Consider the following 56703-nt stretch of genomic DNA (forward strand, 5'->3'; position numbering starts at 1 on the left):
GGACCCAATGATTAACAGTCATTTGCTCTACCGACTGAGCTATCGCGGAACTTCGGTCTTCCAACCTCTGACACCGTTTCCCGTATCAGAGGCGCGCCATTTTACGTAGGGAAAGTTTTCTGTCAAGCCCGATAATCACTCTATTGCAGTATGCGAATACCGACGATTAACAGCTAATCTATGTTGAGCAGCTTGAAACAGATCACAGAGCCCGGATGCAGGGCTGCCGCGCAGGATAACGCATGAGTTCGCAGGATCTTCCCCCATCCCATCCCATCCCCGGAGTCGCCAGCCGCGCCATCCAGCCGCGCTTCGGCGAACTGGTGCAAGATTGCCGCAAGCTGGTGATGAACAACCTGGCCGAGCACCTCACCGATCTGTTCGCTCAGGTAGATGACACGCTCTTCGAAGGTGCCGAGAAGGCCGAGAACAACAAGGTACAGACGCTATTCTTCGACGCCATGCGCGATGTGCGGCGCATGCGTCCGCAGATCGAACGCAGCTATCACCAGCGCATCGCACAGAACTTCGCCGACTTCCTCGAAGGCAAGCTCAAGGGCAAGGCCCCGCAGGCTGAGCCCAACAGCGATAGCCTTTCCTTGATCCAGAACGAGGAATACGAGGAAAGCCTGCAGGTCACCAATATGGTCAGCAAGGTCAAGGCCCGCAGCACGCGCACGCTGTTTGCCCTCGAACAGCGCCTGGCCCTGCTCAACAACGGGCAAAAGCTCGGTGAGGACAGCAACCCCTTCGGCCCCCAGGCACTGGCCAACGCCTTTCGTGAGGCACTGGCGCCACATCCTTTGCCGCTGCGGATCAAGGTCATCCTTTATATGCTGTTCGAGCGTAATGTGATGCAGGGCCTCGACACCCTGTACGAGATGCTCAACCAGCGCCTGATCAATGCCGGCATCCTGCCAAACCTGAAGTTCACCGCCCAGCGCGCGCCCTCCTCCGCGCCCAGCCCACAGAGCCCGCCACAGGAGGCTGAAACTGCCCCCCACGCCGCTCAACCACCTGCTGCGCACGCAAATACGCAACAGCGCGCAACCGCAGGCAGTAGCCCGACGGCTAACCGGCCATCGGTCAACCAGGTTGGCGCACCACAGATTCAAGTCCCTGCCGATCTCAGTGCCCCGCCACCGCAGGACCCCGGCCAGCTGTTGGGTGGTCTGGCTGCGCTACTCAGCGAACGCCGCGAACGCGATCTGGACGCCCCGTTGCCTGGCGGTGCCCGCAGCATCGCAAGCTTTGCGCCGCGTACAGCCAGCAGCACCTACAGCGCTGGCGAGTTGCTGGAAGCGCTGACCCGCCTGCAGCAGCAGTCTGCCAGTACCCTGAGCCAGCGCTTGCAGGGCCCGCAGCCGGTCGAAGAGCTCAAGGTCAGCCTGCACCAACAGCTGGAAGCCCACAGCAACCTGCCCGGGCAACAGAAGCTGGCAGACCAAGAAGCTGATGTCATTGACCTGGTCGGCATGCTGTTCGACTTCATCCTTGACGATGACAACCTTCCCGACGCCTGCAAAACCGCCCTCTCCCACCTGCACACGCCCTACCTGAAGGTGGCCCTGCAGGACAAGGCGCTGTTCACCCAGCACCACCATCCGGCCCGCAAACTACTCAATGCCATGGCCCAAGCCGGGGTCCTGTATGGCAGCGAAGGTGATGAGCGCGGCCTGCTGGCGAAGATCCAGTGGGTGGTGGAGCGCGTGATTCACGGCTTCTCGGGCGACCTGCTGCTTTTCAACAGCCTGCTCGAAGAGTTCGACGAATTCGTTGCCACGCTCAAGCACAAGGTCGAGCTGCGCGAGCGCCGCGCGGTGGAGGCCGCCAAGGGCCGTGACAAACTGCTTGGGGCGCGGCAAATGGCCGTCGACGTCATCAACAAGGTGCTCGCCGAACGCCAGCTACCCAGCGTGATTCACAACTTTCTCGAACTGACCTGGGCCGATGTGCTGGTGTTCGTCCTGCTGCGCCACGGTGAACGCAGCAACGAGTGGCAACGGGCCAGCGAAGTGGCCGAGCAGCTGGCCTGGAGCGGTACACCGCTGGATGACGAAGGGCGCGCTCGCCTGCAGGGCTTGCGCGTTGGCCTGCTCGACGAACTGCGCAAAGGGCTGGAGTTGCTCGGCGGCTATCACGAAGACGGCATCCGCCGCCTGCTGCAGGACATCGTGGCCTGCCAGCACGCCGTACAGGCCCAACAGCCGCAAGTTGCCGCGCAGATCAAGAGTCAGCTGCGGGAAAGTCCGCTGGGCGCCATGCTCGGCGAAGATGCCGCACTGGCAGAACCGGTCAAGAAGGACGAACAGCGTCTGTCGCCGCGCGCCCAGGCACTGATCAAGGAGCTGCAGCAACTGGAGTTCGGCACCTGGTTCGAATTCGTTCAGGGCGACAGTATTCAGGTGCTCAAGCTCTCCTGGTTCAGCCCCACGACCCACAACTACATGTTCGTCGACCACAGCGGCCAACGCGTGGCGGTCAAGCCCATACGTCAGCTGGCCTGCGAGATGGAGCAAGGCCTGGTGCGCATCCTCGCACCGGAGCGCAGCGCGCCCCTGGTGGACCGTGCACTCAATGCAATCTACCGCGTCCTGCAACGCTTTACCGGGCGCGCCAACGAAGTCGGACAAGGAGCCTGAATGGACGACCGCCGGCAGCACAGCCGCCATACCACGCAACTGAATATCGAAGTGCTCGATCTGCACAGCGGACGGCGCCTCGGCCGTGTCGTAGACCTGTCCGAAGATGGCTTCATGCTGGTCAGCGATTACCCGCCGGAAGCCGACTCGGTGTGGGAATGTCGCCTGGTGCTGGACCCGCCACTGGACGGCATCCACGAGGTTCGCCTGGGCGCCGACTGCCTGTGGAGCCGCGTCGACCCCGGCCACAGCGGCTGGTGCGGCTTCCATATCATCGACCTGGCCGAAGACCAGATCCCGGCCCTGGCCCTGCTCCTGAGCTACCTGCAGGACTGAATAAAAAAGCCCCGGCATGCCGGGGCTTTCCCATTCGCAGCTTCACTCAGGTGAAGACAATTTCCTCACCTTGCACATCGGCCTTCACCTGGGCGCCAGGAGCGAAGTCGCCGGACAGAATCCGCTGCGCCAGCGGGTTCTCGATCCAGCGTTGGATCGCGCGCTTCAGCGGCCGCGCGCCATACACCGGGTCGTAACCGACTGCCACCAGCTTGTCCATCGCCTCACTGGATAGCTCCAGCGACAGCTCACGCTCAGCCAGGCGACGACGCAGACGCTGCAGCTGGATCTCGGCAATGCCGGCGATCTGCTCGCGGGCCAGCGGCTCGAACACCACCACTTCGTCGATCCGGTTGACGAACTCCGGACGGAAATGGCTGCTCACCGCATCCAGCACCGCCGCACGCTGCGCCTCGCGGTCACCGGCCAACTCCTGAATCTGCGCCGAGCCCAGGTTGGAGGTCATCACGATCACGGTGTTCTTGAAGTCCACGGTGCGCCCATGGCTGTCAGTCAGGCGGCCGTCTTCCAGCACCTGCAGCAGCACATTGAATACATCCGGGTGGGCCTTCTCGACCTCGTCCATCAACACCACCGAGTAGGGCTTACGGCGCACCGCCTCGGTCAGGTAACCGCCCTCCTCATAGCCGACATAGCCCGGCGGCGCGCCGATCAGGCGAGCCACGGAATGTTTCTCCATGAACTCGGACATATCGATGCGCACCAGCGCTTCCTCGGTATCGAAGAGGAACTCGGCCAACGCCTTGCACAGCTCGGTCTTGCCCACCCCGGTCGGGCCGAGGAAGAGGAAGGAGCCGCTGGGACGGTTGGGATCGGCCAGCCCGGCCCGCGAACGACGCACCGCGTTGGCCACCGCCACCACAGCCTCGTCCTGACCGATAACCCGCTGATGCAGCAGGCCCTCCATCTTCAACAGCTTCTCGCGCTCACCTTCGAGCATTTTGCTCACCGGGATGCCAGTCCACTTGGATACGACTTCGGCGATTTCCTCATCGGTGACCTTGTTGCGCAGCAGCTGGTTCTCACTCTTGCCATGCTGGTCGACCATCTGCAGGCTGCGCTCCAGGTCCGGGATGATGCCGTACTGCAGCTCAGCCATGCGCTGCAGGTCGGACTTACGCCGCGCGGCTTCGAGGTCGGCCTTGGCCTGCTCGATCTTCTGCTGGATCTGCGCCGAGCCCTGCACCTCGGCCTTCTCCGACTTCCACACTTCCTCGAGATCGGCGTATTCCAGCTCCAGGCGGGCGATGTCCTCCTTGAGCTTCTCCAGGCGCTTGAGGGCGGCGTCGTCGTCTTCCTTTTTCAGCGCCTCGCGCTCGATCTTCAGCTGGATCAGACGGCGTTCCAGACGATCCAGGGCCTCCGGCTTGGAGTCGATCTCCATGCGGATGCGGCTGGCCGCTTCGTCGATCAGATCGATGGCCTTGTCCGGCAGCTGACGGTCGGTGATGTAGCGGTGGCTGAGCTTGGCTGCGGCGATGATCGCACCATCGGTGATGGTCACACCGTGGTGCACCTCGTAGCGCTCTTTCAGGCCGCGCAGGATGGCAATGGTGTCTTCCTCGCTCGGCTCATCGACCAGCACTTTCTGGAAGCGACGCTCCAGTGCGGCGTCCTTCTCGATGTACTGGCGGTACTCGTCCAGGGTGGTGGCGCCGACGCAGTGCAGCTCGCCACGGGCCAGGGCCGGCTTGAGCATATTGCCGGCGTCCATCGCGCCCTCGGCCTTGCCGGCACCGACCATGGTGTGCAGCTCGTCGATAAACAGGATGATGCGTCCTTCCTGCTTGCCCAGTTCATTGAGCACAGCCTTGAGACGCTCCTCGAACTCGCCACGGAACTTTGCACCAGCGATCAGCGCGCCCATGTCCAGCGCCAGCAGGCGCTTGTCCTTGAGACCGTCGGGCACCTCGCCGTTGATGATGCGCTGGGCCAGGCCCTCGGCGATGGCGGTCTTGCCCACACCGGGCTCACCGATCAGCACCGGGTTGTTCTTGGTGCGCCGCTGCAGCACCTGGATGGTGCGGCGAATCTCGTCGTCACGGCCGATCACCGGGTCGAGCCTGCCATCTTCGGCACGCTTGGTCAGGTCGACGCAGTACTTGTCCAGCGCCTGACGCGATTCTTCGACATTCGGGTCATTCACCGCCTGGCCGCCACGCAGGTTGGCGATGGCATTCTCCAGGGCCTTCTTGCTCACGCCCTGAGCCAACAGGAGCTTGCCCAGGCGGGTGCTGTCATCCATCGCCGCGAGCAACACCAGCTCACTGGAAATGAACTGGTCACCCTTCTGCTGCGACAGTCGGTCAGCCTGGTTGAGCAGGCGCGCCAGGTCCTGCGAGAGGTTCACATCCCCGGTGGGATTCTGCAGCTTGGCCAGGCCGTCGAGTTCCTTGGTCAGCGCCTGGCGCAGCGCATTGACATCGAAGCCGACCTGCATCAGCAGTGGCTTGATCGAGCCGCCCTGCTGCTCCAGCAGCGCCTGCATCAGGTGCAGCGGCTCGATGGCGGAATGGTCGAGGCCCACGGCAATGGACTGGGCATCGGACAGGGCAAGCTGCAGCTTGCTGGTCAAACGGTCGATTCGCATGAATAAGTCCTTCCTCTGAAAGCGGGCCGGAGCGCTGAACTGCTCCCGATAGTGAAGCCCGGTATTGCACTGTAGATAAGGACAGTTTTGCCCGATTCAAGCAGGGCAGAGTTGATGCGGATCAGTCGACCCGCCAGATCAGCGAAGCGAAACGCCCGGTCCGGGCAGCGCGGCGATAGGAGAAGAAACGCGGATCACTGAAAGTATCCAGGCCACCACCATATACGGCGGTAACGCCGACGGCAGCCAGGCGGATGCGCGCCAGGGCGTACAGGTCGGCCATATATTTGCCGGCATTAGCGCTGGGCACGAAGGCCGATTCGGTCTGTGCATGTGCCGCCAGAAAGGTTTCGCGCACCTCCGCGCCCACTTCGAAGGACTGCGGACCGATGGCCGGCCCGAGCCAGACCAGCACCTCGCTTGCCGGCATGTCCAGCGCAGCCAGGGTGTTTTCCAGCACACCGCCAGCCAGGCCACGCCAGCCGGCATGGGCCGCCGCAACACGGGTGCCGGCTCGATCGCAGAACAGCGCTGGCAGGCAGTCGGCGGTCAACACCGCACAGGCACGCCCCGGCACATCCGTCCAGTTGGCGTCCGCGGTCAGCACCCGAGTGCAATCGGCCGGCACCGCATCAGGGCTGTGCACCTGGCGCAGCCAGGCCGGCTCGCAACCCAGCGCTGCACGCAGGCGCTGACGATTCGCCGTCACGGCGTGCGGGTCGTCCTCGACGTGATCACCCAGATTGAAGCTGGCAAAGGGTTCGGCGCTTACACCGCCGGCACGCGTGGTGACACAGGCACGCACATTGGCCGGTGCGGGCCAGTCCGGCAACAGCCAGTCAGACGAAGGATTCATTGTCCTGACGCAGCAGCGACAGCAGCCAGACCAGATCTTCCGGCAGCGGCGACTCCCACTTCATGCGCTTGCCGGTTTCCGGGTGCTCCAGTTCGAGGAAGCGCGCATGCAGCGCCTGGCGCGGGAATTCGCGCAAGGTCTGCACCAGGGTCGGACTGGCCGCTGGCGGAATACGGAAACGCCCCGCGTAGAGGGGATCGCCCACCAGTGGGTAACCGACATGGGTCATGTGCACGCGAATCTGGTGGGTACGCCCGGTCTCCAACTTGACCCGCACATGGGTGTGCGAGCGAAAGCGCTCCAGCACACGGTAGTGGGTGATCGCCGGCTTGCCGCCATCGATCACCGCCATGCGCTGGCGGTTGGCCGAGCTGCGCCCGATCGGCGCGTTGATGGTACTACCGGCGGTAATCACGCCAATGCTGATGCACTCGTAGATACGGCTGACACTGCGTTTCTGCAGCTGATCGACCAGCTTGGTCTGCGCCTGCAGGGTCTTGGCCACCACCATCAGCCCGGTGGTGTCCTTGTCCAGGCGATGAACGATGCCGGCGCGTGGCACATTGATGATGTCCGGGACATGGTGCAGCAGGGCGTTGAGCAGAGTGCCATCGGCATGCCCGGCCGCCGGGTGAACGACCAGGCCCGCAGGCTTGTCGATCACCAGCAGGTGCTCGTCCTCGTAGACGATGTTCAGCGGGATGTCCTGCGCCACCCACTCGCCCTGAGCCTCCTGCTCGGCCTCCAGGGACAACACCGCGCCGCTATGGACGATGTCACGAGGCCGCAGCACGGCGCCGTCGACGGTCAGGCGACCATCCTTGATCCAACCGGACAGACGCGAGCGCGAATACTCGTCGAATAGCTGGGCGGCGACCTGGTCGAGGCGCTGGCCACCGAGCTCGGACGGCACTTCGGCGGAGAGTTGGATGAGCTGATCGGAGTCTTCTGACATGGGCTACTGAGGCGGGCTGTGCGGCTTTTGGTTTCGGCGACACGCTGTGGTTAAATACGGCGTCTTTGTCCCGGCATTTTCCGGGGCGCCCATCATAACAGGACGGTAGAGGCCTAGACAGCCGCCGTCACAGGGACGCAAGCCACCATGCAAGTGAAACACCTGCTGCTGATCGCCACCCTCGCCATCACCGCCGCCTGCTCTTCCAACAAACCGGAAGTGGACGAGAACCTCAGCGAGTCCGAACTCTACCAGCAGGCTCAGGAAGACCTCGATAACAATAGCTACAACAACGCCACTGCCAAGCTGAAAGCCTTGGAGTCGCGTTATCCGTTCGGTCGCTATGCCGAGCAGGCCCAGCTCGAACTGATCTACGCCTATTACAAGAACGTCGAGCCCGAAGCCGCCAAGTCCGCCGCCGAGCGCTTCATCCGCCTGCATCCGCAGCACCCCAACGTCGACTACGCCTACTACCTCAAGGGCCTGGCCTCCTTCGACCAGGATCGCGGCCTGATCGCCCGTTTCGTGCCGCTGGACCTGACCAAGCGTGATCCCGGTGCCGCCCGCGACTCCTACAACGAGTTCGCCCAGCTGACCAGCCGCTTCCCCAACAGCCGTTACGCCCCGGACGCCAAGGCGCGCATGGTTTACCTGCGCAACCTGCTGGCCGCCTATGACATCCATGTGGCCCACTACTACCTGACGCGCCAGGCCTATGTCGCCGCCGCCAACCGTGGTCGCTACGTGGTGGAAAACTTCCAGGAAACCCCAGCCGTGGCCGACGGCCTGGCCGTGATGGTCGAAGCCTATCAGCGCCTGGAGCTCAACGACCTGGCCGCCACCAGCCTGGAAACCCTCAAACTCAACTACCCGGACCACGCCAGCCTGGTCGACGGCCAGTTCGTGCCACGCGAAGAAGAAGCCGACAACCGCTCCTGGCTGGCCAAGGCCACTCTGGGCCTGATCGAAACGGACGCTCCGTTGCCGCCAGGCGAGACCCGCGCCAGCCAGGATGTCATTCGCCAGTACGAAGATGCCCAGGAGGCCATCCCGGATGAACTGCTGCCGGAGAATCAGGACGAGGCCGCTGAAGATCTGCAGTCCGAAGCCGAAGGCAACAGCGCTGACCGTTCCTGGTTCAGCTACATGACGTTCGGCCTGTTCGACTGAGCATACCGAGCACGCACAAAGGGAGGCCAAGCCTCCCTTTTTTATGCCTGCAAGCCGCGTAGCCGCGCACGCCTGCGCGTTTTTCCTGCTGCGCCGCACCAGCCTCCTTGGCTAAACTGGCCACTTACCCACAAGAAGAGCCCGCCATGGTCCGCCTGCTGTTCTGGATCGCCCTGATTGCCGCCGTCGTGTGGCTCTGGCGCCGCATCAACCGCCCCAAACCCGCCTCCACCGAAGCCGAACAGCCGGCACCAATGGTGCGCTGCGCACACTGCGGCGTGCATGTCCCACGTGACAAAGCCCTGCCACAAGGCACTCGCTGGTATTGCAGCCAGGCCCACCTGAACCAGGACAGCAGCCACAGTGAGCGCTGAAGAGCTGACGCTCGGCGGCAACCCAGGCCGCCGCGTGCTGCGCCTGTATAACCTGTACCGGGTCACGGTCGGCCTGGCGTTGGTTCTGCTGATTTCCAGTCAACTGGACAGCGAGCTGCTGCAACTGGCCCATGAGCAGCTGTTTCGCTACGGCAGCTGGGCCTACCTGATCCTCAATGTGCTGGTGGCCGCATTACTGCAGTGTCCGCGCCACCCCGCCCAAGTCTTCACGCTGGCACTGACCGACGTGCTGATGCTGAGCGCCCTGTTCTTTGCCGCTGGCGGCACGCCCAGCGGTATCGGCAACCTGCTGGTGGTCGCCGTGGCCATTGCCAATATCCTGCTGCGCGGGCGCATCGGCCTGTTTATCGCCGCCGTCGCCGCGCTCGGCCTGCTAGCCCTGACCTTCTATCTGAGCCTACTGCGCCCAGCCTCAGCCACCCAGTTCGTCCAGGCCGGCGCTCTCGGCGCCTTGTGCTTCGCCGCCGCCCTCTTCCTTCAAGGCCTGACCAAACGCCTGCAACAAAGCGAAACACTGGCCGAACAGCGCGCCGTTGATGTCGCCAGCCTGGAGGAACTCAACGCGCTGATCCTGCAACGCATGCGCACCGGCATCCTGGTGCTCGATAAGCAGCACCGCGTGCTGCTCGCCAACCAGGGCGCTCTGAGCATGCTCGGCCGCCCTGCTCTGGAAGGCAAAGTGCTGGACCCACACAGCCCGGAGCTGGTCAAGCGCCTGCAGCAATGGCTGCACAACCCGACGCTGCGCCCACAGAGCCTGCACGCCGTGCCGGATGGCCCTGTATTGCAGCCAAGCTTCGTGCCCCTGCAGCGCGGCGAAGAACAGCACACCCTGGTGTTTCTCGACGATATCTCGCAAATAACCCAACAGGCCCAGCAACTCAAACTGGCCTCTCTTGGCCGCCTGACCGCCGGCATCGCCCACGAAATCCGCAACCCGCTGGGCGCCATCAGCCACGCCGCCCAGCTGTTACAGGAATCGGAAGACCTGGAGGAGCCAGACAGGCGCCTGGCTCAGATCATTCAGGATCACTCGCGACGCATGAACATGGTCATCGAGAACGTTCTGCAACTCTCACGGCGGCGCCAGGCCGAACCCCAGCTGCTGGACCTGAAGTACTGGCTGCATCGCTTCGCCAGCGAATTTCGCAACTCGGCACGCCTGGATCAGTCCCTGCATCTGGAGGCCACCGGCGGCGGCCTGCAGACCCGCATGGACCCCCACCAGCTGACTCAGGTGCTGACCAACCTGGTACAGAACGGCCTGCGCTACAGCGCGCAGACTCACCAGCTCGGCCAGGTCTGGCTCAAGCTGTATCGTGATGAGGAAAGCGACCTACCCACGCTGGAAGTGCTGGATGACGGCCCCGGCGTACCGCCGGAGCAGGTGCAGCACATCTTCGAGCCCTTCTACACCACCGACAACAAGGGCACTGGCCTGGGCCTGTACATCTCTCGCGAGCTGTGCGAGAGCAACCAGGCGCGCCTGCACTACCAACCACGCGAAGGTGGCGGCAGCTGCTTCCGCATCACCTTCGCCCACCCACGAAAATTGAGCTGAACATGAGCATCCGGCAGAGAGCCCTGATCGTCGACGACGAACCCGACATCCGCGAACTCCTGGAAATCACCCTGGGGCGCATGAAGCTCGATACGCGCAGCGCGCGCAACGTCAAGGAAGCCCGCGAATGGCTGGCGCGCGAACCCTTCGACCTGTGCCTGACCGACATGCGCCTGCCCGATGGCACTGGCCTGGAACTGGTCCAGCACATCCAACAGCGCCATGCCCAGGTACCAGTGGCGATGATCACCGCATACGGCAGCCTGGACACCGCGATCAACGCGCTCAAGGCCGGCGCCTTCGACTTCCTGACCAAACCGGTCGACCTCGGCCGCCTGCGCGAGCTGGTCGCAACGGCCCTGCGCCTGCGCAGCGGCGAGGCAGCGGAAGGCCCGGTGGATACCCGTCTGCTCGGCGAGTCGCCGCCGATGAAAACCCTGCGTAACCAGATCCAGAAGCTAGCGCGCAGCCAGGCGCCGGTCTACATCAGCGGCGAGTCCGGTAGCGGCAAGGAGCTGGTGGCCCGCTTGATTCACGAACAGGGCCCACGGGCGGAAAAACCCTTTGTGCCGGTCAACTGCGGCGCCATCCCTTCGGAGCTGATGGAGAGCGAGTTCTTCGGCCACAAGAAAGGCAGCTTCACCGGCGCCATCGAAGACAAGCAGGGCCTGTTTCAGGCCGCCAACGGCGGCACCCTGTTCCTCGACGAAGTCGCTGATCTACCCCTGTCGATGCAGGTCAAACTGCTACGCGCCATCCAGGAAAAGGCTGTACGCGCCGTGGGCGGCCAGCAGGAAGTGGTGGTCGACGTGCGCATCCTCTGCGCCACCCACAAGGACCTGGCGGCAGAAGTCGCCGCCGAACGCTTCCGCCAGGACCTGTTCTACCGCCTCAACGTCATCGAACTGCGCGTGCCTGCCCTGCGCGAACGTCGCGAAGATATCCCGCTGCTGGCCGACACCATGCTCAAGCGCCTGAGCGAAGGCAGCGGCCTGGCGGCCGCCAAGCTCACCGAGGAAGCACTGGACAAACTCAAGTGCTATCGCTTTCCCGGCAACGTGCGCGAATTGGAGAACATGCTGGAGCGCGCCTACACCCTGTGCGAAAACGACCAGATCCAGGCGCACGACCTGCGCCTGGCCGACGCCAGCCCTGCCACGGAAGCCGGCGAAGCCTCGCTGGCGCAGATCGACAACCTCGAAGACTACTTGGAAGAGATCGAACGCAAGCTGATCATGCAGGCCCTGGAGGAAACCCGCTGGAACCGCACCGCCGCGGCCCAACGCCTGGGCCTGACATTCCGTTCGATGCGCTATCGGCTGAAGAAGCTGGGCATCGACTAGGTCTAAACGCCTACAGTCACCGCAAGCTGGGCTGAGCCCCGCGAAGCCCGGCAAGCGATCTAGAACACTCTGCTCTAGGCGCTATTAGCAACCCAGCGTCAGCGCAACCACCCCGCTCACAATCGCCCCAAGCGCCCGGCGGGCGCATAGGGCGCAGGATCAATAATCGGCACCTCGTCCAGCATCAGGTTCTTCAGCAACTCGCAAGACGCGGGGGCCAACACCAACCCATTGCGGTAATGGCCACAGTTCAGCCACAGCCCCGGGTATTCCGGCACTTCACCGATAAAAGGAATCCCCTCGGGCGAGCCCGGGCGCAAACCAGCCCAATGCCCAACCACCTCGGCATCCGCCAAGCCCGGCAGCAGCTCTTCGGCAGAAGCCTTCAAACTCGCCAACGCTTCCTCGGTCGGGGTTTTGTCAAAACCGGCATGCTCCAAGGTGCTGCCCACAAGAATATGCCCATCCCTGCGCGGAATCGCATAACGCCCCTTGGCCAGCACTATGGACGGCAGGAAGTCATCGGCGCACTTGTAAAGAATCATCTGGCCTTTGACTGGCTCGACCGGCAAATCATGCCCCAGGTGCGTCAACCAGCGCGCCGACCAGGCCCCCCCGGCCACCACCGTGCGCTGCGCATAGAAGGAGCCCTGCGTGGTACTCAACCCTACGCAGCGACCGGCCTGGATCAGCAAGTGCTGAACCTCGCAATGCTCCTGTAGATCCACACGCGGATGCGCACCCAAAGCATGCCTCAAGGCCTTGAGCAGCCGCGGGTTGCGCACGTTTGCCGCGCCCGGCATCCAAAGTGCTCGCTGAAAGGCACGAGCCAGCGCCGGGACCTCCTGGTAGACCTGCCCAATCGGTGAAACCTGCAAACCCACCCCCAGGCCACTAGCCCAGCTCAGAGCCTGCTCATGGTCATCCAGATCCAACCAATAAAGCCCGGTGGCATACACTTCAGGGTCTATGCCGCTAAGGCTCATCAGACGCAGGCCCAGGACCGGATAGCTAGCCTGTGACCAGTGGGCCAGTACAGAGACCGGGTGGGCATAGCGCCAAGGATACAGTGGAGAAACGATCCCGCCACCAGCCCAGGAAGACTCACGCCCCAGCTCACCGCGCTCGACCACACAGACCTTGCAACCGGCATCTGCCAGTCGCAAGGCACTGAGCATCCCCATGATGCCACCGCCGACAATCAGACAATCGAGCAAGCCACCCCTCCAAATAAAAAGGAGGGCTTTGCCCTCCTCGAAATAATCACTGCCGACTCAGCGTTTCCAACAGCGCTCGTCGGCCGGCAGGCGCTCACCAAGCCCGTTGATCGACATGCTTGCACAAGCATCCCCGGCCATTACACCACCCGCCACCGCGTTCGCGGTGACTGCAAAACCGGCTTTAACCAAGGGGTCGGCAGCGTCTGTCACTAGAGCCACATTGTAAATGGCTGCGCCGTCCTGTGGGCTCTGCGTAGGTACGCTGGCACCTGCATAAACACCATTTTGCGTGAAGTGCCTCTCGGCTACCTGAGCAGCCTCCAGTAATACCGCAGCCGCCTCGGCACGTCGGGTTTTTTTAACGTACTCGGTGTAGCTGGGATAAGCAATTGCGGCAAGGATGCCGATGATGGCCACGGTAACCATCAGTTCAATAAGGGTAAATCCTTTGACTCTCATCATGCCCCCGGTCATTGCAGTTGGCGCCACATAATACGTCGGGATACACCGACGGAATTGGCTTTTTCATCGACAAACTTAGCCTGCCCGGTGGAAAGCAAAATGATCTTGGTCTGGGTCGGCTTGCCGGCACCCTTGTCCACAATTACCGGTAAGCCGGGCAGACCATCGTTGATATTGAGCCCGGAGACACGCACGTCATTGTCATCAACAACGCCATCACCGTTGGTATCGAGCACCGGGTAGGACAGCATGCCACCGGAGAAAAGATCCAACTCGACCAGCCGGCCGCTGCCGGAACTTTCACAGGGGTCATCAGCATCTACCTTGGCCGTCACAAAAATCACCCGCCCTAGGGTAGTCAGCGCTGGGTATATCACCCGTTCGCCTTCAAGCTGCCCCCGATAGACCAGCGGCAGATACCAACCGCTGTGCACCGCCCAGTCCACGGGAAATTCAGAGGTCTGGATATAGTCCTCGCCACGCACCGTGACCTCATCAGTGATTTGCTGAGCCAGCAAATCACCCTTGGCCACCTCACCGGTACTGCCTTCCTTATCCCAGATGGCGTAAAAGACCTGTTCGGATTTATCTAACTTGTCGGCAGACTCGCTCAGCTTACCGGTACCGAAAAGCACGAGGCTGCCACCCTCGGGGTGATCGACCACCAGCGGAGCAACGGTGATCTGCTGTTCTGTGCCTGCAGCAAACACCTTGCGCGAGGAACCAGAGTCAATATCAAGCTTCCACATATTGCCACGCAGATCGCCGGCATACACTGCCTCGATTTGATACTGCGAGTTGAGAACTACCTGCGGCGAGGACAGCCCATTGCCTGCGGCAATCTCTGTCGCCGAGCCAGAAGTGTTCTGATCGACAATAATCTCGCGAATCAGCTCACCATCTTCGATGTCCACCACATACAGAGAAGCCTTACCTTGATGGCTCCCATAGCCATTACCGAACAGGGCCACCCAGCGACCACCACTGGTTCTGGCGATTACGGGTTTGGAATAGGTATAGCCCAGGTTGTTCCACTCATTGCCTGTATCGCTGACCTCGGGCGGTGAAACCTCCCAGAGCGCTTCGATGTTGTTGTCGCCATCGAACAGCTTGACCGCAAACATGCTCTTGCCGCCGGCCCCCATACCCGACACGGCCACAGTGGCCCACTGCGAACCCAGCTGAGTATCCGCGAGGCTGATCAGGCCATCGACCATGAAACGATGGCTTCCACTGCTGGCGTAGTCGGGTGCCGCGACGATGTGCAGCGAGTCGAGTAGTGACGATGGCATGTAACCGTAGCGATGCGAGCCATTGTTGGCATTGATCACATGGAAAAAGCCGGCGTTGGAATTGACCAGCAGACTGCTGGTCATTTGCGCACGTTTGGCCACTAGGAACGCGTCATAAGTCAGATCACCAGTCAGCGCCGAGGCCAGTGCAACTTCGGGGGTCAGGCTCTCCAGCGATGAGTTGATGATATCTCCTAACAGCACGTTGCGTGTGCGTAGGCCAGTTATAGGCTGCCCCTTGCTCCAGTTGATCAGGTCGGCACCGGTCAATGGCGCTGTCACGCTCGCACTCACCTCCGCCTGCTGCTGGGCAGAGAGGTTGGCATAATCCAGGTTGACCATGCCGCTACCGTTGAACGTCTGATAACTGGCACCGTTGGAAGAGGGCGTGATGCGCGTGTCGGTCGACCAATTCGGATCATTGGAGAGCGGACGACCGGTAGTTGGGCTGAGCCGGTAGGCTTCGATGGTCCCACGCCAATCTTCCGGGTTGTACAGGGTTTTGTAGTAATAGGTTTCGGTGGTCAGGGTGGCTGAACTGGAGGCACCTGCACCACCTGAGCCTGCCTTGGCGGAAATCTCATTGAGCGCCCGGGTCAGACTGTCATTGAGTTCGGCGGCGTTGGTGGCAGTGTAATAGCTACCACGACCATACTCTGCGGCATCACTGAGCATCTGATTGGCCACGGTAAAACCAACCGTATAGGTGAACATGTTCTGTTTGCGAAAGCCGGAGTCGTTAAAGCTGACGCCCGCCTGATCGGGAGTGTTGAGGTCTCGCAAGTCGACGTCATAGGCGAATTTGGCGATGTCATCCAGGTACAGGCTATAACGCTCATCGCTCGCCCTGCCGCTGGGCTGGAAACCATCCGAGTACCGCGGCGGAGTCAGATCGTTCTGGCTGGTGAATGGCGCCAGCCCATCCCAGTTGGGAATGTTGATTTCGCCCGCCACATCAGGGTTGTTGCGCAAGGGATCGGAATTCGCATTGAAGAACGAAGTGTCGTTGGTGGGATAACCGTCGGTGACCACAATGCCGAAGTTTTTCTGGCAGCGATACTGGATGGGACTGGTATTGCGCGAGTTGTTGGTACTTGATAGACCGCGAAAGTAGCGCGTCACATCATAATAAGCTTCGGCCAGCGGCGTTGAGGTGGTGCCGTATAGGCCTTCAATGCTGTTGACGACCCGGCTGTAGTCATCACTGACCGACTGACGAATGAAGCCGCCTGCACTGGTGTTGTTGGTGGCGAAAGCTGCCAGGCCGAAACGCACCCCAGTGCCGTTGGTGGTTACCACGCTGGCTGCCACATCACGCGCAACCTTCATCCGGTAGCTTTGGGGAAACTCGCTGTCAGGCAGGGCGGTGAGGTCAATACTCCCCAGCGTACGGTACTTGTTGTAAATGAATGACAAGTATTGTGCTGTGATACGGCTGACGGTGGCGTCATCCGGATCGTCCGCTACCGGGTCGGGCAACTTGATGCAAAGCTTATTGTTTCTGTTCGCATCCCACAGTGCTTTGTAGCCATTTGAACACCTACCACGCTTGAGGGTCGAGGCGTAGGCTAAGAAGTTATCCGTCATATTCAGGGCAATACGGCGATCGGCATTATCACTGGTATCACTATTCGAATAGTGAATCAGCCCATAGTCCCTGCCGGCGTCAAAATCGGGAGCAAAGATCAAGTTATTCATACTGCCCGAGTTATCGATCAGGAACATCACGTTCGGCGCGATGGCAGCACGACTCAGAATGGGTCCCTGGAAAGGAGTAAAGGCATACGCGGGGGCGGCAACGTAGGCAGCCAGGGCAAAGCCCATAATTGAGGTGATCAGGTTTTTCATGATTTCTCCAAAGCGCCAGAGGGTGCTTGCTCGGGCACGCATCAGTTCTTCGCGTATATGCTTTCCAGCGCGGTTGTAACCCCGCCCACCGAAGCCACTGCAGTAACCCTGAACAGAGTCACCACCTCGCCGTTGACCACATTCACCGCATCGGTGGAAGGCCCCAGTTTTTGCAGTTGGTAATAGCTGTTGCCGTCGGAGGCACTTCTCCAAACATCGCAGGTGCCCGAACTGACACTGATGGAACTCCAGTCAGGCGCTCTACAGTTATTACCTACGCATTGTGTGCAGGCCGCGATGTTAACCGCGTTGACGTCGCTAGCAATCAAGCCTTCGCCTTCGCGTAGAGCAGCCTCGGCATACTGGAAGCTCTGGTTCTTGAACTTACTATTGCCGGCCATCTTTTCCTGCATGACCGCGCCCTGCATACCTACAACGCCAATAATGGTCAGTAGCAGTAGAAATATCAGACTGACAAACAGTGCAGCCCCACACTGGGACTTATGAAAGGTTAGACAGACAGCCATCCTGAACATCCTCTTCAAAGCAGGCGATTACGCAGTGCAGCGACGACGGTATAGGTCTGCGGCGCCACCTTGCCGGTACTGTCGACCATTTGCAGCGCAACCCGTACGCTGCGTACACGCGCCATATCGGCAGCAGACGGCTGGATATAGTTACCCGAGACGTAGGTATCACTAGCCGACGCCGCTTGAGCAAACTGAATGTCCAGCGAACCCACACCATCAATAAGGGTCTGGAAATTACCGGCATTCTCCTTCACTTGGAGCTGGCCATTATTCAACCGATAGGTCACCTTGCGAATCGGCAGGGCGATCTGCCCGGCACCTGGGGTCGCATTGCCCTGCTGAACAGAGGCGGTGCTACGACAATCGGTCAGCAACGTCCAGTGAGCGTCAGTGGTAGCTGCAGCGCCGGACGCTGGGCTGGATGTGACAATGGTCAATTCCGAACCGCCGGCATTCCAGTCGATCGGCGTATTGAAATCGGCTTGCCAGTTAGTGATCGAGGTAGCATCCAAGCAGCCGAACATTCCCGCCATACGTAGCTCCTGGGAGATACGGGTAAGCACATAGCGGGCATCCTCCTGCATGGTGGAAGCTGCAGTCTGAGCCTGGTAAGTCTGCTTGCTGCTGACGAATATCTGTGTAATGCCCAGCAGCACGATAAGACCGAGAAGCATGGAGACCATGATCTCGATAAGGCCAAAACCTTTTTGCGTACTAATCATGGGACAGCCACCGAAACGTCTGTTGTTACCGCGAAAGAGCCAATACGCTCGTTGTTATCCTGATCCACCCCGCCTGCGCGTGCTTCGGACCAGCTCACTGATACGGTGACGGTAGTGCCATTGACGTTGATCGAGCCCTCACCATCAGGCAGAGACTGGACGTTGGCAACAAAGTCCTGAATATCCGTAGCGCATATGCCCGAGCAGCCAGCACTGGCAGAGGTATCTGCCAGATCATAACCATCCAGCACAGTGGGCTCTGCATTGGCCCTGATCCGATCGATAATGTCGTAGGCGATAAAACTGGCTTGCGAGGTGATCCGCGAGCTCTCGGTGTATTTGAGGGCATTGAGCTGCATAGCAGCAGCGCCCAACACTCCAATGGCGACAACAAACACAGCGACCATCACTTCGATCAGTGTAACGCCGCGCTGATCGCGCATAGCCTGACTGAACGTGCGCATCAGCACCCCCCCGCGCCGACGACGATGCGCCCGGTCGGGCATACCGTCAGAGTTTTGCTAGTGCTACCACGGGTGTAAGCAAAATCCACCGCACTCGTGGGGCTCTGCAACCCACCCAGGTTGTTGAACTGGATAGTGGTCACATCATTGGTGGCCGCTACAACAGCGCCGCCCGCCATACCTTTGAGCTTGCGCACGGGATTACCTACGGCGTCGCGCACTTCCAGGTTACCACTCCAGCCCCCCGCAGCAACCACAGAGCGATTTTGACTGGTGTTGATGGCCTCGAGGCGAGCGGTACTGAGTGCTCGCTGTAAACCGTTCATGTCGGTGTCAGCCCTTGAGCGCTCGATTAGGCCACTAAATGCCGGCAGGCCCAGGCCAAGCAATACCGCCAGCACTGCCAGCGCAGTCATCAATTCGACCAGCGTGAAGCCCCGACTGTAACGAACCATTACAAATCTCCATTAATTGCTGGAAAACTATATCCGGACACCCTCACTAGTACCTCGACAGTGGGATATACGGTCAAATTACCCCCCTCAGCGTTGCGCTTGCTGGCAAATTCGTCGAGCGCACCTATAGTCGAGAGGTGAATGAGTCCAAGGAAGGATTTCAATTGCGCAATCGCGGCTTCACTCTCTCAGAGCTATTAACAGCGCTTTCCATTGCCTGCCTACTAGCAGCTTCAAGTGGTCCGATCAGCACGCTCATCAGTAAACTTCGCCTGACCCAATGCGCTCAGGACTTTACTGCCGCGCTGCGCTTTGCACGCAGCCGCGCAATTCATGATCAAACGGGTATTACCGTGGCTGCCAGAGATGGCAACTGGGTTAGCGGCTGGATCATTTTCACTGACCCCAATCGCAATGCGCAGCTCGATAGCGGCGAAATACTGCTGATCAGCCAGGCCGGAACCCAGGGTATACGCGTAACAACCAACACCCCTGTCAGAAGCTACATTCACTACTCGGCACAAGGAACATCTCAGCTGAGCAACGGCGGCTTTCAGGCCGGCACGCTAAAGCTATGCTCCTCAGACAGATCACTGCCAGGCATCCAAATAACGCTGAACAGCACCGGAAAAACCCGGAGCAGTGAGGTCGCGTGCCAATGAGCAGCTAGAGGTGCCTAACCCGCAACTCTTTCGGCATCGAAAACGTCACGTTCTCCGGCCGGCCATCCAGCTCTTCTGCGCCAGTCGCCCCCCAGCCGCGCAACTTCTCGACCACCCCCAGCACCAGCACTTCGGGAGCTGAGGCGCCCGCCGTAATACCCACGCGCTGAGCACGGGCAAACCACTCCGGCTGCAGGTCTTCTGCGCCATCGATCAAATAGGCCGGGGTTTCCAGGCGCTCAGCCAGCTCGCGCAGGCGATTGGAGTTGGAGCTGTTGGGGCTACCCACGACAAGCACCACATCGCACTCGGCGGCCAACTGCTTGACCGCATCCTGGCGGTTCTGGGTGGCGTAACAGATGTCATCCTTGCGCGGACCGCCAATGCTGGGAAACTTGGTACGCAGAGCATCGATGACCTTGCTGGTGTCGTCCATCGACAAAGTGGTCTGGGTCACGAAGGCCAGGTTCTCCGGATTACGCACCTGCAGAGCCGCCACATCGGCCTCGTCCTCGACCAGGTAAATCTCGCCTCCATTGCTGCGGTCATACTGCCCCATGGTGCCTTCGACTTCCGGATGCCCCTCGTGGCCGATGAGGATGCACTCACGGCCGTCGCGACTGTAACGGGCTACTTCCATGTGCACCTTGGTCACCAGCGGGCAGGTGGCATCGAACACCTTGAGACCACGACGCTCAGCTTCCTGGCGCACCGCCTGGGAAACGCCATGCGCACTGAAGATAACGATGACATTGTCGGGGACCTGGTCGAGTTCCTCGACAAACACGGCACCACGGGCGCGCAAGTCTTCGACGACAAACTTGTTATGCACCACCTCATGACGCACGTAGATCGGCGCGCCAAATACTTCCAGGGCGCGATTGACGATTTCGATGGCGCGGTCGACGCCTGCGCAAAAGCCACGGGGGTTGGCAAGTTTGATTTGCATGCTGGAAGTCTCGACGGCGCGATGAAGGCAATGGGGAGAGTGTACGCCTCTCCCCGGCGAAGCAGGTCAGACTGGACGAACCTCGATGATTTCCACATCGAAACTCAGGGTCTTGCCGGACAGCGGGTGATTGAAGTCGATGGTCACCTGCTGCTCGTCGAAGGCTTTGACGATGCCTGGCAACTCGGCATTGGCCGCATCGTTGAAGATGATCAGCAGCCCTTCGGACAACTCCATGTCGGCAAACTGGCCACGGGGCATCACCTGCACGTTTTGCGGGTTGGGCTGACCGAAAGCACTTTCTGGCTCGATCTGCAGGCTGCGCTTGTCGCCGGCTTTGAAGCCATAGAGCGCGGCCTCGAAACCCGGCAGCAGGTTGCCATCGCCCACCTTGAAGGTGGCTGGCTGCTTGTCAAAGGTGCTGTCGACTACATCACCGTTTTCCAGTTTGAGGGCGAAATGCAGGGTGACTTCCTTGTCCGGCCCGATACGCAGATCAGTCATGGGCAGGTTCTCCGGACTTTTTGCTCTTGAACATATCCAGCGCCAGCATGATGGCACCGACGGTGATGGCGCTGTCAGCCAGGTTGAAGGCAGGGAAGTAATGCACGTTACGCCAGTGCACCAGGATGAAATCAACCACATGGCCCAGCACCACACGGTCATACAGATTGCCCAGCGCACCACCGAGGACCATAGCCAACGCAACGGCCAGCCAGGTCTCGTCGCGCTTGAGGCGCGTCAGCCACACCACTAGTACGGCACTGACACCAACGGCGATGGCGGCGAACAACCAGCGCTGCCAACCGGACTCACCGGCCAGGAAGCTAAAGGCAGCGCCACGGTTATAGACGTGCACCCAGTCGAAGTAGCCGTCAATAACGGTCACGCGCTGGCCATATTCCAGGACCTGCAACACCAACTGCTTGCTGCCCTGATCAAGAAACAACACCAGCGCGGCCAGCCACAGCCAGGCCAGGCGCCCAAAGCGCGACGTATCAGACATGCTTGCGCACCTCACCGTCACCCTCGATGTTGCTCACGCATCGACCGCACAGCTCCGGGTGATTGGCATGACTGCCGACATCGGCCACGAAGTTCCAGCAACGACCGCACTTGGCGTGTGCAGACTTGACGATCTTCAACTTCAGCCCCGGCACCTCGGTAGCCACCGCATCAGCCGGCGCATCGGCCAGCGGCGCAACGGTCGCAGCGGAGGTAATCAGGGCAAAGCGCAATTCGTCGTCGAGCTTGGCCAGAGCCGGCGCCAGCGCCTCATCGCCGTACAGCGTCACCTCGGCCTGCAGGTTGCCACCGATGGCTTTGCTGTTGCGCAGGTTTTCCAGTTCCTTGTTCACTGCGGCCCGCACCTCGGTGAGTTGCGCCCAATAGGCGACATCCAGCTCGAAGCACTGCGGCAGGCGCTCAAGACCTTCGTACCAGGTGTTGAGCATTACCGACTCGTTACGCTCGCCCGGCAGGAACGACCAGACCTCATCGGCGGTGAAGGCGAGAATCGGCGCAATCCAGCGCACCAGCGCCTCGGCGATGTGGTACTGGGCACTCTGGCAGGAGCGACGCGCCGCGCTATCGGCGGCAGTGGTGTACTGGCGGTCTTTGATCACGTCCAGATAGAAGCCGCCCAGTTCCTGCACACAGAAGTTGTGCACCTTGGAATAGACGTTCCAGAAACGGTATTCGCCGTAGGCTTCGATGATCTCGGCCTGCAGGCGCGCGGCGGCATCCACCGCCCAGCGATCCAGGTCGAGCATCTGCTCGGCCGGCAGCAGGTCCTTGGCCGGGTCAAAGTCGCCGAGGTTGGCGAGCAGGAAGCGCATGGTGTTACGGATACGCCGGTAGGCGTCAGCGCTGCGCTGCAGGATGACCTTGGATACGGCCATCTCGCCCGAATAGTCGGTGGAGGCGACCCACAGACGCATGATGTCGGCGCCCAGGCTGTCGTTGACTTCCTGTGGCGCAACCACGTTGCCGAGCGACTTGGACATCTTGCGGCCGTTCTCGTCGACCACGAAACCGTGGGTCAGCAGCGCCTTGTAGGGCGCGCGGCCGTCGATGGCGCAGCCCGTCAGCAGCGAGGAGTGGAACCAGCCACGGTGCTGGTCGGAGCCTTCCAGATAGAGGTCGGCACGCGGACCAGCCTCATGGCCCAGCGGGTGCGAGCCACGCAGCACATGCCAGTGGGTAGTACCGGAGTCGAACCAGACGTCCAGGGTGTCGCTGATCTTGTCGTAGTCGGCCGCCTCGGCACCCAACAGCTCGGCGGCATCGAGCTTGAACCAAGCCTCGATACCCTGTTCTTCAACGCGTTTGGCCACGTCCTCCATCAGCTCGACGGTACGCGGGTGCAACTCGCCCGTTGCCTTGTGCAGGAAGAATGGGATCGGCACGCCCCAGTTGCGTTGGCGCGAGATGCACCAGTCCGGGCGCCCAGCGATCATGCCGTGCAGACGCGCCTGCCCCCAGGCCGGGACGAACTGGGTCTGTTCGATGGCGGCCAGGGCACGTTCACGCAGGGTGGTGCCGTCGTGAGCCTGCTTGTCCATGCCGACGAACCACTGCGCAGTGGCGCGGTAGATCAGCGGCGTCTTGTGGCGCCAGCAGTGCATGTAGCTGTGCTGGATGCTCTCGTGTTTGAGCAGCGCACCGACTTCGCCGAGTTTTTCAACGATGGCCGGGTTGGCCTTCCAGATGAACTGGCCGCCAAAGAACGGCAGCTCGGTGACATACACACCGTTGCTCTGCACCGGGCTGAGGATGTCATCGTTGCTCATGCCGTACTGCATGCAGGTGCGGAAGTCGTCCTCACCGTAGGCGGGCGCGGAGTGCACCACGCCGGTACCGGCACCCAGCTCGACGTATTCGGCCAGATACACCGGCGAGAAGCGCTCGTACAGTGGATGACGGAAACGAATCAGTTCCAGCGCACGACCTTCGGCGCGACCGATGATCTCGCCAGCCAGGCCATAGCGTTGCAAGCAAGCCTCGACCAGCTCCTCGGCCAGCACCAGCAGGCGCTCACCGGTATCGACCAGCGCGTAGGTGAACTCGGGATGGACGTTCAGCGCCTGGTTGGCCGGGATGGTCCAGGGGGTGGTGGTCCAGATCACGATGGCGGCGGGCTTGTTCAGCGCACTCAGGCCGAAGGCAGCAGCCAGCTTGTCGGCATCCTCGATCGGGAAGGCCACATCGATGGCATCGGACTTCTTGTCCTGATACTCCACCTCGGCCTCGGCCAGTGCCGAGCCGCAGTCGAAACACCAGTTGACCGGCTTCAGGCCCTTGAACACGAAGCCCTGCCTGACCATCTCGGCCAGGGCACGGATTTCGCCGGCCTCGTTGGCGAAGGCCATGGTCTTGTACGGGTTGTCCCACTCGCCCAGCACTCCGAGACGAATGAAGTCGGCCTTCTGCCCCTCGATCTGCTCGCCGGCATAGCTGCGGCAGCGCTCGCGGGTCAGGTCGGACGGCTGATTCTTGCCGAAGGTGGTCTCGACCTTATGCTCGATCGGCAGGCCGTGGCAGTCCCACCCTGGCACGTAGGGGGCGTCGAAGCCAGCCAGGGTCTTGGAACGGACGATCATGTCCTTGAGGATCTTGTTGACCGCGTGACCGATATGGATGTTGCCGTTGGCGTAGGGCGGGCCGTCGTGCAGAACGAACTTCGGCCGGTTGGCGCCGATCTCCCGCAGCTTCTGGTACAGACCAATGCTGTCCCAGCGCGCCAGGGTCTGCGGCTCGCGCTGCGGCAGGCCGGCCTTCATCGGGAAGGCAGTTTCCGGGAGGTTCAGCGTGGCTTTGTAGTCGGTCATCTCAGGCTCTTCGATCAATCAAGCGGTTGGCCAAGCCAGTAGGCCCGGGCGGCGGCGACATCCGCGTCGATCGCCATTTTCAGCGCCTCCAGAGAGGCGAAACGCTGCTCGTCACGCAGCTTGTGGTGGAATTCCACCGTCAGGCGCTGGCCATACAGGTCACCAGCGTATTCCAGCAGATGCACTTCCAGGTGCGGGCTACCGTCTCCCTCTACCGTCGGGCGCTGGCCGATATTGGCCACGCCATGAAGACGCTGCCCCTGGTGCAGCACACTGACCAGGAACACGCCCTGCAGCGGCGGCTTACGCCGCTTGAGCTGCACGTTGGCCGTCGGCGTACCCAGCTGGCGCGCCAGCTTCTGGCCGTGCAACACGCGACCCGCCAGGGCATAGGGTCGCCCCAGCAGGCGCTCGACCAGTTCCAGCTTGCCGGCCTGTAGAGCCTGGCGCACACGGGTACTGCTGATGCGCTCGCCATCCAGCTCGACGGTCAGGGCCGCCTCGACACTGAAGCCCTGTTGGGCACCGGCCTGCACCAGAAAGTCGAAGTCGCCGCCACGCCCTGCACCGAAGCGGAAATCATCACCCACCTCCAAGTGCTGTATACGCAGCCCCTCAACCAGCACCTGACGCACGAACTCGTCGGCCGACAGCTCGCGCAGACGGCGATTGAAGGCCAGACACAGGACGAAATCGACGCCCTCGCCGGCCAGCAGCTCCAGTTTTTCGCGCAAGCGGGTCAGCCGCGCCGGCGCAGTATCCGGGCCGAAAAACTCACGCGGCTGCGGCTCGAAGATCACCACGCAGCTCGGTACACCCAGCTCGATGGCGCGCTCGCGCAGGCGCGCCAGAATGGCCTGATGGCCACGATGCACGCCATCGAAATTACCGATGGTGGCAACGCAGCCTTGGCTGAATGGGCGTAGATTGTGAAGGCCTCGAACCAGCTGCATAGCATGCTACTTGCTTACAACAAAGTCGGCGATTATACGCACAGGCGGCCAACGGGGACAGGCAGCACGTCCGCCATCAACCCACCGCCCGCCGGGCGAAGTCGCGCGGGCGAAAGCCGAGCAGCGCGAGCATGGCGAAATAGCTCAGTAAACCGGCCAACACCACCCCCCCAAGACGTAGCAGACGCCCCAACATATCGCCCTGCCCCCAGGCTGGCATGACATACAGCAGCGCCAGAAGCACGGCGACCATCACCACCACCGCCACGACCACCTTGAGCAGGAACAACAGCCAGCCCGGCTGCGGCTGATACATACGCCGGCTACGCAGCTGCCAGTAGAGCAAGCCCGCATTCAGACAGGCCGCCAGACTGATGGCCAGCGCCAGACCGGCATGCTTCAGATCCAGACCAAACACGAACAGCGCATTCATCGCCTGAGTCGCCAACAGGCTGACGATGGCAATGCGCACGGGGGTCTTGATGTTCTGCTGGGCATAAAAGCCCGGCGCCAGAATCTTCACCAGGATCAGCGCCAGCAGACCAACCGAATAGGCCACCAGCGCCTGCTGGGTCATCGCCGAATCATGTGCAGTGAACTTGCCGTACTGAAACAGCGAAACGATCAGGGGTTCGGCCAGGATTGCCAATGCCAGCGTGCAGGGCAGCACCAGCAGAATGCACAAGCGCAAGCCCCAGTCGAGCAGCCGCGAATACTCCTCGCGGTCGGCGCTGGCATAAGTCTTGGCCAGCACCGGCAGCAGGATGGTGCCCAGTGCCACACCCAGCACGCCAGAGGGCAACTCCATCAGGCGGTCTGCGTAGTACATCCAGGACACAGAGCCAGCCACCAGGAATGAGGCGAAGATGGTGTTGATGATCAACGAGATCTGGCTGACCGACACACCAAAGATCGCCGGCCCCATTTGTTTAAGCACCCGCCACACACCGGTATCGCGCAGACTCAAACGCGGCAGCACCAGCATGCCGATCTGCTTCAGCGCCGGCAGCTGCCAGAGGAACTGCGCCAGGCCACCCACCAGCACCGCCCAGCCCAGCGCCATGATGGGCGGATCGAAGTAAGGCGCGAACCAGACCGAGAACACGATCATGCTGACATTAAGCAGGGTCGGCACGAAGGCCGGCACCGAGAAGCGGTTCCAGGTATTGAGCACCGCCCCGACCAGCGATGACAGCGAGATCAGCAATATATAAGGAAAGGTCACCCGCAGCAGATCGGTAGTCAGCGCAAACCGCTCGGGCTCGTCAGCAAACCCCGGGGCACTGATCCAGACGATCCAGGGTGCCGCGAGAATCCCCAGCAGCGTGATCAGTGCCAGCACCAGCGTCAGCAGGCCAGCCACGTAGGCGAGGAAGGTACGCGCCGCCTCCTCGCCCTGCTGAGCCTTGTATTCGGCCAGAATCGGCACAAAGGCCTGGGAAAATGCACCCTCGGCAAAAATACGGCGCAATAGATTGGGCAATTTGAAAGCAACGACGAAGGCGTCGGAGGCCACGCCAGCACCAAAGGTTCGAGCAATGATGGTGTCGCGAACGAAACCCAGCACGCGCGAAAGCATGGTCAGAGAGCTGACAGCGGCCAGGGATTTGAGCAAATTCATGGAGCCTCGGAGATCGGCAATGCCGGCGCGGGGCCCCGGCGAATTAGAGCCTGGAGTTTAACCAGCCACCGCCGGTCAGGCCAGCTTGGCAAAACGCTTACAGGCTTGACAGATGCTTCAGGCATCGGAATAATTCGCGGCCTTATTTGTTTGCAACCCCCTTCTTTTCAAGGAGCTTGACGGTGGCCAATACACCTTCTGCCAAAAAACGCGCCAAACAGGCTGAGAAGCGTCGTAGCCATAACGCCAGCCTGCGCTCCATGGTCCGTACCTACATCAAAAACGTGGTCAAGGCCATCGACGCCAAGGACCTGGAAAAGGCTCAAACCGCCTACACCCTGGCTGTCCCTGTGATCGACCGCATGGCCGACAAAGGCATCATCCACAAAAACAAGGCCGCTCGTCACAAGAGCCGCCTGAACGGTCACATCAAGGCCATGGCTACCGCCGCCTAAGATGTAGCGCTCACGAAAAACCGGCCTTCTGGCCGGTTTTTTATTGCCCGCGATTTCTGCACCGATAAAAAAGCCGGGAACACCCGGCTTTTTCTTACTGACTCGTCCAGGGACGGATCGGAATCGCCGTCACCGCATTCTGCGGGCTCCCTTCGATCACGCGATCGCTGTACACCAGATAAACCAGGGTATTGCGCTTCTCATCGAAAAAACGCACTACCTGCATGGTCTTGAACACCAGCGACGTGCGCTCCCTGAACACCTCCTCACCATCCTTGAGTCCTCCCGCAAAGCGAATCGGCCCAACCTGACGACAGGCAATCGATGCCTCTGCGCGATCCTCAGCCAGACCAAGGCCGCCCTTGATTCCGCCCGTCTTGGCACGCGAAAGATAACAGGTCACACCTTCGACCTTAGGGTCATCGAATGCCTCAACCACGATCTTGTCGTTCGGCCCCATCCACTTGAACACGGTAGAGACCTCTCCGATTTCCTCTGCCTGCACCAACACCGGCAGCAGAACGCAAAGCCCCAGCAATCCCTTGATGCGCATGGACAAACCCCTCAGACCAGAATCAAGTTGTCGCGATGCACCAACTCCGGCTCATCGACGTAACCCAGCAATTTCTCGATCGACTCGGAAGACCGCCCAGCAATCTTCTGGGCTTCTAGCGCACTGTAATTGACCAAACCACGCGCAATCTCGCGACCGTCCGGCGCCACACAGACCACCATCTCACCACGGCGGAAGCCGCCGCGCACTTCCCTCACCCCAACCGGCAGGAGGCTCTTGCGATCCAACGTCAACGCCTTGACCGCACCAGCATCCAGCACCAGGGTACCGCGCGTTTGCAGGTGACCTGCCAGCCACTGCTTGCGCGCCGCCAGCAGGCCACGCTCGGGCGCCAGCAGGGTACCCAGCCGCTCACCCGCCTTGAGACGATCCAACACCCGCTCAATACGCCCACCAACGATGACCGTATGCGCTCCAGAGCGGGCCGCCAGCCGCGCCGCACGTAGCTTGGTCTGCATACCGCCGCGCCCCAGAGCACCACCCGTGCCACCGGCCACCGCATCCAGAGAGGGATCATCCGCGCGCGCTTCGAAAATCAGCTGGGCATCGGGGTTGTGCCGCGGATCGGCATCGAACATGCCATCACGATCGGTGAGAATCACCAGCAGGTCGGCCTCGACCAGGTTGGCCACCAGCGCCGCCAGGGTATCGTTGTCACCGAAGCGGATCTCGTCGGTGACAACGGTATCGTTTTCGTTGATCACCGGCACCACACCCAGATCGACCAGGGTGCGCAAGGTGCTACGGGCATTGAGGTAACGCTTGCGATCCGACAGATCGTCATGGGTTAGCAGCACCTGCGCCGTATGGCTGCCATGCTCGGCGAAACTGGACTCCCAAGCCTGCACCAGGACCATCTGCCCGATGGCAGCCGCCGCCTGCAACTCATGCATGGCACTGGGCCGGACAGGCCAGCCGAGGCGACTCATGCCTGCAGCTACGGCTCCAGACGACACCAGCACCAGCTCAATACCCGCAGCCCGCAGGGCATTCATCTGCTCAACCCAGACCGCCATGGCAGCACGATCGAGACCGCGCCCGTCGGCCGTCAACAGAGCACTACCAATCTTCACTACCCAACGCTTCGCGCCGGTCACCTTGTCCCGCATGATGCCCTCTACCCCAAGCCAGTCAGCACAACGCCGCTATAAAGCGGCGCTGCACAATACCTACTCTCAGTCTCTGACGTAAATGATCTCAGGACCGTCTTCATCGTCCTCGAAATCATCCCAGTCATCGTCATCGCCAATATCGTCGATGCTCTTCAAGCCAGCACGACGCAGGGCACGCTTATCATCCAGCGCCTGCAGACGGGCGCGTGCCTCATCCTCGATACGCTGATTCAGCCCGATCATAGCCTCGGCAAACGCCGGCTCTTCCGCCATGCGCTCGTCACGCTCATCCATGTAACGCATGATGGCCTGCGCCAGCGCCTCGGTACCCTCGCGCTCCAGCGCCGAAATAACGAAGACCGGCCCCTTCCAGTCGAGACGCTCGACTACCGCACGCATGCGCTCCTCACGCTCATCATCGAGCAACTGGTCCGCCTTGTTCAAAACCAGCCAGCGCTCGCGCTCAGCCAAGGCCGGACTGAACTTCTCCAGCTCAGTGATGATGATCTCAGCAGCATCGGCAGGATCACTCTGATCCAGCGGCGCCATATCGACGAGATGCAGCAACAGGCGGGTACGCGCCAGGTGCTTGAGGAAGCGAATACCCAGACCGGCGCCCTCGGAAGCCCCTTCGATCAAGCCAGGAATATCGGCGATGACGAAGCTCTTGTAGCGCCCGACACTGACCACACCCAAGTTCGGCACCAGGGTAGTGAAGGGATAATCCGCCACCTTAGGCTTGGCCGCCGATACCGAGCGAATGAAGGTGCTCTTACCGGCATTCGGCAATCCCAGCAGACCGACGTCCGCCAACACCTTCAACTCCAGCTTGAGGTCACGCTGCTCACCCGGCTTGCCCGGCGTAGTCTGACGCGGCGCGCGGTTGGTGCTGGACTTGAAGCGAGTATTACCCAAACCGTGCCAACCACCCTGCGCCACCATCAGGCGCTGGCCGGCCTTGGTCAGATCACCGATGACCTCCTGAGTGGTCGCATCGATCACCGTGGTACCCACCGGCACCGGCAGGATCAAATCATCACCCTTGGCACCGGTACACTCAGTACTGCCACCCTTCTCACCATTCTTGGCATGGAAGCGACGGGTGTAGCGATAGTCGATCAGAGTGTTGAGGTTTTCATCGGCCTCCAGAAACACGGAGCCACCATCACCACCGTCGCCGCCGTTGGGGCCACCCTTCTCGATGAATTTCTCCCGGCGGAAACTCATCATGCCGTTACCGCCGTCTCCGGCTTTTACAAATATCGAAACTTCATCGACGAATTTCATTGGCTCGCCTCCCGCCGCGACAGCGGGTTAGTGAACAGAAAACACAGGATACACAGAAACAAAAAAGCCCCGTCGCAAGACAGGGCTTTTTCAGCAAACGCGACCTTAGGCGGTCACGATGCTCACGTAACGGCGGTTGAACTCACCCTTTACGTCGAACTTGATCACACCGTCGACTTTCGCGAAGAGAGTGTGGTCCTTGCCCATGCCAACGCCGTAACCAGCGTGGAACTGGGTGCCGCGCTGACGCACGATGATGTTGCCGGCCTTGATGACCTGACCACCGTACATCTTCACGCCAAGGCGTTTACTTTCGGAATCGCGGCCGTTACGAGTACTACCGCCAGCTTTTTTGTGTGCCATGAGTCAAATCTCCTAAAAAGGGATCAGGCCTGGATGCCAGTGATCTTGATTTCGGTGAACCACTGACGGTGGCCCTGACGCTTCATGTGGTGCTTACGGCGGCGGAACTTGATGATGGTCACTTTGTCGTGACGACCCTGAGCAACCACCTCAGCAACAACCTTGGCACCGTCAACAACCGGAGCACCGATTTTGACGTCGTCGCCGCTGCCAACCAGCAGAACGCGGTCGAAAGTCACGGATTCGCCGGTGGCGACTTCCAGCTTCTCGACCTTGAGGAATTCACCTTCGGCGACTTTGTACTGCTTGCCACCGGTAACAATTACTGCGTACATGGATATATCTCCGTTAAACCTGCTCACCCGACTCTTTATAGGAAGAGTTATTGGCCGGCATGGCTGCATGGGGCCGGAACTGACGCCCGTGCAATTGCGTAAGGCAGGGAGTGCCCATAGAAGTTAGGGGCCGCGATTGTACGGAAAGCCTTAAACAGGCGCAAGCCCCGCCAGCCCTTGCCTTGACAGCCCCCAGCCCGCCACCTAGCATGCCGCGCAGCCCGAATCTTGCGGGCGCGCACCGCAAATCTGCGACCTCATCGACGAGAGCTGCAGATCCCCAGCTTCAGGAGCCCCCCTCACCGATGCAACCCCAGGCCTTCTACAGCGTGGTAGCGGACGATTTCGCCGCCGTCGACGGCATCATCCGCCAGCAGCTGAAATCCCGCGTCCCCCTGGTGGAAAAGATCGGCGACTACATTATCTCGGCTGGCGGCAAACGCCTACGCCCGCTGCTGGTACTGCTCAGCGGCCGTGCCTTGGGCTATCAGGCAGACGACCTGCGCCTGCTGGCCGCCACCATCGAGTTCCTGCACACCGCAACCCTGCTGCATGACGATGTGGTCGACATGTCCGGCATGCGCCGCGGTCGCGCCACCGCCAACGCCCAGTGGGGCAACGCGCCGAGCGTGCTGGTTGGCGACTTCCTCTATTCCCGTTCGTTCGAAATGATGGTCGAGCTCGGCTCCCTGCCGGTGATGCAGATCCTATCCCGCGCCACCCGCGTGATCGCTGAGGGCGAAGTGCTGCAGCTGTCCAAAGTACGAGACGCCAGCACCACGGAAGAGACTTACATGGAGGTCATCCGCGGCAAGACCGCCATGCTGTTCGAAGCCTCGACCCACAGTGCTGCCGCCCTGGCCGGCGCGAAGGATGACGAAACTCAGGCCCTGCAACGCTTCGGCGATCACCTGGGCATTGCTTTCCAGCTGGTCGACGATCTGCTCGACTATCAGGGGGATGCCGCCACCCTGGGCAAGAACGTCGGCGACGACCTGGCCGAAGGCAAGCCGACCCTGCCGCTGATCTACACCATGCGCGAAGGCACTGCCGAGCAAGCCACACTGGTGCGCAGCGCGATCCAGAAAGGCGGCATCGAGGACCTGGAGAGCATCCGTGCCGCCGTACAGGCATCCGGTGCGCTCGACTACACCGCACGCCTGGCCCGCGAGCATGCCGACCAGGCCATCGCCTGCCTTGACGGCCTGGCACCCAATGCGCACCGTGACGCCCTGATCGAGCTGAGCAAGTTCGCCGTCGCCCGCACTCACTGAGCCATGCCGCCACAGAAAGCCCGTCCTTGTGACGGGCTTTTTGCATGTGCCGACAAAAGGCACGATTGAGGCTTGCTATTTAGATAATAGGAATTATTCTCATCTCAACTGAAATTCACAAGGAGATGATCCATGACTTATTTGATCGACGCCTGGCTGGATCGCCCGCAGCCCTACCTGCGCATTCTCAACCGCGAAACGGGTGAGGTTTGTGCTGTGCTGGAGGAAGAGGCCATTGATGAACTGCGCGACCAGGGCGACCTCGACCTGACCAGCCTCAACTCCAACGAGCCGGGCGCACTCAAGGAGCTGGTACGCAGCCTGTTCCTGTTTTGCTATGCGCGAGCGCTGCGCCCGCACGGTGAGACGCACTGAGCCAATTACACAGCCGACACTGCGGGCGAGGCCAACGGCGGCCCACTCGGCAGGATCACACCGATACGGGAAGGAGCGGAGCATGGGCAATGCGCCCCATGCGCGAAGGCGAAGACGCCTTCGCAGGTGCCCGGTGCGCTCAGGACGAGCGCCCGGACATCGCTAATTACAGGATGTCGAGCAGCTCGACGTCGAACACCAGCACGCTGTGCGGCGGGATGCTGCCGGCAGCCTGGCCACCATAGGCCAGCTCGCTTGGCACGTGCAGACGCCACTTACTGCCGGTATTCATCAGCTGCAGGGCCTCGACCCAGCCAGCGATCACACCGCCGACCGGGAATTCCGCCGGCTGGCCGCGCTCGTAGGAGCTGTCGAACACGGTGCCATCGATCAGGGTGCCGTGGTAATGGGTGCGCACGTGATCCTCGCGGGACGGCTTGGCGCCCTCGCCCGCCACCAGCACTTCATACTGCAGGCCCGATTCCAGCACGGTTACACCGTCACGCTTGGCGTTCTCGACCAGGTACTCGCGACCTGCGGCAGCAGCCTTCTCGGCCTTGGCAGCCGCCTCGGCCTGCATCACTTCGCGGATCACGCGGAAGCTGGCATTCAGTGCCTCGGGGGAAACCTGGCTCGGCTGGTTGTTGAAAGCATCACGCAGGCCCGCCACGATGGCTTCCAGGCTGGCGCCCGGCGGCGGGTTGTCGCGCAGCTGGTCACCCAGTTGACGGCCGATACCGTAGCTGACGCGTGCTTCGTCGGTGGAAAGATTCAGTTCGGACATGGCCGGGCTCCGCTAGGGGTCAAAAAAGGCCGGCCAGACTAGCACAGACACCCAGAAACGAAACCGCCCGGTCGCTTGGTAACGACCGGGCGACAGATCAGGCAGGCATGCTTCAGTGATCGTGCTTGGTCAGCTTGTCCAGATAGCCCATGGCAAAGGCCGAGACCACGAAGGTCATATGGATGATCACATACCACTTCAGATGCTCGGGCTCGATGTTTTGCGCATCCATAAAGACCTTCAGCAGGTGGATGGAGGAAATCGCCACGATCGAGGCTGCCACCTTCATCTTCAGCGAACCGGAGTCCATCTTGCCCAACCAGCTGAGCTTCTCCTTGCTGTCGTCGATATCCAGCTGAGACACGAAGTTCTCGTAGCCGGAGATCATCACCATCACCAGCAGACCACCGACCAGCGCCATGTCGATCAGCGACAGCAGCACGAGGATCAGGTCGGCCTCGGCCTTCTCGAAGACATGCGGCAGGATGTGAAAGACTTCCTGGAAGAACTTCAGCGCCAGGGCAAGCAGGGCCAGCGACAGGCCGAAATAGATGGGTGCCAGCAACCAGCGCGCTGCGTACATCGCATTTTCGATAAAGCGTTCCATGAGGCCTCGCCGAGTTGAAAAATCGCCGGCGAGTATACCCAGCCGAACGTGACGGACAAAGACGCAAAGTGTGGCGTATGTTATCCCCGCAATCTGTGGATAAACGTGTGGGCAGCACCTGAGAAAAGTGCGCTGACGCCCGCCAGCACAGGGAGCACAACAGGTTGGGCAAAAAGTGCGCTTAATTCTCCGGACGGAACATCCGGCTATCGATGCCCTGGCTACGCTCACCGTTCTGCCGGCGCAGCTCGGCCTGCAGATGCAGACGCCAGATGAGGGGCTCCGAACAGGGCTCATAACCTTGCACAGCTAAACACCGCGCGATCGAATCGAGCACTTCCTCGGCCACCAAAGGCCCATGGAATGGGCCTTGCGCCTTAATCGCCGAGGGTTGCGCCGCCGTCATGCCGGCGGCGCAGAGCAGCGTCCACAGGCCACGCTCACCGGCCAGCGGGCGCACTTCACACTCGATACGGGTGGTCAGGCCAAGGCACTGACGGGTAAGACAGAGGCTGCGCGGCATGGCGACGATCCTCGCGAGGTCTGGTCTTCAGACTACACCCCGACGCCGCACGAGGAAAAGATCAAAGTTACCCCCACAGACTGTGGATAACTCTGTGGAAGATGGGTGGGAGAAATGCGCGCGGCGACGCCCCATGCAGGCGCCGCCGAGCTGGTCAGCGAGTGATCACTCCTTGACGATCTTCGGCGCTGGCTTTGCCCGTGGCTTGCTCGCCTTGGCCTTGGCCGGCTCCTTGTCCTTCTCTTCCTCCTCCATGCCCTGCTCGGCAATGCTGCGCAGACGCTCCACCACCCGCGCATTGACACTGCCCTTGGCAAACTGGCCCTTGGCATCCTGAGCGCCAGCCGGCTCACCGAGCAACAGGCCGAGCGCGTCATCGACATGGCGCACGGCGTAGACGTGGAACTGCCCGGCACGCACGGCCTGCAGTACTTTCTCGTCAAGCATCAGGTTGCTGACATTGGAGTGCGGAATGATCACGCCCTGCTCACCGGTGAGACCGCGCGCCTCGCACAGACGGAAGAAGCCCTCGATCTTCTCGTTGACCCCACCGATCGCCTGCACCTCACCGAACTGGTTGATCGAACCGGTGATGGCGAAGCACTGCTTGAGCGGCATACGCGCCAGCGCCGAGATCAACGTGCAGACCTCGCCCAGCGAAGCACTGTCGCCATCGACATAGCCGTAGGATTGTTCCAAAGCGATGCTGGCGGAAATTTCCAGAGGGAATTCCTGGGCGTAGCGGCTGCCGAGGAAGCCGGTGAGGATCATCACGCCTTTTGAATGGATCGGCTGACCCAGGCTGACTTCGCCCTCGATATCGACGATACCGCTGCCACCGGGGTAGACAGTGGCGGAAATCCGCGCCGGCACACCAAAGGCCGAGTCGCCGACTTCCAGCACGGTCAGGCCATTGCACTTGCCGATGGCCGAGCCCTGGGTGTCGATCAGAATGATGCCGGCCAGCATGTCGTCGATGATCCGCGCCGACACGCGCCCGGTGCGGTCGGCCTTGGCCTTCAGCGCACGCTCGATATGGCCGACATCGGTCACCTCGTCACTGGCCAGCTGGCGAATGAAGTCTGCCTCGCTGACCAGCTGAAACAGATCACCGATGCGCGCCGACAGGCGCCCCTGGTGCTCGGCCAAACGCGCACTGTAGGTAGCCAAACGCGCTACCGCCGCAGCGGTCAGCGGCGCCATGCCCTCTTCCGAAGTACGGGTTTTGAGCAGCTGGGCGAACTGCTCCAGGCTGTCGTCGCCGACGGCAATCTCCTCGTCGAAGTCGACCAGGACACGGAACATCTCCTGGAAGTCCGAATCCATGTCCTGCAGTGCGTAATACAGCTGGCGCGAGCCGATGATGATGACCTTGAGATGCAGATCGATCATCTGCGGACTGAGCGTCACGGTAGCGACCCGCCCGAAATCCCCCAGCGGCGACTCCATTTTCAGCTGGCGCGAATGCAGCGCACGCTTGAGGGCGTCCCAGACGAAGGGCTCACTCAGCAGCTTCTCCGCCTCGACGATCAGGTAACCGCCGTTGGCCCGGTGCAACGCACCCGGGCGCAGCTGGCGATAACTGGTGTAGAGCGCGCCCTGGTCGGTGCTGTACTCGATGCGGCCGAACAGGTTGTCGTAGGTCGGGTGTGGCTCGAACACCACGGGCACGCCACCGTCGACATGGTGGCCGACGACCAGGCTGGGGCTGTACTGCTCTTCGAGCATCTCGCGGCGCTGGGCGTCCGGCTTGTCGTCCAGCAGCTGGTCGACCACGGTTTTCAGCAGGTTGACCTGCACCGCCTGCAGGTAGGCGCAGACCCCGGCATTTTCCGCGTACTGCTGCGACAGCGGCGCCAGTAACGGCTCCAGGGCCAGGCTGATGGTTTCCTCGTTGAGTTTGCGCAGCTGGTTGCTGCTCTCGCGCTTCCACTGCGGCAGGCTGGCCAGCTCCTCGTTGAGGCGCTCCTCCAGCTCGGAGATGTCGCGATGAAAACGCTCGCGCTCGGCGTCCGGCAACTGGGAAAACTCGGCCTCGTCGAGGGCCTTGCCGTCCTTCATCGGGGTGAAGGCGATGTTGCTGCTGTCGCGGTAGAGCGCGACCTCCTTGTCCAGCGCCAGCTTCTCGATCAGGTCCAGGGCCTTGTCGTAGCGCTGGTTGAACACGCGATCGATGGCGCTCTTCTTCTGCTGGTAGGTCGGCGTCTCGAACACCGCCGGGAAGGTCGCCAGCAGGTTGTCGATCAGGTGGCCAATGTCGGCGATGAAGGCCGCCGCACTGCCGGCCGGCAATTGCAGGGCACGTGGCTCGCGCGGTTCGTCGAAGTGGTTGACGTAGACCCAGTCTACCGGCGTCGGTTGACGCTTGGCCTCGGCCTTGAGGTAGCGCTGCACGAAGGAAAAGCGGCCGGTGCCCGGCTCGCCCATCACGTAGACGTTATAGCCGGGGCGCGGCATCGCCACGCCAAATTGCAGGGCCTCCACCGCGCGCTCCTGGCCGAGCACGCCGCGGAAGGGTTCGAGATCATCGGTGGTGGTGAAGTTGAACTGGTCGGGAGCGCAGGGACGGGTCAAAGCATCGGGCGCCAGGCGCAGGCTGGCAGCGAAGGATTCGGGCATCGGAAGTCCTTGTCGAAGCGGCAGGCCGCAAGATGGAACCATTCTGGCGCCGCCCCGGCGCCCCTGGCAAGGCTCATTGCCGCCTCACACCTCGCCCCGTTCCGCACAGGCCAGGCAACACTCCGCAGCCGGCCAAGCCTGCAGTCGCGCAGGCTCGATAGGCTCGCCGCAGCGCAGGCAAAGTCCGTAGCGGCCCGCGGCCAGACGCTGCCGCGCCAGGCCAACCTGACGCAGCCCCGCCTCGGCTTCCGCCAACAGCGCCTGCAGCACCTCATCGTTCTGCCGCTCCTGCGCCTGCTCGGCGAAATCAGCGTTATGCGGCAAGCCCAGATCGTGGCGAATGGCTCTGGCACGCTGACTGTACTCGTCGAACAGCTGCTCCAGCGCGGGCCCGGGATCAAAACTCATGGCACACCTCCGGTTTGTTTCGTTTCAGTGTGGACGCTGCGCACGCACTTGCATTGACCACGATCAGCAGCTTGCTTGACAGGCGCCCGCCGAGCCTGCAAAAAGCTCCAGCAAAGCCCCGGAAGAAGGCGTCACGCTTGAAACGGAAGTTGCCCTGGCTGGCCCTGTGCCTGGCCGCCCCCCTGTACGCCAACCAGGCCGACCTGGCTCACCTGGCCAACGACCCCTACTGGATTTCCCTTGGCCACTACGAGCGCGGCACGCTCGGCGGCTGGCGCAGCTATGTCGACGACCGTGACTTCTTTCTCGCCGCCGATGGCGACCACGATCCGCAGGCCGAGTTGCTGGCCACTCGCAACGCGCTCTACGCCTCGCCAAGCCTGGGCGACAAACACCCGCAATGCGTGTTCCCCGCGCGCACCCGCTGGCTGCGCGAGCGCCTGAACCTGCACGACTTGCCCCAGGTCGAGTGCAGCGAGTTTCGCGCCTGGTACGGCGACATCAAGCCGCACAGCACCGTGCTGGTGTTCCCGGCCGCCTACCTGAACAGCCCGTCCTCCATGTTCGGCCACACCCTGCTGCGCATCGACCAGGCCGATATCGATAGCGACAACACCGCCATGCTCAGCTACGCGGTGAACTTCGGCGCCTTTATCGAGGGTGCCGACAACAGCATTCTCTATGCCTGGAAAGGCCTGATGGGCGGCTACCCGGGACTGTTCGCCCTGCTGCCCTATCGCGAAAAGATGGCCGAGTACAGCCGCCTGGAAAACCGCGACCTGTGGGAGTACCGCCTCGACCTCACGGCCGAGGAAACCGGGCGCATGGTCGAACACCTGTGGGAGCTGAAGCAGATCCAGTTCGACTACTTCTTCTTCGATGAAAACTGCTCCTACCGCCTGCTGGAATTGCTGGAAGTCGCCCGCCCCGGCCTGGAACTGACCGACGAATTCCCCATCACCGCCATCCCCGCCGACACCGTGCGCGCAGTCAAGGATGCCGGCATGGTGCAGCGCATCGACTACCGCCCCTCGCGGGAAAAGGAGCTGATGGCCCGCGCCAAACCGCTGGACGCCAACGAGCTGGAGTGGGTCAAGAGACTGGCTGCCGATGACGGACGCCTGAGCGATCCCGAATTCCTCGCCCTGCCTGCCGAGCGCCGATCCCTGGTACAGGATGCGGCCTTCCGCCTGCTGCGCTATCAGGTGCACGGCCTGGGTCGTGATGAGAGCAGCGCCCAGCGCAGTTACCAACTGCTGCGCGCAATCAACCAGAACCCGCCTCCAGCACTGCAGACCGAACGCCCGGACCTGCCGGAAGAGGGCCACGAGTCGCGCACCTGGCAACTCGGCGCCGGCAGCCGTGGCGATCGCGCCTTCGCCGAGTATGGCCTGCGCATGGCTTACCACGATCTGAACGACAACCTCAGCGGTTTCCCGTTGGGCGCGCAGATCGAGATTCTCGGCCTCAAACTGCGCCAGTACGAGGAGAACCACTGGCAGCTGCAGGAGCTCAACCTCGCCACCATCCGCTCCCTGACCCCGCGCAACGCCCTGCTGCAGCCCTGGAGCTGGCAGGTCGGCGGTGGCCTGCAACGCGTGCCGGGCGAGGATGGCGAGCAAACCCTGGTCAGCCACCTCAGTGGCGGCGCCGGCGGTACCTGGCAGCTGGGCGAAGGCACGCTTGCCTATGTCCTGGCCACCGCCCGAGTCGAGCACAACTCTGACTTCGCCCCCTACCTGGCGCCAGCCATGGGCTTCGACAGCGGCCTGCTGTGGCGCAACGACCTGGGCAACCTGACGCTGGAAGCCAAGGGCGATTACTTTCACAACGGCGAGGTACGCCGACGCCTGGCGCTGACCCAGCAATGGGAAATGTCGCGCAACCTCGGCCTGCGCCTGAGCGCGGCCCGCGACTTCAGCAAAGTCGGCGATACCGACAACGAAGTGATGCTGCAACTGCGCTGGTACTACTACTAAGCCCTTCAGCCAATAAAAAACGGGGCCCACAGGCCCCGTTTTGCTTAGCCACTGACGCTTACTGCGCCAGCTTCTTGTAACGCACGCGGTGCGGCTGCGCGGCGGCATCGCCCAGGCGCTTCTTGCGGTCGGCTTCGTACTCGGTGTAGTTGCCTTCGAAGAACTCGATGTGCGAGTCGTCCTCGTACGCCAGGATGTGCGTCGCCACGCGGTCGAGGAACCAACGGTCGTGGGAGATCACGATGGCGGCGCCAGGGAAGTCCAGCAGCGCCTCTTCCAGCGAGCGCAGGGTTTCCACGTCGAGGTCGTTGGACGGTTCGTCGAGCAGCAGCACGTTGGCGCCCTGCTTCAAGGTCAGGGCCAGGTGCAGACGGCCACGCTCACCCCCGGAGAGGTCCTTGACGAACTTCTGCTGGTCACCGCCCTTGAAGTTGAAGCGCCCGACATAGCCGCGCGAGGGCACTTCATAGTTGCCGATCTTGATCATGTCGAGGCCGTCGGACACGGCTTCCCACACGGTCTTGCTGCCGTCCAGATCGTCGCGGCTCTGGTCCACGCAGGCCAGCTGCACGGTATCGCCGATCTCGATGACGCCGGCATCCGGCTGTTCCTTGCCCATGATCATGCGGAACAGGGTCGACTTACCGGCGCCGTTACCACCAATCACGCCGACGATGGCGCCTTTCGGGATGCTGAACGACAGATCGTCGATCAGCACGCGATCGCCATAACCCTTGCTGACGTTCTTGAACTCGATGACCTTGTCGCCCAGGCGCTGGCCGGCCGGGATATAGATCTCATTGGTCTCGGCACGCTTCTGGAATTCCTGCGACTGCATTTCCTCGAAGCGCTGCAGACGCGCCTTGGACTTGGCCTGACGAGCCTTGGCACCTTTGCGCACCCACTCCAGCTCTTCCTTCATGGCCTTTTCATGGGCCGACTGCTGCTTGGATTCCTGGGCCAGACGATCCGACTTGGCTTCCAGCCAGCCGGAGTAGTTGCCTTCGTACGGAATGCCGGCGCCGCGATCGAGTTCGAGGATCCAGCCGGCGACGTTGTCGAGGAAGTAACGGTCGTGGGTGATCGCCACCACGGTACCCGGGAAGTCGTGCAGGAAGCGCTCCAGCCAGGCCACCGAATCGGCGTCCAGGTGGTTGGTCGGTTCGTCCAGCAGCAGCATATCCGGCGCCGACAGCAGCAGGCGGCACAGCGCCACGCGGCGCTTCTCGCCACCGGACAGGTGCTCGACCTTGGCCTCCCACGCGGGCAGGCGCAGAGCGTCGGCGGCGACTTCCAGCTGACGTTCCAGGTTGTGGCCGTCGGCAGCCTGCAGGATGGCCTCCAGCTTGGCCTGCTCGGCGGCCAGGGCATCGAAGTCGGCGTCCGGCTCGGCGTAGGCGGCGTAGACCTGATCCAGACGCGCCTGGGCATCCTTGATCTGGCTCACCGCTTCCTCGACCACTTCACGCACGGTCTTGCTCGGGTCGAGCTGCGGTTCCTGCGGCAGGTAGCCTACGTTGATGCCGGGCATGGCGCGGGCTTCGCCGTCGAACTCGGTATCGACGCCGGCCATGATGCGCAACAGGGTGGATTTACCCGCGCCGTTCAGGCCGAGCACGCCAATCTTGGCGCCCGGGAAAAACGACAGGGAGATGTTCTTGAGGATTTCCCGCTTCGGCGGCACGACCTTGCCGAGCCGATGCATGGTGTAGACGTATTGGGCCAAGGAGCACCTCTTAAAAAGTCAAAATGAAACGCACGGCCGCGGACTGCGTGGGGCCGCTTGGGATCGAAGCAGCCAGTCACGGCTGAAGCTGCTCGCTGCGGTGCGCAAGTTTGCCTCAGGCGCCGCTGGCGGGATACAGCCGAATGAGCTTAGAAGGCGCTGACGGTTGTACCAGCACCAGACAGCCTCGCGATTTCGCCCCTGGATGAGCGGTAGCCGCCAGCCACTGTCTTGGTTGCCAGACAGTTTTTCCGCAGCAGCGGACATCATCCAGCGCCTGACCGGAAAAAGTGTCCGAATTATTGGAAAACATTACCAACCCGACTACCCGAAAAACATAAGCCATTGAAATAGAAACAGATAATTCTCTGGCACGAATATTCCACTGGGCCATGAGCACCCCGCCTGCACATGCCTGGGGCGGGGGCACCTCCAAGAATAAGTTCAAGAACGGAGCAAGCCCATGTACCGCAAATACCCGCCCTACCGGCGCCTGGCCACCGCGCTGGCCACCTTACTGCTGAGCCTCTATCTACCGACCCCAGCCCTGGCCGGGCAAACCCAGGCCTATACCCTGCCCCAACAGGCCTACAGCGGCTCGCGAGCGCGCAACTACAAGGTCTACGTTCCCACCGGTGTCACTACACCGGCACCCATGGTCATGGCCCTGCACGGCTGCAAGCAGACCAATGACGACGTGCTCAACGACTGGGGCATGAAGGCGGCAGCCGATCGCTACGGTTTCATCCTGGTGGCGCCCTTCATCACCAGCTACGACGGTCTGCGCAACGAGAACTGCTGGGGCTTCTGGTTCGAGCAGCACATTCATCAGGGTGCCGGCGAGGTCGAGGACCTGCACCAGATCGCCCTGCAGGTCGAGGCGGCCTACAGCATCGACGCTAACCGCCGCTTCATCACCGGCCTGTCCTCCGGCGGGGCGATGAGCATGGTCGCGGCCGTCGCCCACAACGAGTATTGGGCGGCGGCTGCACCGGCTGCGGGCCTGCCCTACAGCGAGGACGCCTCCTCGGTGTCGCTGTCCGGCCAGTGCCCGGGTTCGGCTACCTTCCATGCGGTCAGCCAGGTGGTCAGCGACATGAACGCCGAGGCCGACAATAGCTATCCGATCCCGCTGATGCTGCTGCAGAACAAGAACGACTGCACCGTGCTGCAGACGGCCGCCAACACCATGCGCGATGCCCATCTGCAGGTATTCGGCAGCAACAACTTCAAGACCGCTGCCGCGACCAAGGCCTCCGACACCAGCTGCTCGCCGTACCACCAGAACAACTACAGCTGCCATCGCATCGCCTACACCCAGGACGGCACCACCGCGACCCGCTCGCTGGTGGAAACCATCTTCTACGATGGCCCGCTGACCACCCCCAACACGCTGGACACCGACCATGGCCACTACTGGGTCGGCGGTGCCGACGGCAACAATGGCAAATGGGCACTGCAGATCGGCCCGAGCTACCCGGACATCGTCTGGGACTTCTTCAGCCGCCACAGTCGCAACGGCAGCCAGCCGCAGGGCCACCCGGTGATCACGCTGCAGGGTGACAACCCACTGACTGCGGCGCTCAACAGCGCCTTCAGCGACCCGGGCGCCACGGCCAACGACCTGGAAGACGGCGCTTTGAGCGTCAGCGCCGACTGCAGCGCGGTGAATACCCAGGCCGTGGGCAGCTATAGCTGCCTATACACAGCCATCGACAGCGACAGCAACAGCACCACGGCCACCCGTGTAGTGAACGTGGTCGACCTCAGCACACCAGTGGCCAGCTGCCAGAAAGTCACTGCCTCGCCCTACGCCCATATCGGCGCCGGTCGCGCCTATGCCGGCGGCGTGTCGAGCCTGCGCACCTACGCCAATGGCGACAACGTGGACATCGGCGGCTCGTTCGACACCTGGAGCAGCGTTGCCCTGTACGAAGGTGAAACCGGCAAGTGGTACTCACAGCTGCCGGCGGCGTGCAGCGGTACGGGTGGCGGTGGCACTGGCGGCGGTTTCGTCTGCCAGAACTGGAATACCACCAACCTAAACCACGTCACCGCCGGCCGTGCCTATTACGGCTACTACACCGTGGGCGGCAACCAGTACCTGGGCAGCCTGCCCGGGGTGAATAGCTGGGTGAAGGAAACTGCCAGCGGCTACTTCCAGGCCGGGCAGTGCAGCAACTGAGATCCCGCTGAACCACGGGCGACCCCGGTCGCCCGTGCTGCCTGTCTACCCGCCCGGACAGCCTCGTCCAGATTACTGGACATGCCGAGCGCACCATCCACGCCATATGTCCAAATTTCTGGAACGACGCCCTTCTTTTGCGTCACAAAAAAACATAAGACATTGATATATAACGATATTTTTTATTGGCACAGAGATCGCATTGCCTCACAGCGCTAACTGCCTGCCCCTGCGGCGCGCACCGTTTCGCCACAAATACAACAAGAAGGAACCTCAGCATGTTCATCAAGCAACCGCTCCCGCGCCTGTCCGTCGGCATCACCGCCGCCACCCTGCTCACCACCAGCCTGCTGGCCAGCTCGGCCATGGCCAGCGAGAAGATCCGCTGGCAGGTGCCACTCGCCTTCCCCTCGCATTTGGTCGGCCTGAGCACACCGGTCAAGCACCTGTCCGAATCGCTCAAGGCCATCTCCGGCGGCGACATCAACCTGCGCTACTACGAGCCGGGTGAGCTGGTACCGCCGTTCGAGATCATGAACTCGGTCAGCAGCGGCAAGTACCCTGCCGGCTACACCTGGATCGGCTATGACCAGGGCAGCATCCCCGCGCTGCCGCTGTACTCCGGCGCGCCGTTCAACATGGAGCCGCCGGCCTACCTGGCCTGGTACTACCAGGGCGACGGCAAGAAGCTACTGGAAGAGATCTACGCGCCGCACAAGATCCACCCGATGCTGTGCAGCATCATCGGCCCGGAAGGCGCCGGCTGGTTCGCCAAGCCCATCGAGCAGACCAAGGACTTCGACGGCCTGCGCATCCGCTTCGCCGGCATCGGCGGCAAGGTGCTGGAGAAGCTCGGCGCCTCGGTGACCATGGTCCCCGGCGGCGAGATCTACCAGGCCCTGGAGCGCAAGACCATCGACGCCACCGAGTTCTCCCAGCCGGCGATCGACAAGATGCTGGGCCTCGACCAGATCATCAAGAACTACATCATGCCGGGCTGGCACCAGACCCTGACCACCTCGCACCTGCTGGTCAACCAGGATGTGTGGGACAAGCTGGAGCCGCAGAGCCGTGCGCTGATCGAGATGGGCTGCGAGTCGGCCACGCTCAAGGGCTTCGCCGAGAGCGAGTGGGCCCAGCCGGGCGCGCTGGCCGACTACCAGAAGGAAGGGGTCAAGGCCCAGGTGCTTCCCGCGCCGGTGCTGCACGAGCTGCATAAGGTGACCAACGAGGTGCTCGACGAGATGGCCAGCAAGGACGACATGTTCAAGCGTGTGCTGACCAGCCAGCGCGAGTTCATGGCCCAGTACGCCAGCTGGAACCGTATGGGCTACCTGCCGCGCGACTTCGACCAGCAGCAGAACTGATCACACCCCGCGAACCTGCACGGGCCCGGCACTGCCGCGGCCCGCTGCGCCTTCCTGCCTGATAGGTCCGAGGTTTCCCGATGCAACAACCCGCATCCGCCGCTCACGCGCCCGCCGCCGAGCTGCCGCACAACCGCCTGTCCCACCTGCTGGAGCGCGGCATCGTCGCCATTGGCCAGGCCAGCGCCTGGCTGTGGATCGCCGTGCTGCTGGTGGTGCTGTGCAATGTATTCAGTCGCTTCGTCCTGGCGCGCGGCTCGATCGCCCTGGAGGAGTTGTCCTGGCACCTGTTCGGCGCCGCCACCCTGCTCTCCCTGGCCTATGCCGTGGTGCGCGACGACCATGTGCGCGTCGATGTGCTGCGCGAGAAGTTCTCCCTGCGCACCCAGGCCTGGATCGAGTTGCTGGGCATCATCCTGCTGGCCCTGCCGGTGATCGCCCTGATGATCGACAGCCTGCTCGCCTACGCCCACACCGCCTTCGTCTACATGGAGCACTCACAGGCCCCCAGCGGTCTGCCCTATCGCTTCCTGTTCAAGAGCGTGCTGCCGCTGGGCCTGGCGCTGACCGCCATCGCCCTGTTCGCCCGCGCCTCGCGCTGCAGCACCCTGCTGCTCAATTTCCCCCGGGCTATCGAGCCGTCCAGCGACGCTCACCCGCACTCCTGATCACGAGGCTGAAGTAATGGGTCTGGAACAAATTCTGGTCATCGCCATGTTCGCCAGCTTCATGGGGCTGCTGCTGCTCGGCTTTCCCGTGGCCTGGTCACTGGCCGGCGTCGGCCTGGTCTTCGCCGTCACCGGCCATGTGCTGGTGGAATATTTCGACGCCGATCTGTGGTTCACCTGGGGCGGCACCATCGGCGTGCTCGATGCGCGCATCTACGGCATTGTCGCCAACGAGCTGATGGTGGCGCTGCCGCTGTTCATCTTCATGGGCATCATGCTCGACCGCTCCGGCATCGCCGAACGGCTGATGCACAGCCTGGTGCGCGTGCTCGGCCCGCTGCGCGGCGGCTATGCGGTCACCGTGGTGATCGTCGGCGTGCTGCTGGCCGCCTCCACCGGCATCGTCGGCGCCTCGGTGGTGCTGCTCGGCCTGCTCTCGCTGGGGCCGATGCTGCAGGCCAACTACAACAAGCGCCTGGCCGTGGGCACCGCCTGCTCGGTCGGCACTCTGGGCATCCTGATTCCGCCGAGCATCATGCTGGTGCTGATGGCCGACCGCCTGGGCACCCCCGAGGCCTCGGTAGGCAAGCTGTTCATGGGCGCGCTGATTCCGGGGATGATGCTCGGCGCCCTGTACATTGCCTACATCCTGATCGCTGCCTGGCTGAAGAAGGACTTCGCCCCGGCGCCCAAGGATCGCCAGCCGCTGGATGCCCGCGCCCTGATCGACGTGTTCTGGGCCGTGGTACCGCCACTGGCGCTGATCCTCGCCGTGCTCGGCTCGATCTTCTTCGGCATCGCCACCACCACCGAGGCCTCGGCGGTCGGTGCCGCTGGCGCCGTGCTGATGGCCTACCTCAGCCGTCGCCTGAGCCTGGCCGTACTCAAGGATGCGCTGTACCAGACCAGCCGCACCGCCGCCTTCATCTTCGGCATCTTCATCGGCGCCACGGTGTTCGCCGCCGTGCTGCGCGGCCTGGGTGGCGACGACGTGGTGCGCGATGCGCTGAGCGGCCTGCCGTTCGGCCAGACCGGCGTGTTGCTCACCGTGCTGTTCATCACCTTCCTGCTGGGCTTCTTCCTCGACTGGGTGGAGATCACCCTGATCGTCCTGCCACTGGTGGCGCCGGTGCTGTTCTCCATGGGCGTGGACCCGCTGTGGTTCGCCATTCTCTTCGCCCTGTGCCTGCAGACCTCCTTCCTCACCCCGCCGGTCGGCTTCGCCCTGTTCTACATCAAGGGGGTGTGCCCACCGGGCATTACCACCCGCGATGTCTACCTGGGCGTACTGCCCTTCATCGCCCTGCAGCTGCTCGGCCTGGCCCTGGTGTTCTGGTTCCAGCCACTGGCCACCTGGCTGCCCACCGAGGTGTACGGCGGCCCATGACCGCCCCAGCCGCCTTGCCGGCGTAGCGAGGCGGCTCCCATAATCGAGCGTATCTATTTCGAGGACTTCCTCCTGCCATGGCCATTTCCCGCGACGAGCTCGACCAACACGGCCTGATCGTCGGCGTGTCGCCCGAGCGCTTCCGCGCGGTGGCCATGCCGCTGCTGTACGACCACCTCGACGCCCAGTGCGAGGGAACCATCGCGGTCAATCGCCAGGCGCGCATCGTCTGGATCAACGACAAGTACGCCGAGAAGATCGGCATCCGCGACCCGCGCAGCGTGCTCGGCAAGCAGATCGAGGAAGTGCTGCCGGCCAGCCGCCTGCGCGAGGTGGTCGACAGTGGCCAGCCGAGCATGCTCGACCTGATGGCCTTCGGCGACGAACACTTCGTGGTCACCCGCATTCCCCTGCGCGACGAGGACGGCACCCTGGTCGGCGCCCTCGGCTTCGTCCTGTTCGACCGCGCCCGCCATCTCAAGCCGCTGATGGCCAAGTACAACAGCCTGCAGAGCCAGTTGCTGGCGACCCAGAACGAGTTGGCCAAAGCCCGCCGCGCGCGCTACACCATCGCCGGTTTCATCGGCAGCAGCGCCGCCGCCGCCGAGGTCAAGCGCCAGGCCCGGCGTGCCGCCCAGCTCGACGCCACGGTGCTGCTGCGCGGCGAAACCGGCACCGGCAAGGAGCTGCTGGCCCAGGGCATCCACAACCTGTCGCCACGGGCCAACGGGCCTTTCGTCGCGGTCAACGTCGCCGCCATTCCGGAAACCCTGGTCGAGGCCGAGCTGTTCGGCACCGCCCCCGGCGCCTTCACCGGCGCCGACCGCAAGGCGCGCATCGGCAAGTTCGAGGTAGCCAACGGCGGCACCCTGTTCCTCGACGAGATCGGCGACCTGCCCATGCCGCTGCAGGCCAAGCTGCTGCGCGTGTTGCAGGAGCAGGAAGTCGAACCGCTCGGCTCCAACCAGGTCAAGCCGCTCAATGTGCGGGTGATCGCCGCCACCCACATCGACCTGGAGGCCAAGGTCGCCGCCGGTCAGTTCCGCGACGACCTCTATTACCGCCTCAATGTCCTGGCCCTGCGTGTACCACCGCTGCGCGAGCGGCGCGAGGACATTCCCTCGCTGCTCGAGCACCTGCTCGACGACATCGCCAACCGCTCCGGCCAGGCCCCAATGGAGCTGAGCCGCGAGGCCCTGGCCCTGCTCTGCCGACAGCCCTGGAAAGGCAATGTGCGCGAGCTGCGCAACCTGCTGGAACGCGCGCAACTGGACAGCGACGGCAGCCTGCTGGGCGTGGCCCAGTTGCAGCCACTGCTGAGCGTGCCGGCCATGCCCCTGCCGAGCCCGGCGGAATCGCCCGAATCGACAGAGCCACAACCGGTCGCCGACGAACCGCTGCAACCCCTGGCCCAGAGCATCGCTGCAGCCGAGCGCCGCGCCCTGCAGCAGGCCCTGACGGTCTGCGGCGGCAACCGCCGAAGGGCCGCCAGCGAGCTGGGCATTTCCCGCGCCAGCCTGTACAGCAAGCTGCAGCAGCACGGTCTGAGCGAGCGCTAGCCGCCTGAATCGGCGCCAGGTTTCAGCCCGGCGCCGCTGGCCATAGGCCTTCCTGCCCTGACCGCCATCGCCCCTATCGCCTGCCCGACTGTCTGCGCTCAATGAGCAGAGGCAGTCCAGAATTCTGGACTGAACTCGACACACCCTGCACCCAACTGAACATGTCCATAAATCTGGACACCGATTGCTCGCCACCCGGCGTCAGGCCACGCCACCCCAGCGCTCCGTTGGCATGACGCAAAGCCGCGTGGTAGCTGGCGCGCAGCCAGAGTGCACGCTTTTATCTCGACCTTTTCACCGAACTGGCACGCCTTTCGCTCTAGGCTAGGCAACACGCGTCGAGCACGGCGCGGCAGTTGGCGCGACTCGAACGCGCCAGAAAACAACAACAAGAAGGAATCGCCCAGACCATGGGTACGCTCGGTATTCTGCTGTCCCTCGCCCTGTTGATGTACCTCGCCTACCGCGGCATCAACGTGCTTATCCTCGCCCCGCTGCTGGCGCTGCTGGCCGTGCTGTTCGCCGGCGATGTCGCCCTCATACTGCCGACCTACACCCAGGTGTTCATGAAGGCCATGGGCGGCTACCTGATCCAGTTCTTCCCGCTGTTCCTGCTCGGCGCGCTGTTCGGCAAGCTGATGGACGACTCCGGTTCGGCCCGCGCCATCGCCCACGGCATTGTTGCCAAGCTCGGCAGCGAGCGCGCCATCCTCGCCATCGTGCTGGCCTGCGGCCTGCTCACCTACGGCGGCGTGTCGTTGTTCGTGGTGGCCTTCGCCGTGTACCCGATCGGTGCCGCGCTGTTCCGCGAAGCCGGCATTCCCAAGCGCCTGCTGCCGGGCGCCATCGCCCTCGGCGCGTTCACCTTCACCATGACCGCGCTGCCCGGCACCCCGGCCATCCAGAACGCCATCCCCAGCCCGTTCTTCGGCACCGATGCCTTCGCCGCGCCGATCCTCGGCCTGATCGGCGGCAGCCTCATGCTGCTGCTCGGCAGCTGGTGGCTGAGCGGCCAGGCGCGCAAGCTGGTCGCCGCCGGAGAAGGCTACGGCGTGCACCCGGACGATCCGCAGCCGAGCGCCGAGATGCCCGGCACCGGCTTCTGGGTTGCCCTGCTGCCGATCCTGCTGGTGATCGCTATCAACTTCGTGATGGCCAAGCTGGTACTGCCAAGCCTGGACACCAGCTATCTGGCCAAGCCGGAGTTCGGCGGCCTGCAGGACGCCAAGTCGGTGATCGGCATCTGGGCCATCATCGTCGCCCTGAGCGCCGCCGTACTGGTGCTCATTGGCCTGCACTGGCAGCGCTGGCTCGACCTCAAGCGCAGCGTCAACGACGGTGCCTTCGGCGCCATGCTGCCGATCCTCAACACCGCCTCGGAAGTCGGCTACGGCACGGTGATCGCCTCGCTGGCCGGCTTCGTGGTGATCCGCGACCTGGTGCTCGGCATGCCCGGCAACGTGCTGGTGTCCGAAGCCGTGGCGGTCAACGTGCTGGCCGGCATCACCGGCTCGGCCTCCGGCGGCATGTCCATCGCTCTCAAGACCCTCGGCGCGCAGTACCTGGAAATGGCCACCGCTGCCGGCATCAGCCCCGAGCTGCTGCACCGGGTGGCGGCCATGGCCTCCGGCTGCATGGACACCCTGCCGCACAACGGCGCGGTGATCTCCCTGCTGGCGATCTGCAAGCTGACGCACCGCGACTCGTACAAGTACATCTTCATGAACACCCTGGTATTCCCGATGTGTGCCCTGGCGGTCGTCATCGCCCTGGGCAGCGCCTTCGGCAGCTTCTGAGGCCAGGCCCAAGATGAACACAACCCTTAACGTGGCCGCTCCCTACCCTCCCTGGCCACCCGACTGACCCGAGTGGGCGGGCCCTAACCGGGCCCATCACCGGTCGGGTCGATACGGGGGCTACCCGCCCCCGTCCCTCACCCTGTTCACCCCTCCCACGGCGCAGCTCCGGCAGCGTTGCCAGGACGGCTGTGGGCCAAAAAAGCCGTAGCAACAATAACTACAAGAGGAACTACCCATGCGACACCAGCCGAGACTCGCCCGCCAGCTGCTGGCCACGAGCATTGCCCTGGGCCTGACTGCCCCGGCCCACGCCGCCTTCTTCGATGACAGCAAGGCCGCGGTGGACGCCCGCAACTTCTACATGAACCGCGACTTCCGCCAGAGCGGCGCCAGCCAGGCCAAGGCCGAAGAATGGGCCCAGGGTTTCATGCTGCGCTTCGAATCCGGCTTCACCGAGGGCCCGGTCGGTTTCGGCATCGATGCCATCGGCCTGCTCGGCCTCAAGCTCGACTCCAGCCCGGACCGGGTCGGCACCGGCATCCTCAAGAGCGACAAGGAGGCGCCCAAGCGCGCCCAGGACGAATACGGCGAAGCCGGCCTGACTGCCAAGCTGCGCGCCTCGCAGAGCGTGCTCAAGGTTGGCACCCTGCAACCGGTACTGCCGCCGCTGATGCGCAACGACAGCCGCCTGCTGCCGCAGACCTTCCGCGGCGCCTGGCTGACCAGCAACGAGGTGGAGGGCCTGACCCTGGACCTGGCACAGATCGACCAGGTCAACCAGCGCGACTCCTCGGATAATCAGGACATGACCGTGTTCAACGGTGGCAAGCGCAACATCGTGCTGGGCCAGGACAAGGCCAGCGACGAGTTCCTGTTCGCCGGCGGCCGCTACCAATGGACCCCGGAACTAGCCACCAGCTACTACTACGCTGGCCTTGACGGCATCTACAAGCAGCACCTGGTCAACCTGGTGCATCAGCTGCCGCTGGGCGAAGGCCAGAGCTTCAAGTCGGACATCCGCTACGCCCGTTCTACCGATGACGGCGGCAGCAACGTCGACAACGACGCCTTCGGCGCGCTGTTCACCTACCGCCTTGGCGCCCACGGCTTTACCGCCGGCTATCAGCACCTGTCCGGCGACACCGGTTTCGCCTACATCGCCGGTTCCGACAACGCGCTGATCAACCTGGTACAGATCAACGACTTCGGCAACCAGGACGAGCGCTCCTGGCAGGCGCGCTACGACTATGACTTCGCTGCCCTCGGCGTACCGGGCCTGACCTTCATGACCCGCTACCTGTCCGGCGACAACGTCGACCGCGGCGCGGGCCTGAGCGAAGGCAAGACCTGGGAACGCAACACCGATATCGCCTACGTGTTCCAGAGCGGCCCGCTGAAAAACCTCGGCCTGCGCCTGCGCAACGCCACCACGCGCAGCAACTTCGGCGCCGATCTGGACGAAAACCGCTTCATCGTCAGCTACAGCCTGCCACTCTGGTAAGACCGCGCCGACGCAGTGTGACTACTCCTCGTAGAAGACTTGCCGGGCCCTAGGCCCGGCCTTTTTCTCGCCCCAGGGCGGGACACCCCAAACACCCCGGCAGCGCCAGGCATGGCACACCGGAGCAGGCGCCACAGGCCCTGCATGACCCGTTCATCATTGCTGGATGCATGAAAAGGAGGCCCTATGGCGCTCAGTGGAAAAACAGCCCTGATTACAGGTTCGACCAGTGGCATCGGTCTGGGCATCGCCGATGTGCTTGCCCGCAACGGCGCCGACGTGATCCTCAACGGTTTCGGCGACTGGCAGACGGCGGCCGAGCAGCTGTCGCGCCACGGTGGCCGCGTCGGCTACCACCCGGCCGACCTGAGCCAGGCAGAGCAGATCGAGGCGCTGTTTGACTACGCCCGCCGCGAGTTCGGCCGGGTCGATATCCTGGTCAACAACGCCGGCATCCAGCACGTGGCGCCGGTCGAGAGCTTCCCGGTCGAACGCTGGGACTCGATCATCGCCCTCAACCTCAGCGCCGTGTTCCATTGCACGCGCCTGGCCCTGCCGGACATGCAGGCGCAGGACTGGGGCCGCATCATCAACATCGCCTCGGTGCACGGCAGCGTCGGCTCCACCGGCAAGGCCGCGTATGTCGCAGCCAAGCACGGCGTGCTCGGCCTGACCAAGGTGGTGGCGCTGGAAACCGCGCAGAGCGGCGTGACTTGCAACTCGATCTGCCCCGGCTGGGTACTGACGCCCCTGGTACAGCAGCAGATCGACGCCCGCGTCGCCGCCGGTGAGACGCCGGAGCAGGCGCGCAGCGCACTGCTGGCGGAAAAGCAGCCGTCGCAGGCCTTCGTTACCGCCGAGCAACTGGGCGAGCTGGCGCTGTTCCTCTGCAGCGCGGCGGCGCAACAGGTGCGCGGCGCGGCGTGGAATATCGATGGCGGCTGGCTGGCGCAATAATAGAGCGGGCACCAGAAAGCCGTATGCCCGGCACATGCCGGGCCAGTTAAGGGCGGACGGCCGAGAGGACACACAAGGCCATGTCCCCGTTGCGCGTTGTCGTTGAACGCCGCGCGCCTGACTCGCCGCCCGGAAGCAGTTGCGGTGTCCTCCATCGCAGCTAAAGCCGCTTCCACAAAAACAGACCCGTGCTGCTGGTAGAAGAGCCTATTGCTGCCACAGAGACCGCGGCGTAGGCAGCTGCTGATGCGGCGGGGCAGGATTTATGGGAGCAACTGTCGTCACCCGTCCAGTTCACTGCCCCATAGTCCCATACGGCCTCTGTGGGAGCGGATTCAGCTGAGAATAGGTGCCCCGACGGCACTGGAGATCAACCCCGAGGACTGCAACAGTGCCAAGAATAACGCCGGCTCCAGGCCGGCGTAGCGTAGGTTGGGCTGAGCGCAGCGAAGCCCTACGGTGGGCTGTAGGCCACGACAGGTGCCTATCCCGTTGGGCTTCGGGGCTGTGCCCCTCAACCCAACCTTGTATCTCGACTACCACCCTCTTCTAGGGCGATAGTCCCCCGACTGATCATCGGGGGAGGGGCCGTAAGCCGTACCCAGCCTGAGGCTTCGAGCCTGCATCGTAGATCGTGCTCGGCCCCTCCTTACTCACTCGTGTAGTCCGAACGGTATCCAGAGCCCGCCCCGGCGAGAGCTCGCATCACAAGGTTGGACAGAGTGCTGTGATGATCCCCACTCACCATGAGGAGGAGCCGACATGCCCTGCGTCATTGGCGTCGACATCGCCAAACACACATTCGACATCGCCACCCTGCAAGCCAACGGCAAGTACCGCACCAAGGCCAAGCTGAGCAACACATCGGCTGGCTTCAAGGTGTTGGACGACTGGCTGCTCAAACACGCCGAACCGGAAGCCTGGATCGTGATGGAAGCCACCGGCATCTACCACGAGGGACTCGCCGACCATCTGCATACTGGTGGCTATCGCGTCTGTGTGCTCAACCCCGCACAGCTGGCCAGTTACGCCGCCAGCCAACTGCAACGGGTCAAGACCGATCGCGTCGATGCCAAGCTGATCGCCGCGTACGGCCTGCGCCACGCCGACACGCTGCGCCCCTGGCAACCCGAGGCACCGGCCATTCGCCAGCTGCGCGCTCTGGTGCGCCGCCTGCAAGATCTGCAGGAGATCGCCCAGATGGAGCGTAATCGCCTGCTGGTCAGTGAGCCTCGTGTCCAGGCCTCGATCCGCTCGGTGCTGGAGCACGTCGAACAACAGATTGCCGAAACCCGCCAAGCGATCCGCGACCACATCGACGATGACCCTGACCTGCGCAATCAGCGTGATCTGCTGGTGAGCATCGACGGCATTGCCGACACCACCGCTGCCTTGCTACTGGCCGAACTCGGAGACCCTTTGCGCTTTACCGATGCCCGAGCGATCACCGCCTTCGCCGGTCTGAACCCGCGGCTGCAGGAGTCCGGCAAGCATAAAGGTCATGTATGCATCTCGCGGCAGGGCTCATCCCGCCTGCGCGCGGGCCTGTATCTGCCATCAGTGAGTGCGCTGAACAGTAACGAGGCGATCAAAGCCATGACACAGCGCCTGGAACAGCGCGGCAAGGCCGGCAAACAGATCGTCTGCGCAGCCATGCGCAAGTTGCTGCATATCGTTTATGGCGTTCTTAAGTCGGGCCAGCCATTTGATGCGCAACGCGCTCTTGCTCACTGAGGGGGAAGACGGTATCTACGGCTGGCCACGCCCTGCGCTCGGTTTAGCCCAATAGCCGGCGCAGCTCCTCGCTGAGCGGCATTGGCCGGAACGCACTGACCCGCGCCCGCCCCGTGTTGCCCAGTGGCACCCAGATCCGCGAAAACAGCAGCGCGGCGGCAATCCGCGGCAGCTGCCCGAGCACCTCGCGCCAGTCGCCCAGCATCCAGCCGGCGCGCAGCATCAGCCAGTGCGCCCGCGCATGGGGTAGCGCCAGGCGCTGACCGAGGATATGAGCACGCTCCAGCCAGACCAGCGCGGCGTGCGCATCACCATGGCCCAGCGCCTTCTCGCCCTCGCTGAGGGCCTGCCGCAGCGCAGCCTGCAACTCAGTGCGCATGACCGTGATCGCCCTTCAGTTCGCCATCGGCCTGACGCAGCACCTGAATCGCGGCGGTGATGGCCAGGGACGCCATGATGCTGGCGACGATCAGGTCCGGCCAGGCGCTGCCGGTGCCAAACACCCCCAGCGCGGCGGCCAGCACGGCGAGATTGCCCAGGGCATCGTTGCGGGTACACAGCCATACGCTGCGCATGTTGCTGTCCCCCTCGCGATAGGCATACAGCAACACCGCCACGCCGAGGTTGGCCAACAACGCCAGGGTGCCCACCACGCCCATGGTCGGTGCACTCGGCACCGCGCCCTGCCACCAGTGCCAGAGCGCCGCGCCCAATACGGCAAGGCCAAAGAGCAGCATGCTCAGTGCCTTGAACTGAGCGGCACGAGCGCGCCAGGTCAGCGCCATGCCCAGCACCCAGAGGCTGATGGCATAGTTGGCGGCATCGCCCAGGAAATCCAGTGAGTCGGCCAGCAAGGAGACCGAACCGGCCTTGAGACCCGCGCCGATCTCGACGACGAACATCACCAGATTGACCAGCAGCGCGATCCACAGGATGCGTCGGTAACGCCCGTCGTTATGTACCGGGCCGGTGTCGTGATTGCAGCAGTGAGCACCCATTTGGCATCTCCTTGTTCCAGGTGCAGACTAGGCTAAACCCTGTAGTCACTACGGAGTCAACATGAGCAAACCCATCACCATTGGCGTGCTCGCCCGCGACAGCGGCGTCAATCTGGAAACCATCCGCTTCTACGAGCGTAGCGGCCTGCTGCCCGAGCCGCAGCGTAGCCCGTCCGGCTATCGCCATTACCAGGAGCAGGATGTGCGCCGCCTGCGCTTTATCCGTCGCGGCCGCGAACTGGGTTTCAGCCTGGAGGAGATTCGCAGCCTGCTCGATCTGGCCGCCCATCCGGAAAGGCCCTGCGATGCCGCCGACCGCATGGCCCGCGAGCATCTGGATGCCATCGAGGCGCGCATCCGCGATTTACAGAGCATGCGCGCAGAACTGAGCAAACTGGCCGACTGCCACAGCGGCCATGCCGAGCATTGCCGGCTGCTGGAGGCGCTGGATAGTCGTGAATGCTGCCTGTAGAGCATGGGGCCCCGCGCTGGGTTACGCCGCTACACGGCTAACCCAGCCTACCCACCGCATCACCCGCAGGCTGGGTTAGGCCAAGCAAAGCGCCGTCCGCCTCGCTTGGGATATCGTCCCTTCATTTAGGTCCCCAACCGCGCACCAGCGCCTCGGCCTCATCCAGAGAGTCGAAGCCGGTCAGCGCCACGCGGCCATCTCGCACCGGCTCACGCACGACCGGCGCCAGGCGCAGTTCGCCGTCCAGCACGATCGCCAGCGGCTGCATCAGGGATTGGCGTGTCAGTTCGGCCAGCACCTCCCGCCCGCTGTCGCTCAGGGTCAGGATTACCGCGGGCTCGCCGTCCGGCGTCATGGCCAGCTCGCTGGCGGCAACATCGCGCTCGGTCAGCAGCGCCCGTGGATGGACCCACAGCCGCACACCGCTGTGGCGATCGCGCATCGGCTGCAGGCCATCGGCACTGGCGGTGCTGGCTCTGTGAATACCCAACTGATGAGTCGCCGAGGGTAACCGCGCTTCGCTGGCACAGCCTGCCAGCAGAACCAGGGCAACAGCGGCCGCAATAGCCTGGCCCCGCTTCATACCGGCACCAGCATGGCCTCGGCCACCGCTTTGCGCCTGGCCTTGCCGACCAGTTGTTCGACCAGCGTCAGCGCAAACGCCAGGGCAGTGGCCGGCCCCTGGCTGGTGATGCAGTTGCCATCCACCACCACCGGCTGATCGACGAAGGTGCAGCCGGACAGGCGATCGCTAAATGCCGGGTAGCAGGTCATGCGC

The 56703-nt window shown here is 62.7% G+C and carries 53 protein-coding genes (1 of these 53 only partly in view); 21 read left to right on the plus strand and 32 right to left on the minus strand.

Features of this window, described 5'->3' with window-relative positions; translation table 11 throughout:
- Positions 1 to 242 precede the first annotated feature (242 nt).
- Positions 243 to 2642 (plus strand): DUF1631 domain-containing protein, encoded by a 2400-nt coding sequence (locus P7A97_RS13720; RefSeq protein ID WP_277690517.1) that lies wholly within the window; start codon positions 243 to 245, stop codon positions 2640 to 2642.
- Positions 2643 to 2978: a PilZ domain-containing protein gene (locus tag P7A97_RS13725; protein WP_277690518.1), complete on the plus strand. Its 336-nt coding sequence runs from the start codon at positions 2643 to 2645 to the stop codon at positions 2976 to 2978.
- Positions 2979 to 3024: 46 nt separating this feature from the next.
- Here P7A97_RS13725 and clpB read toward each other — a convergent pair whose 3' ends face one another.
- From clpB to rluD, 3 genes are all read right to left on the minus strand, one after another.
- Complete coding sequence (gene clpB / locus P7A97_RS13730; RefSeq protein WP_277690519.1) at positions 3025 to 5589, minus strand: ATP-dependent chaperone ClpB; 2565 nt, start codon at positions 5587 to 5589, stop codon at positions 3025 to 3027.
- Between the two features lie 121 nt (positions 5590 to 5710).
- Positions 5711 to 6445 (minus strand): peptidoglycan editing factor PgeF, encoded by a 735-nt coding sequence (pgeF, locus tag P7A97_RS13735; protein ID WP_277690520.1) that lies wholly within the window; start codon positions 6443 to 6445, stop codon positions 5711 to 5713.
- A complete protein-coding gene (gene rluD, locus P7A97_RS13740; RefSeq protein ID WP_277690521.1) occupies positions 6429 to 7400 on the minus strand; it encodes a 23S rRNA pseudouridine(1911/1915/1917) synthase RluD in 972 nt (323 codons plus the stop codon). Before rluD ends, pgeF begins: the two co-directional genes overlap by 17 nt.
- Before the next feature lie 147 nt (positions 7401 to 7547).
- Here rluD and P7A97_RS13745 point away from each other — a divergent pair, with 147 nt between their 5' ends.
- From P7A97_RS13745 to P7A97_RS13760, 4 genes are all read left to right on the plus strand, one after another.
- A complete protein-coding gene (locus P7A97_RS13745; protein WP_277690522.1) occupies positions 7548 to 8570 on the plus strand; it encodes an outer membrane protein assembly factor BamD in 1023 nt (340 codons plus the stop codon).
- Between the two features lie 146 nt (positions 8571 to 8716).
- Complete coding sequence (locus P7A97_RS13750; RefSeq protein WP_277690523.1) at positions 8717 to 8944, plus strand: PP0621 family protein; 228 nt, start codon at positions 8717 to 8719, stop codon at positions 8942 to 8944.
- The gene (locus tag P7A97_RS13755) at positions 8934 to 10526 is read left to right on the plus strand and encodes an ATP-binding protein (protein ID WP_277690524.1); all 1593 of its coding nucleotides are present in this window, start codon (positions 8934 to 8936) and stop codon (positions 10524 to 10526) included. Before P7A97_RS13750 ends, P7A97_RS13755 begins: the two co-directional genes overlap by 11 nt.
- Before the next feature lie 2 nt (positions 10527 to 10528).
- Complete coding sequence (locus P7A97_RS13760; protein ID WP_277690525.1) at positions 10529 to 11869, plus strand: sigma-54 dependent transcriptional regulator; 1341 nt, start codon at positions 10529 to 10531, stop codon at positions 11867 to 11869.
- A gap of 116 nt (positions 11870 to 11985) precedes the next feature.
- Here P7A97_RS13760 and P7A97_RS13765 read toward each other — a convergent pair whose 3' ends face one another.
- From P7A97_RS13765 to P7A97_RS13795, 7 genes are read right to left on the minus strand one after another with little or no spacing between them, the layout of a single operon-like run.
- Positions 11986 to 13086, minus strand: a complete 1101-nt coding sequence (locus P7A97_RS13765) for an FAD-dependent oxidoreductase (protein WP_277690526.1) — start codon at positions 13084 to 13086, stop codon at positions 11986 to 11988.
- 57 nt (positions 13087 to 13143) lie between these two features.
- Entirely contained in the window at positions 13144 to 13551 is a 408-nt protein-coding gene (locus P7A97_RS13770) for a type IV pilin protein (protein WP_277690527.1), read from the minus strand.
- Positions 13552 to 13559: 8 nt separating this feature from the next.
- Complete coding sequence (locus tag P7A97_RS13775; RefSeq protein WP_277690528.1) at positions 13560 to 16691, minus strand: PilC/PilY family type IV pilus protein; 3132 nt, start codon at positions 16689 to 16691, stop codon at positions 13560 to 13562.
- Positions 16692 to 16732: 41 nt separating this feature from the next.
- Positions 16733 to 17218: a PilX N-terminal domain-containing pilus assembly protein gene (locus P7A97_RS13780; RefSeq protein WP_277690529.1), complete on the minus strand. Its 486-nt coding sequence runs from the start codon at positions 17216 to 17218 to the stop codon at positions 16733 to 16735.
- A gap of 14 nt (positions 17219 to 17232) precedes the next feature.
- Positions 17233 to 17943: a prepilin-type N-terminal cleavage/methylation domain-containing protein gene (locus P7A97_RS13785; protein ID WP_277690530.1), complete on the minus strand. Its 711-nt coding sequence runs from the start codon at positions 17941 to 17943 to the stop codon at positions 17233 to 17235.
- Positions 17940 to 18407, minus strand: a complete 468-nt coding sequence (gene pilV, locus P7A97_RS13790) for a type IV pilus modification protein PilV (RefSeq protein ID WP_277690531.1) — start codon at positions 18405 to 18407, stop codon at positions 17940 to 17942. The genes P7A97_RS13785 and pilV overlap by 4 nt, the downstream gene beginning before the upstream one ends.
- Positions 18407 to 18862 carry a GspH/FimT family pseudopilin gene (locus tag P7A97_RS13795; RefSeq protein ID WP_277690532.1) on the minus strand — a complete coding sequence of 152 codons (456 nt, stop codon included), beginning with the start codon at positions 18860 to 18862 and terminating at the stop codon, positions 18407 to 18409. The genes pilV and P7A97_RS13795 overlap by 1 nt, the downstream gene beginning before the upstream one ends.
- 137 nt (positions 18863 to 18999) lie before the next feature.
- On the opposite strand from P7A97_RS13795, the gene P7A97_RS13800 reads away from it, so the two are divergent.
- On the plus strand, positions 19000 to 19524 hold the full coding sequence (locus P7A97_RS13800) for a GspH/FimT family pseudopilin (protein ID WP_277690533.1): 525 nt from the start codon (positions 19000 to 19002) through the stop codon (positions 19522 to 19524).
- A gap of 4 nt (positions 19525 to 19528) precedes the next feature.
- On the opposite strand, the gene ispH is transcribed toward P7A97_RS13800, so the two are convergent.
- From ispH to murJ, 6 genes are all read right to left on the minus strand, one after another.
- Positions 19529 to 20473: a 4-hydroxy-3-methylbut-2-enyl diphosphate reductase gene (gene ispH, locus P7A97_RS13805; protein WP_277690534.1), complete on the minus strand. Its 945-nt coding sequence runs from the start codon at positions 20471 to 20473 to the stop codon at positions 19529 to 19531.
- A 66-nt stretch (positions 20474 to 20539) separates the two neighbouring features.
- Positions 20540 to 20977, minus strand: coding sequence for an FKBP-type peptidyl-prolyl cis-trans isomerase (gene fkpB, locus P7A97_RS13810; RefSeq protein ID WP_277690535.1), 438 nt, complete (start codon positions 20975 to 20977; stop codon positions 20540 to 20542).
- Complete coding sequence (gene lspA, locus P7A97_RS13815; RefSeq protein ID WP_277690536.1) at positions 20970 to 21479, minus strand: signal peptidase II; 510 nt, start codon at positions 21477 to 21479, stop codon at positions 20970 to 20972. The genes fkpB and lspA overlap by 8 nt, the downstream gene beginning before the upstream one ends.
- Positions 21472 to 24303, minus strand: a complete 2832-nt coding sequence (gene ileS / locus P7A97_RS13820) for an isoleucine--tRNA ligase (protein WP_277690537.1) — start codon at positions 24301 to 24303, stop codon at positions 21472 to 21474. Before ileS ends, lspA begins: the two co-directional genes overlap by 8 nt.
- A gap of 14 nt (positions 24304 to 24317) precedes the next feature.
- Entirely contained in the window at positions 24318 to 25256 is a 939-nt protein-coding gene (ribF, locus tag P7A97_RS13825) for a bifunctional riboflavin kinase/FAD synthetase (protein WP_277690538.1), read from the minus strand.
- Positions 25257 to 25332: 76 nt separating this feature from the next.
- A complete protein-coding gene (gene murJ / locus P7A97_RS13830) occupies positions 25333 to 26877 on the minus strand; it encodes a murein biosynthesis integral membrane protein MurJ (RefSeq protein WP_277690539.1) in 1545 nt (514 codons plus the stop codon).
- Between the two features lie 182 nt (positions 26878 to 27059).
- On the opposite strand from murJ, the gene rpsT reads away from it, so the two are divergent.
- On the plus strand, positions 27060 to 27332 hold the full coding sequence (gene rpsT / locus P7A97_RS13835) for a 30S ribosomal protein S20 (protein ID WP_277690540.1): 273 nt from the start codon (positions 27060 to 27062) through the stop codon (positions 27330 to 27332).
- A gap of 94 nt (positions 27333 to 27426) precedes the next feature.
- Here rpsT and P7A97_RS13840 read toward each other — a convergent pair whose 3' ends face one another.
- The 5 genes from P7A97_RS13840 to rplU all read right to left on the minus strand — a co-directional run bounded on the left by P7A97_RS13840 (position 27427) and on the right by rplU (position 31003).
- Positions 27427 to 27885, minus strand: a complete 459-nt coding sequence (locus P7A97_RS13840) for a CreA family protein (RefSeq protein ID WP_277690541.1) — start codon at positions 27883 to 27885, stop codon at positions 27427 to 27429.
- Positions 27886 to 27896: 11 nt separating this feature from the next.
- On the minus strand, positions 27897 to 29015 hold the full coding sequence (gene proB, locus P7A97_RS13845) for a glutamate 5-kinase (protein ID WP_277690542.1): 1119 nt from the start codon (positions 29013 to 29015) through the stop codon (positions 27897 to 27899).
- A 66-nt stretch (positions 29016 to 29081) separates the two neighbouring features.
- Positions 29082 to 30305, minus strand: a complete 1224-nt coding sequence (gene cgtA, locus P7A97_RS13850) for an Obg family GTPase CgtA (RefSeq protein WP_277690543.1) — start codon at positions 30303 to 30305, stop codon at positions 29082 to 29084.
- Between the two features lie 105 nt (positions 30306 to 30410).
- Positions 30411 to 30668 (minus strand): 50S ribosomal protein L27, encoded by a 258-nt coding sequence (gene rpmA / locus P7A97_RS13855; RefSeq protein ID WP_043308927.1) that lies wholly within the window; start codon positions 30666 to 30668, stop codon positions 30411 to 30413.
- Positions 30669 to 30691: 23 nt separating this feature from the next.
- Positions 30692 to 31003 (minus strand): 50S ribosomal protein L21, encoded by a 312-nt coding sequence (gene rplU / locus P7A97_RS13860; protein ID WP_277690544.1) that lies wholly within the window; start codon positions 31001 to 31003, stop codon positions 30692 to 30694.
- 305 nt (positions 31004 to 31308) lie between these two features.
- Here rplU and P7A97_RS13865 point away from each other — a divergent pair, with 305 nt between their 5' ends.
- Together P7A97_RS13865 and P7A97_RS13870 are read left to right on the plus strand one after the other, a co-directional pair.
- Entirely contained in the window at positions 31309 to 32277 is a 969-nt protein-coding gene (locus P7A97_RS13865) for a polyprenyl synthetase family protein (RefSeq protein ID WP_277690545.1), read from the plus strand.
- A gap of 132 nt (positions 32278 to 32409) precedes the next feature.
- The gene (locus P7A97_RS13870) at positions 32410 to 32652 is read left to right on the plus strand and encodes a hypothetical protein (protein ID WP_277690546.1); all 243 of its coding nucleotides are present in this window, start codon (positions 32410 to 32412) and stop codon (positions 32650 to 32652) included.
- A gap of 166 nt (positions 32653 to 32818) precedes the next feature.
- On the opposite strand, the gene P7A97_RS13875 is transcribed toward P7A97_RS13870, so the two are convergent.
- From P7A97_RS13875 to P7A97_RS13895, 5 genes are all read right to left on the minus strand, one after another.
- Positions 32819 to 33436 carry an FKBP-type peptidyl-prolyl cis-trans isomerase gene (locus P7A97_RS13875; protein WP_277690547.1) on the minus strand — a complete coding sequence of 206 codons (618 nt, stop codon included), beginning with the start codon at positions 33434 to 33436 and terminating at the stop codon, positions 32819 to 32821.
- A 112-nt stretch (positions 33437 to 33548) separates the two neighbouring features.
- A complete protein-coding gene (locus tag P7A97_RS13880) occupies positions 33549 to 34043 on the minus strand; it encodes a TIGR00645 family protein (RefSeq protein ID WP_277690548.1) in 495 nt (164 codons plus the stop codon).
- Positions 34044 to 34224: 181 nt separating this feature from the next.
- Complete coding sequence (locus P7A97_RS13885) at positions 34225 to 34566, minus strand: hypothetical protein (RefSeq protein ID WP_277690549.1); 342 nt, start codon at positions 34564 to 34566, stop codon at positions 34225 to 34227.
- Between the two features lie 165 nt (positions 34567 to 34731).
- Positions 34732 to 37185: an AAA family ATPase gene (locus tag P7A97_RS13890; protein WP_277690550.1), complete on the minus strand. Its 2454-nt coding sequence runs from the start codon at positions 37183 to 37185 to the stop codon at positions 34732 to 34734.
- A gap of 84 nt (positions 37186 to 37269) precedes the next feature.
- Positions 37270 to 37593 carry a TraR/DksA family transcriptional regulator gene (locus tag P7A97_RS13895; protein ID WP_277690551.1) on the minus strand — a complete coding sequence of 108 codons (324 nt, stop codon included), beginning with the start codon at positions 37591 to 37593 and terminating at the stop codon, positions 37270 to 37272.
- A 137-nt stretch (positions 37594 to 37730) separates the two neighbouring features.
- Here P7A97_RS13895 and P7A97_RS13900 point away from each other — a divergent pair, with 137 nt between their 5' ends.
- The gene (locus P7A97_RS13900) at positions 37731 to 39572 is read left to right on the plus strand and encodes a DUF4105 domain-containing protein (RefSeq protein WP_277690552.1); all 1842 of its coding nucleotides are present in this window, start codon (positions 37731 to 37733) and stop codon (positions 39570 to 39572) included.
- A 58-nt stretch (positions 39573 to 39630) separates the two neighbouring features.
- Here P7A97_RS13900 and ettA read toward each other — a convergent pair whose 3' ends face one another.
- Together ettA and P7A97_RS13910 are read right to left on the minus strand one after the other, a co-directional pair.
- Positions 39631 to 41298: an energy-dependent translational throttle protein EttA gene (gene ettA, locus P7A97_RS13905; protein ID WP_277690553.1), complete on the minus strand. Its 1668-nt coding sequence runs from the start codon at positions 41296 to 41298 to the stop codon at positions 39631 to 39633.
- A 115-nt stretch (positions 41299 to 41413) separates the two neighbouring features.
- Entirely contained in the window at positions 41414 to 41692 is a 279-nt protein-coding gene (locus P7A97_RS13910) for a hypothetical protein (RefSeq protein WP_277690554.1), read from the minus strand.
- A 69-nt stretch (positions 41693 to 41761) separates the two neighbouring features.
- On the opposite strand from P7A97_RS13910, the gene P7A97_RS13915 reads away from it, so the two are divergent.
- The 9 genes from P7A97_RS13915 to P7A97_RS13955 all read left to right on the plus strand — a co-directional run bounded on the left by P7A97_RS13915 (position 41762) and on the right by P7A97_RS13955 (position 54455).
- Complete coding sequence (locus P7A97_RS13915) at positions 41762 to 43483, plus strand: PHB depolymerase family esterase (protein WP_277690555.1); 1722 nt, start codon at positions 41762 to 41764, stop codon at positions 43481 to 43483.
- A gap of 278 nt (positions 43484 to 43761) precedes the next feature.
- Positions 43762 to 44850, plus strand: a complete 1089-nt coding sequence (locus P7A97_RS13920; RefSeq protein ID WP_277690556.1) for a TRAP transporter substrate-binding protein — start codon at positions 43762 to 43764, stop codon at positions 44848 to 44850.
- A gap of 80 nt (positions 44851 to 44930) precedes the next feature.
- Entirely contained in the window at positions 44931 to 45518 is a 588-nt protein-coding gene (locus P7A97_RS13925; protein ID WP_277690557.1) for a TRAP transporter small permease subunit, read from the plus strand.
- 16 nt (positions 45519 to 45534) lie between these two features.
- Positions 45535 to 46905 carry a TRAP transporter large permease subunit gene (locus P7A97_RS13930; RefSeq protein ID WP_277690558.1) on the plus strand — a complete coding sequence of 457 codons (1371 nt, stop codon included), beginning with the start codon at positions 45535 to 45537 and terminating at the stop codon, positions 46903 to 46905.
- 77 nt (positions 46906 to 46982) lie between these two features.
- Positions 46983 to 48464: a sigma 54-interacting transcriptional regulator gene (locus P7A97_RS13935; RefSeq protein WP_277690559.1), complete on the plus strand. Its 1482-nt coding sequence runs from the start codon at positions 46983 to 46985 to the stop codon at positions 48462 to 48464.
- A gap of 410 nt (positions 48465 to 48874) precedes the next feature.
- Positions 48875 to 50260: a GntP family permease gene (locus tag P7A97_RS13940; protein ID WP_277690560.1), complete on the plus strand. Its 1386-nt coding sequence runs from the start codon at positions 48875 to 48877 to the stop codon at positions 50258 to 50260.
- Positions 50261 to 50498: 238 nt separating this feature from the next.
- Entirely contained in the window at positions 50499 to 51764 is a 1266-nt protein-coding gene (locus P7A97_RS13945) for an OprD family porin (RefSeq protein ID WP_277690561.1), read from the plus strand.
- A 186-nt stretch (positions 51765 to 51950) separates the two neighbouring features.
- Positions 51951 to 52721 carry a 3-hydroxybutyrate dehydrogenase gene (locus P7A97_RS13950; RefSeq protein ID WP_277690562.1) on the plus strand — a complete coding sequence of 257 codons (771 nt, stop codon included), beginning with the start codon at positions 51951 to 51953 and terminating at the stop codon, positions 52719 to 52721.
- Between the two features lie 762 nt (positions 52722 to 53483).
- Positions 53484 to 54455 (plus strand): IS110 family transposase, encoded by a 972-nt coding sequence (locus P7A97_RS13955; RefSeq protein WP_277690563.1) that lies wholly within the window; start codon positions 53484 to 53486, stop codon positions 54453 to 54455.
- Between the two features lie 43 nt (positions 54456 to 54498).
- On the opposite strand, the gene P7A97_RS13960 is transcribed toward P7A97_RS13955, so the two are convergent.
- Both P7A97_RS13960 and P7A97_RS13965 read right to left on the minus strand, forming a co-directional pair.
- Complete coding sequence (locus tag P7A97_RS13960; protein ID WP_277690564.1) at positions 54499 to 54834, minus strand: DUF3703 domain-containing protein; 336 nt, start codon at positions 54832 to 54834, stop codon at positions 54499 to 54501.
- Positions 54824 to 55453, minus strand: coding sequence for a cation diffusion facilitator family transporter (locus tag P7A97_RS13965; protein WP_277690565.1), 630 nt, complete (start codon positions 55451 to 55453; stop codon positions 54824 to 54826). The genes P7A97_RS13960 and P7A97_RS13965 overlap by 11 nt, the downstream gene beginning before the upstream one ends.
- 61 nt (positions 55454 to 55514) lie before the next feature.
- Between P7A97_RS13965 and P7A97_RS13970 the strand changes: the two genes are divergently transcribed.
- Positions 55515 to 55925: a MerR family DNA-binding protein gene (locus P7A97_RS13970; protein ID WP_277690566.1), complete on the plus strand. Its 411-nt coding sequence runs from the start codon at positions 55515 to 55517 to the stop codon at positions 55923 to 55925.
- Between the two features lie 121 nt (positions 55926 to 56046).
- On the opposite strand, the gene P7A97_RS13975 is transcribed toward P7A97_RS13970, so the two are convergent.
- Both P7A97_RS13975 and P7A97_RS13980 read right to left on the minus strand, forming a co-directional pair.
- On the minus strand, positions 56047 to 56508 hold the full coding sequence (locus P7A97_RS13975) for a hypothetical protein (RefSeq protein ID WP_277690567.1): 462 nt from the start codon (positions 56506 to 56508) through the stop codon (positions 56047 to 56049).
- Positions 56505 to 56703, minus strand: partial view of a DJ-1 family glyoxalase III gene (locus tag P7A97_RS13980; protein WP_277690568.1) — the 3' portion only. 359 nt of this gene lie beyond the right edge of the window; the window shows 199 of its 558 coding nt (coding positions 360–558); its start codon lies off the right edge, out of view — the gene reads right to left on this strand; it ends in the stop codon at positions 56505 to 56507. Before P7A97_RS13980 ends, P7A97_RS13975 begins: the two co-directional genes overlap by 4 nt.

Source organism: Pseudomonas sp. GOM6 (assembly GCF_029537485.1).
Taxonomy (GTDB): Bacteria; Pseudomonadota; Gammaproteobacteria; order Pseudomonadales; family Pseudomonadaceae; genus Aquipseudomonas.

What these genes read in the sequence shown, in the direction of transcription:
- P7A97_RS13720 (WP_277690517.1), top strand. Translation starts at nt 243, where the DNA reads ATGAGTTCGCAGGATCTTCCCCCATCCCATCCCATCCCCGGAGTCGCC.
- P7A97_RS13725 (WP_277690518.1), top strand. Translation starts at nt 2,643, where the DNA reads ATGGACGACCGCCGGCAGCACAGCCGCCATACCACGCAACTGAATATC.
- clpB (WP_277690519.1), bottom strand. Translation starts at nt 5,589, where the DNA reads ATGCGAATCGACCGTTTGACCAGCAAGCTGCAGCTTGCCCTGTCCGAT.
- pgeF (WP_277690520.1), bottom strand. Translation starts at nt 6,445, where the DNA reads ATGAATCCTTCGTCTGACTGGCTGTTGCCGGACTGGCCCGCACCGGCC.
- rluD (WP_277690521.1), bottom strand. Translation starts at nt 7,400, where the DNA reads ATGTCAGAAGACTCCGATCAGCTCATCCAACTCTCCGCCGAAGTGCCG.
- P7A97_RS13745 (WP_277690522.1), top strand. Translation starts at nt 7,548, where the DNA reads ATGCAAGTGAAACACCTGCTGCTGATCGCCACCCTCGCCATCACCGCC.
- P7A97_RS13750 (WP_277690523.1), top strand. Translation starts at nt 8,717, where the DNA reads ATGGTCCGCCTGCTGTTCTGGATCGCCCTGATTGCCGCCGTCGTGTGG.
- P7A97_RS13760 (WP_277690525.1), top strand. Translation starts at nt 10,529, where the DNA reads ATGAGCATCCGGCAGAGAGCCCTGATCGTCGACGACGAACCCGACATC.
- P7A97_RS13770 (WP_277690527.1), bottom strand. Translation starts at nt 13,551, where the DNA reads ATGATGAGAGTCAAAGGATTTACCCTTATTGAACTGATGGTTACCGTG.
- P7A97_RS13775 (WP_277690528.1), bottom strand. Translation starts at nt 16,691, where the DNA reads ATGAAAAACCTGATCACCTCAATTATGGGCTTTGCCCTGGCTGCCTAC.
- P7A97_RS13780 (WP_277690529.1), bottom strand. Translation starts at nt 17,218, where the DNA reads ATGGCTGTCTGTCTAACCTTTCATAAGTCCCAGTGTGGGGCTGCACTG.
- P7A97_RS13785 (WP_277690530.1), bottom strand. Translation starts at nt 17,943, where the DNA reads ATGATTAGTACGCAAAAAGGTTTTGGCCTTATCGAGATCATGGTCTCC.
- pilV (WP_277690531.1), bottom strand. Translation starts at nt 18,407, where the DNA reads ATGCGCACGTTCAGTCAGGCTATGCGCGATCAGCGCGGCGTTACACTG.
- P7A97_RS13795 (WP_277690532.1), bottom strand. Translation starts at nt 18,862, where the DNA reads ATGGTTCGTTACAGTCGGGGCTTCACGCTGGTCGAATTGATGACTGCG.
- ispH (WP_277690534.1), bottom strand. Translation starts at nt 20,473, where the DNA reads ATGCAAATCAAACTTGCCAACCCCCGTGGCTTTTGCGCAGGCGTCGAC.
- fkpB (WP_277690535.1), bottom strand. Translation starts at nt 20,977, where the DNA reads ATGACTGATCTGCGTATCGGGCCGGACAAGGAAGTCACCCTGCATTTC.
- lspA (WP_277690536.1), bottom strand. Translation starts at nt 21,479, where the DNA reads ATGTCTGATACGTCGCGCTTTGGGCGCCTGGCCTGGCTGTGGCTGGCC.
- ileS (WP_277690537.1), bottom strand. Translation starts at nt 24,303, where the DNA reads ATGACCGACTACAAAGCCACGCTGAACCTCCCGGAAACTGCCTTCCCG.
- ribF (WP_277690538.1), bottom strand. Translation starts at nt 25,256, where the DNA reads ATGCAGCTGGTTCGAGGCCTTCACAATCTACGCCCATTCAGCCAAGGC.
- murJ (WP_277690539.1), bottom strand. Translation starts at nt 26,877, where the DNA reads ATGAATTTGCTCAAATCCCTGGCCGCTGTCAGCTCTCTGACCATGCTT.
- P7A97_RS13840 (WP_277690541.1), bottom strand. Translation starts at nt 27,885, where the DNA reads ATGCGCATCAAGGGATTGCTGGGGCTTTGCGTTCTGCTGCCGGTGTTG.
- proB (WP_277690542.1), bottom strand. Translation starts at nt 29,015, where the DNA reads ATGCGGGACAAGGTGACCGGCGCGAAGCGTTGGGTAGTGAAGATTGGT.
- cgtA (WP_277690543.1), bottom strand. Translation starts at nt 30,305, where the DNA reads ATGAAATTCGTCGATGAAGTTTCGATATTTGTAAAAGCCGGAGACGGC.
- rpmA (WP_043308927.1), bottom strand. Translation starts at nt 30,668, where the DNA reads ATGGCACACAAAAAAGCTGGCGGTAGTACTCGTAACGGCCGCGATTCC.
- rplU (WP_277690544.1), bottom strand. Translation starts at nt 31,003, where the DNA reads ATGTACGCAGTAATTGTTACCGGTGGCAAGCAGTACAAAGTCGCCGAA.
- P7A97_RS13865 (WP_277690545.1), top strand. Translation starts at nt 31,309, where the DNA reads ATGCAACCCCAGGCCTTCTACAGCGTGGTAGCGGACGATTTCGCCGCC.
- P7A97_RS13870 (WP_277690546.1), top strand. Translation starts at nt 32,410, where the DNA reads ATGACTTATTTGATCGACGCCTGGCTGGATCGCCCGCAGCCCTACCTG.
- P7A97_RS13875 (WP_277690547.1), bottom strand. Translation starts at nt 33,436, where the DNA reads ATGTCCGAACTGAATCTTTCCACCGACGAAGCACGCGTCAGCTACGGT.
- P7A97_RS13880 (WP_277690548.1), bottom strand. Translation starts at nt 34,043, where the DNA reads ATGGAACGCTTTATCGAAAATGCGATGTACGCAGCGCGCTGGTTGCTG.
- P7A97_RS13885 (WP_277690549.1), bottom strand. Translation starts at nt 34,566, where the DNA reads ATGCCGCGCAGCCTCTGTCTTACCCGTCAGTGCCTTGGCCTGACCACC.
- P7A97_RS13890 (WP_277690550.1), bottom strand. Translation starts at nt 37,185, where the DNA reads ATGCCCGAATCCTTCGCTGCCAGCCTGCGCCTGGCGCCCGATGCTTTG.
- P7A97_RS13895 (WP_277690551.1), bottom strand. Translation starts at nt 37,593, where the DNA reads ATGAGTTTTGATCCCGGGCCCGCGCTGGAGCAGCTGTTCGACGAGTAC.
- P7A97_RS13910 (WP_277690554.1), bottom strand. Translation starts at nt 41,692, where the DNA reads ATGGCCCAGTGGAATATTCGTGCCAGAGAATTATCTGTTTCTATTTCA.
- P7A97_RS13915 (WP_277690555.1), top strand. Translation starts at nt 41,762, where the DNA reads ATGTACCGCAAATACCCGCCCTACCGGCGCCTGGCCACCGCGCTGGCC.
- P7A97_RS13920 (WP_277690556.1), top strand. Translation starts at nt 43,762, where the DNA reads ATGTTCATCAAGCAACCGCTCCCGCGCCTGTCCGTCGGCATCACCGCC.
- P7A97_RS13925 (WP_277690557.1), top strand. Translation starts at nt 44,931, where the DNA reads ATGCAACAACCCGCATCCGCCGCTCACGCGCCCGCCGCCGAGCTGCCG.
- P7A97_RS13930 (WP_277690558.1), top strand. Translation starts at nt 45,535, where the DNA reads ATGGGTCTGGAACAAATTCTGGTCATCGCCATGTTCGCCAGCTTCATG.
- P7A97_RS13935 (WP_277690559.1), top strand. Translation starts at nt 46,983, where the DNA reads ATGGCCATTTCCCGCGACGAGCTCGACCAACACGGCCTGATCGTCGGC.
- P7A97_RS13940 (WP_277690560.1), top strand. Translation starts at nt 48,875, where the DNA reads ATGGGTACGCTCGGTATTCTGCTGTCCCTCGCCCTGTTGATGTACCTC.
- P7A97_RS13945 (WP_277690561.1), top strand. Translation starts at nt 50,499, where the DNA reads ATGCGACACCAGCCGAGACTCGCCCGCCAGCTGCTGGCCACGAGCATT.
- P7A97_RS13950 (WP_277690562.1), top strand. Translation starts at nt 51,951, where the DNA reads ATGGCGCTCAGTGGAAAAACAGCCCTGATTACAGGTTCGACCAGTGGC.
- P7A97_RS13955 (WP_277690563.1), top strand. Translation starts at nt 53,484, where the DNA reads ATGCCCTGCGTCATTGGCGTCGACATCGCCAAACACACATTCGACATC.
- P7A97_RS13960 (WP_277690564.1), bottom strand. Translation starts at nt 54,834, where the DNA reads ATGCGCACTGAGTTGCAGGCTGCGCTGCGGCAGGCCCTCAGCGAGGGC.
- P7A97_RS13965 (WP_277690565.1), bottom strand. Translation starts at nt 55,453, where the DNA reads ATGGGTGCTCACTGCTGCAATCACGACACCGGCCCGGTACATAACGAC.
- P7A97_RS13970 (WP_277690566.1), top strand. Translation starts at nt 55,515, where the DNA reads ATGAGCAAACCCATCACCATTGGCGTGCTCGCCCGCGACAGCGGCGTC.
- P7A97_RS13975 (WP_277690567.1), bottom strand. Translation starts at nt 56,508, where the DNA reads ATGAAGCGGGGCCAGGCTATTGCGGCCGCTGTTGCCCTGGTTCTGCTG.